This window comes from Terrisporobacter othiniensis, from assembly GCF_000808015.1.
Lineage (GTDB): Bacteria > Bacillota > Clostridia > Peptostreptococcales > Peptostreptococcaceae > Terrisporobacter > Terrisporobacter muris.
Genome location: NZ_JWHR01000059.1, coordinates 1 through 57,671, shown reverse-complemented (window position 1 = coordinate 57,671; position 57,671 = coordinate 1). Strand labels below are relative to the sequence as shown.

Here is a 57,671-nt window from a genome sequence, read left to right as displayed (position 1 = left end):
TCCCTAAGACTCCTTATTCCTCTTAATAGAAATTTATAACTAATTTGACTATATCATAGTATTTTTTATAATAAAATAAAAGCCATATGAATAATTATCCATTTTAGATAATATTCATATGGTTTTTATTTATAAGTTAACCTTATAATTCCTTATAATCAATGCATATCCATCTTCAATTTTTATACTACACTCATCATCTAGCATAACATTAGATATACCTAAAGATGATAGATACCCCATTTTAGCATTGTTCAAAGGGTACTCTAAATTTTTAAGAGTTATATTATTTGCATCTGTCATTATAGGGATAATTGATATTGTATCTCCCCTTTTTCCATGCAAAATAATCTCTTCATTTTTTATAGTAGTAATTTCTTCTTCACTAGTTATCATTCGAGGTTCAATATTCATTTCTCTTACATAATGCATTAAGCCTATGTTTGCAAGAGTATGGTCTATACGGCCTCCTAAAGCCCCATAAAAATCAATTCTTTTTGCTTCTAGTTCTTTAGCTAGATAAATACAAATTTCTGAATCTGTTTCATCTTTATGAGATGGATATGTTTTAAATAATACGTTTCTATTTTTATAATAGTATACTAAGTCTTTATCAATAGAATCTAAGTCTCCTATTATATATTTAGGTATAATATTCATTTTATATAAATGATTACAGCCACCATCGGCCCCTATTATATAATCATATTTTTCTCTAAGTATTATTTCTTTTGTTTTATCATAATTTTTTATTTCACCATTTAATATAATACAAACTTTCATTAGTATCTCCTAAAGACTTGCATTCTTTCTCATTAGCTTTACAGTTTCTTCTATGTTTTCACTATTAAATATAGCTGATCCTGCAACTATTACATTAGCTCCAGCTTCAACTACCTTATGAATATTATTTGGTTTTATTCCACCATCTACCTGTATATCAACATTAAGATTTTTTTCATCTATTATTTGTTTTAATTCTTTTATTTTTTCTACCATACTTTCAATAAATGATTGTCCCCCAAAACCAGGATTTACAGTCATTATAAGTACCATATCTACATCTTGTAATATGTGCTTTATAGTTTCTATTGGTGTAGCAGGATTAAGTGCAACACCAGCTTTTACATTATGTGACTTAATATTTTGTATAGTTCTATGTAAATGTCTGCACGCTTCCACATGAACTACTATTAAATCGCTACCTGCATCAACAAAATCTTTAATATAATTATCCGGATTTTCAATCATAAGATGTGTATCAAATACCATATCAACATCTTTTCTTAAAGATTTAACTATTCCAGGACCTAATGTTATATTAGGAACAAAATGTCCATCCATAACATCTATATGTAAATATTCACATCCTGCCTTTTCTACCTTTTTAACATCTTCTAATAGTTTTGCAAAATCTGCTGATAATATTGATGGTGCTAATTTTATCATTTTTTAATATCTCCTTTTCCCTTGTCTTATTTCATTAAGTAATTGTATATAACTTTCATATCTTACTTTAGAAATTTCCCCTGCTTCAACAGCTTCTTTAACTCCACAACCTGGCTCTTTTTCATGTATACACTTATTTCCAAACTTACAGTTATCAACTTCATCGAACTCTATAAAGTATTCCTTTAACTCACTTTCTTCTATATCTTCTAAAGTTAAGGAAGAGAAACCTGGTGTATCTGCAACTATACCTCCACATTGTAGTTTTAAAAGTTCAGCGTGTCTTGTAGTATGTTTCCCTCTTTTGATTTTATCACTAACTTCTCCAGTTTGTAACTTAAAATTTTGATCTATTTCATTTAATAAACTAGATTTTCCAACTCCTGATGGACCTGCAAAAACTACTACACTGTTATTTAACTCTTCTTTTACTTTGTCTATATTTTCTCTAGACTTGCTACTTACTGGAATTACCCTATATCCACTTAACTCATATATTTCTTTTATTTTATCTGTAATATTATCCTCATCCAAATCAACTTTTGTAAGAATAATTACAATTTCTAAATTTTCTTTCTCAGCAAGAACTATAAATCTATCTAATAAAGATAAATGAGGTGTAGGGTTCTTTACAGCAAAAACTATTAATGCTTTTTCCACATTAGCAATTGGAGGTCTTATAAGTTCGCTATCTCTTTTATCAATAGCTTCAACAACACCTATTTTCTTTTCCTCATCAACTATACTAATTTTTACTCTATCACCTACTAAAGGAGTTTGCTTATTTTTTCTAAATATTCCTCTAGCTCTACATTCATACAGTCCCTTTTCTGTATCTACGTAGTAGAATCCCCCTATTCCTTTCATTATCCTTCCATCTAACATTAATTGCCTCCTTATTTTTTTAACACTTTATTATATATTACCACAATATTTTTATTATTTTAAATTTAATTATTATATATTATTTTTTATTCATTATTTTTTATTAAAAATAAATATAAGTAAGCATAATGCTTACTTATATTTTGTTTATATGATTTAATTTTATACTTTAATCATTATCGTCATCATCATTATTTATATTGCTAGTTTGTTGATCTCCAGAATTATTGTTTCCATTTTGTGTGTTGTCTGAGTTATTATCACTACCATTGTTAGCATTGCCACCATTATTCGAATTGTTATTATTATTATTCGAATTATTACCATCATCGTTATTATTACTATCATTGTTGTTATTGTTATTGTTATTTTGATCAGAATTATCATCATCAGATGGTTTTTCTTCTTCATTTGGTTTTTCTTCTGGCTTTTGACCTTTGCTTACAACCACATTAACAGTATCACCTTTTTTAATACTTCCTGCACCTGCAATTGGACTTTGATTAATCACAGTACCTTCTTTATAAATTTCGCTATAATCATAACTTACGCTACCTAACACTAGGCCATCTTTTTCAAGAATTTTCTTAGCATCTTTTAGTGCAAATCCTAATAAGTTTGGTACTGATAATTCTTCTGGGCCTAAACTTATTACTATTGTTACAGTATCTCCTTTTTCTAGCTCAGTTCCTTCTGGTGGAGTTTGAGATATAACATGATTTTTTTCTACATCTGGATCATGTCTTTCACTGATAGTTAACTTTAAATCCAAATTATTTATAGTCTTATTTGCATCTTGTAAGCTCATATTAATTAAATTTGGTGCAATTATTACATTATTATCTGTGTTACCATTTAAAAGCCCAAATCCATTAGTTACAATCCCAGCAACTCCTAATATAGCTAAAACAAGTAATCCTATTATAGCACCTTTAAATCCATTTCTTTTTTTCTTTTTAGGTTTTCTGTCATAGCTGTCAACTTCTTCTCTTTCAGGCTGAACAAACATTTCTTCTTTAGGTTCTCTTTTTTGCTCTTTACCTAAAGTTTTAAACTTATTAGAATTATCTACTACTTCAACTGGTGGCATTCTTCTTGTAGCAAAATCATCATATTGCTTAATAAAATCTAAATCTATATTCTGCTCAATATATTCGATATCTTCAATAACTTCTTCACTACTTTGATATCTATCAGTAGGATCTTTTTCTGTCAGCTTTTTAATTAAAGTTCTAATACTTTGAGGTATTTGAGTTTTTTCCTCTAAGCTAAATTCTATATCCTCATTTATGTGTTGAAGAGCTATAGAAATAGGGCTATCTCCCTTAAAAGGTACTTTTCCTAATAACATTTCATATAAAACTATTCCTAGAGAATATAAGTCTGCATTATTTTTTACTGGTTTACCCTTAGCTTGCTCTGGTGAAAAATAATGAACAGATCCTATTATACTGCCTATATTAGTCATAGTCGAATTTGTGGCAGCTTTTGCAATCCCAAAATCTGCTACTTTTACGTTTCTACCTTCACTTGATATTAATATATTATGTGGTTTTATATCTCTATGTATGACCCCTTTTTTATGTGCAGCTCCAAGAGCTTTTGCTATTTGTTTAGTTATATCAAGAGCAGTATATTCATCTAAAGTTCCTTCAGTTTTTATAATTTCCTTTAAATTTTGTCCATCTATATACTCCATAACTATATAGTTTACTTTACCATCACAGCCTACATCATATACATTAACTATATTAGGATGAGATATGTTAGCCACAGCTTCTGCTTCTCTTTTAAATTTTGCTAAAAATTCTTCATCATCTACAAACTCTGGTCTTAAAACTTTTACAGCTACTACTCTGTTTAAAAGTCTGTCCTTTGCTTCATAAACAAAAGCCATACCTCCATCGCCAATTTTCCTTATGATTTCGTATCTATTACCTAAAATTGTTTCTCCCACAATATCACCATCCTAATCAATCTTACTTAAGATAACAGATATATTGTCCTTACCAGAATTATTATTAGCCTCATTAATTAAATCTTGGCAAATTTCTTTAATACCTTTATCTTGTTCAATAATATTTTTTATAGATTCATCTTCTACACAACCAGTAAGTCCATCTGTTGCTAAAAGTAATATATCATCTTTTTCTAATTTTTCTCTAAATATATCTACTATAATTATTTCTTCTGCTCCCATTGCTCGTGTAATTTGATTCCTACGAGGATGGCGTCTAGCTTCTTCTTCAGTTATTAAATTAGCATTTACCAATTCTTCAACTACAGAATGATCTTTAGTTATTTTTCTAAAGTCATCGTTATGCAATAAGTAACCTCTACTATCACCAACATTAGCTATAATCACATCATTTTTATAAATAACTGCCACAACTAAAGTTGTGCCCATACCTTCACAAGAATTATCTTCTAAAGCCTTTGCATAAATTTTCTTATTAGCATAATTATACCCTTGTTTTATTATATCATCTAAATAATCCATTTTTATGCCACCACTTTGAGAAATATTCTCTTTTAAAAAATCTATTATACTTTCTACTGCTATTTTGCTTGCTACCTCTCCTTTTTTATGGCCACCCATACCGTCAGCTAAAGCAAATATTCCTATACAATCATCCTCCGTTTGTATAATTTCCCCCATACAGTAGTCTTCATTATTTTTTCTAACTTTTCCCACATGAGAGTCACAATTATAAATCATAGCAATTACCCTCCTTATTTACTTGTGTTTACGTCTAAGCTGACCACAAGCTCCTCCTATATCAGATCCCATAGATATTCTAACTGTTGCCGGAATATTATTTTTTTCTAGGATATCTCTAAATTTGTAAATATAAGTTTTATCAGGTCTTTCAAAGTCTCTTTCTTCTACTTTGTTAATAGGAATTAAGTTAACATGACATAACATCCCTTTTAAAAGTTTTACAATTGCATCAGCTTCTTTTTTAGAATCATTTACACCTCTGATTAACGAATATTCAAAAGTAACTCTTCTATTTGTTTTTTGAATATAATACTTACATGCTTTTATTATATCATCTATTTTATATGCATTGGCAACAGGCATTATTTTTTTTCTCTCTTCATCAAAAGGAGAATGTAATGAAAGAGCTAAATTAATAGGTAGCTGTAAGTCAGCAAATTCATATATTTTAGGCACAACTCCACAAGTAGATAAAGTTATATGTCTATATCCTATATTTAATCCATTTTTTTCATTTACTAATTTGAAAAACTTTTTAGTGTTTTCAAAGTTGTCTAATGGTTCTCCACTTCCCATTAAAACTAAATTAGAAACTCTTTTATTAGTATCTTCTTGAACCTTCATAATTTGGTCTAAAATTTCCCACGGCTCTAAGTTTCTAATTAGTCCTTCTAATGTAGATGCACAAAATTTACATCCCATTCGACATCCTACTTGATTTGATATACAAACAGTTATTCTATCTCCATAATCCATCATAACTGTTTCAATTATATTTCCATCATTTAATTCAAATAAATATTTTTTACATTTATCTGTTTTTGATTCTAATGCTAATTCTAGTTTTATATTTCCTATATAAGATACCTCTTCTAATTTTTCTCTTAGACTTTTCGGTATATTATTCATATCGTCAAAAGTTTTAGCACCTTTATATATCCAGGAAAATATTTGACTACCTCTAAATGGTTTTTCACCTATACTTTTTAAGAATTCTTTTAATTCTTCTTCTGTCATATTTTTTAATGCCACTTTATTTGCTGTCATTTTATCACTACCTTACTCTAATTAATTTTGATATAAAGAATCCATCCATTTCATGAATATTAGGATAAATCTTCATATAACCTTTTTCTTGATTATCTAAATCAACCTTTACCTCATTAATAGGAGCTAATTCAAAGTTTTTATTCTTTTGTAAAAATTCATTTATAACATCAATATTTTCACTATCTTGTATAGTACAAGTACTATATATTAAAGTTCCACCTTTTTTTACATACTTAGATGCGTTTTCAAGTATTTTCTTTTGAATTGGTGGTAAATCTCTGAATTCTTCTTTTTCTTTATATTTTATTTCCGGCTTTCTTCTAATTATTCCAAGGCCTGAGCATGGAACATCAGCTAAAACATAATCAAATTTACCTATGCTATCTTTGTCAATCTTCATTGCATCATATTCTTCTACATTCACATTAGTAAGATTAAGTCTTTTGCAAGATGCTTTTATTAACTTTAATTTATGCTCATATATATCTCTAGATACTACTTGTCCTGTATTATTCATTAATGTAGCCATATGTGTAGTTTTCCCACCAGGAGCACTACATACATCTAAAACCAAAGAATTTTCTTCTGGATTCATAACTTTACCTACAAGCATAGAGCTTATATCTTGCACTGTAAATAGTCCTTCTTTATAAATAGAGTTATTTTCTATGTCTTTTAAATTTTCAACCTTTATAGCCTCATCCACTACACTTACCTTATAAGCTTTTATATTTTGCTTTTCTAATTTTTCAATCAGTTCATCCCTAGTAATTTTTAAAGTATTTGTTCTTAAATAAATACTTGGTCTTTGACTATTAGCCTCTAATAATTCTTCTGTAAATTCTCTACCAAAGTGAATCATCCAGTTTCTTATCATCCACTTATCATAAGAATATTTAATAGCTAAATAATCTATATCATCTTTTACCTTTATTGCTCCTATAGTTTCTTTTTGTCTTATAACATTTCTAAGTATTCCATTAATAAATCCTGATACCTTAGAATTTTTCTTCTTAGCTAAATTTACAGTTTCATTTACCGCAGCATAATCAGATATACTATTTAAAAACATTATTTGATATATTCCCATTCTTAATAATGTTTTAACGTATATCTCCATTTTATTTGTTTTTACTTTTGATAACTTATCAATCATATAATCTATGTAATATTTATTTTCTATTACACCATATATTATTTCCGTTGCTAATCCTCTGTCTTGATTTGATAGCTCCACATCTTTAAAGTGTTTATTTATTGCCATATTCGAATAATTTTTATTCTTTTCTATATCTAAAAGAACCTTGTATGCTATTTCTCTTGCGTTCATAATTTTCTCCTTGTTGTATCAAAATTTAATTAATTTTTGATTTGTTTTAAAAAAGGTCCTAGTAAACTAGGACCTAATTATTAATCATCACGATTATTTGCAATCATTACTAATCTTAGTAGTTGAAGAATTGCAGTAACTGCTGCCGCCACATAAGTTAAGGCTGCTGCTTGAAGTACTTTTCTACTTTGTCTTACTTCTCTATCATCTACTATCCCTAGAGATGTAAGTTGAGTTAAGGCCCTACTTGATGCATTAAATTCTACAGGTAGTGTTACTATCTGGAATAATACTGAAGCAGCAAATAATAATATACCTATTTGTAAGAAAATACCTCTTGTGAAAAATCCTAGCATTATAAATATCCAAGACATGTTTGAAGCAAAATTTACAACAGGTACTAAGCTACTTCTTATGTTTAAAGGTGCATATCCATGTGCATGTTGTATAGCATGACCACATTCATGAGCTGCTACAGCTACTGATGTTATAGATGTACCACTATAAACATCTTGTGATAATCTCAAAACCTTAGTCCTTGGATCATAATGATCACTAAGTCTTCCTCTAACCATTTCTATTCTAACGTTAAATAACCCGTTACTATCTAGTATTTTTCTAGCCGTCTCTTCACCGTTATAGCCTCTATTTGCCCTTACATTAAAGAATCTATTTGTTGTTGAACTAACTTTATATTGAGCATAGATAGTTAACAGAACTGCCGGTATTAATAAAAGCATCGTTCTATCATAATACATACCGTAATATCCTCCATAACCCATACCTGGAACCATATAAAACACTCTCCTTATTTATACGTAAAGAAACTTATTGCTTCCTCTACTTCTTTAATATTAATATTGGTATCTACACAAGGTCCATTTGGTCTTAAGTTAAAAACTCCAAGAACTGGAATTCCCTTAACATCTCTTACTCCTGATGTCAAATCTCTTTCACAAGCCACAGCTATTACTGCTTTGGGTTTATTATCAATAATAACTTTTCTTGCCAAAGTTCCTCCTGTAGCTATAAATATTTTTGTATTATATTTTTCTTTTAATTGTAGTAGCTCATTTATTTTGCACATACCACATTTTTTACAATTATCAATATCATTTGTAACTTTTAACTTACAATTATGATTTTGAATACAATGAGGAATTAAAATTATTAAATCTTCACTATTAAAACTATATTTATTACTGTAAATATAAGCATTGTTTATTTTAATAAATATTTTTCTTATTTCATCTTTAGATATGCCAGCAAATTTTCCCATATTACTTATAATAGGAAATATACATCTTATTATTGTATAATTTATTCTCATTAAATATCTATTGACTTCCTTATCATTTAAAATAAAATATGTTATCACAGTTGAAAATAATATTAATAATATTATTCCAATGACTATAAGATTTATCACTAAAGAAAGTATATTTATATATTTTGATAAGAATAAATGAATAAGCAAGGCACTTAAAATAAGAGTTATTAAAAAAACATTAACTACCTTAACGTATTTTTTTATATCAGTCATAATAAGCCTAACCTAGAATAGTATTCTCTTCGATCTTGTTTCCTTTTATATATTCACAAACTGCCACTCTTTTCTTGTTTGGCATTTGTATTTCTTCTATTAATAAAATATTCTCGTTTGTCGCTACTCTTATACCATCTTTATCAACTTTAAGTATTGTTCCACATGGTTTATTAGCACTTTCATTTAAAACCTTTGTTTTCCAAACTTTCATGGTTTTACCTTCATAAGTTGTATAAGCACTTGGCCAAGGATTTACTCCTCTGACTAAGTTATGAATTTCTCTGGCAGTCTTAGTAAAATCTATATTTCCTAAAGATTTATTCATCATAGGTGCATAAGAAGACTCTTCATCATTTTGCTTTATTCTTGGTGCACATCCTTTTTCTATTTGATTAATAGTTTCTATTAAAAGGTTTCCACCTTGTTCCATCATCATATCATGAAGCTCACCTGCTGTTATTTCATTACTTAAAGCAAATTCACTTTGAAGTATTATGTCTCCTGTATCTAATCCTTCATCCATGTACATTGTAGTAACACCTGTTTTTTCTTCTCCATTGATTATTACCCAGTTAATTGGTGCTGCTCCTCTATATTTTGGAAGTAAAGATACATGAACATTAATACATCCTAACTTTGGTATATCAAGCAATGCTTTAGGAAGAATTTGACCATAAGCTACTACTATTATTAAATCTGGATTAATTTCTTTTAAAGTATTTATAAATTCTTCATCTCTAGCCTTAACCGGTTGATACACAGGTATATCATGTTCTAGAGCCAATTCTTTAACTGGTGGCATACCCATTTTTTTACCTCTACCAATTGGTTTATCGGCTTGAGTAACTACTCCTACTATATCTAGTTTTTCATTTATTAGTTTTTCTAGACATCCTTTTGCAATGTCTGGTGTTCCCATAAATACTATTTTCATTTATATCACTCCTACTATTTTTCTACTTTATCTACGAATAACACTCCGTCTAAGTGATCTATCTCATGACAGAAAGCTCTAGCTAATAATTCTTCGCCTTCTATTTCAAAAGTATTTCCATGTCTATCTTGAGCTCTTACTTTTACTACATAAGGTCTTTTAACATCTCCATTTTCTCCAGCTACACTTAAACAACCTTCTGCATCTATTTGTTCTCCACTAGTTTCTATTATTTCTGGATTTATAAGTTCTAATAAACCATCTCCTACATCTATTACAACTACTCTTTTTAGTATACTAACTTGTGGTGCTGCAAGTCCTACACCATCTGCCTCGTACATAGTATCAGCCATATCATCTAATAAATCTATTAATTTTTGGTCAAATTTTTCTACAACCTTTGATTTTTTTCTAAGTACTGGCTCTCCAATTTGAGCTATTTGTCTAATTGCCATAATTTTTCCTCCTATAATTAAAGAATATTGTTTGGATTAACATCTATTGAAATGTTTACATCTTTATCAAATACAATTTCCTTTTTCGTTATACATATATATTTTATTATACCTTTTAATAAATTAATTTCAATATTATCATCTTTAAATAATAATTGATATCTATAGTTTTGATTAATTTTTGAAATAGCACAAGGGCTCGGTCCTAATATAAAGTCAAAATCTTCTACTCCTCTTTCTTTTAATAAATAGATAAGAGAGTTATACATACTTTTTATATTCTTTTCAACTAGTTTCTCACTTTTTCCACTTACTACTACACTTATCATATTATTAAATGGTGCATAGCTAAAAATCTTTCTTACCTTTATTTCATCATCATAGAAACCTTCAAAATCATAATTTAAAGCTCTTCTTATTACATAATGATCTGTATCATATGTTTGAAGTATTACTTTACCTTCTTTATCACTTCTACCAGCTCTTCCAGATACTTGAGTTATCAATTGAAATGTGGCTTCAAAACTTTTAAAATCTGGAAGATTTAACATCATATCTGCTGATAAAATACCAACCAGAGTTACATCTTCAAAGTCCAAACCTTTACTAAGCATTTGAGTCCCAATTAAGATATTTGCTTCTTTGTTTTTGAACTTATTTAAAATATTATCAAGTTCACCTTTTTTAGATGTTGTATCTTTGTCCATACGAAGAACTTTTGCATTACCAAAGAGTCTTTTTATTTCTTCTTCAACTTTTTCTGTTCCTATTCCAAAAGGCTTAACATAATCACTCCCACATTCTGGACAAGTTTTAGGTATTATTTCTTCATATCCACAATAGTGGCATCGTCCAGTATTTTGGTGTTTATGATAAGTCAATGATATATCACAGTTTTTGCATGAAAAAACATACCCACACTTTCTACAAGAAACAAAATTTCCATAACCTCTTCTATTTAAAAATAATATAACTTGATTATTTTCACTCAAAGCTTCTTTAATTTCATTTTGCAAACTATAAGAAAACATACTTTTGTTACCTAGAGTCAATTCATTTTTCATATCAATTAACTCTATCTTTGGAAGTGGCTTTTTATTTGCCCTTTTTTTAATAGTAATTAAGTTGTATTCATTATTTTTTGCTCTATAATATTCTTCCACTGATGGTGTTGCAGAACCAAGAACCAAAGTAATATTTCGCTTCAAAGCCATGTATTTACCTACTTCAATAGCAGAAAACTTTGGATTTTTTTCTGATTTATAGGCACTTTCATGAAATTCGTCAATTATTACTACACCTAAACTATTGAATGGTGCAAATAAAGCTGATCTAGCACCAATTAATATTCTTATTTTTCCATTTTTTATAGCTTTAAAAACGTCATGCTTTTCTCCTTCAGATAGTCTACTATGAAAAACTCCTACTATATCACCAAATCTATTTTTCAATCTAGATATAGTTTGAGGTGTTAGAGAAATTTCTGGAACTAAGAAAATACTATCTAAGCCTTGTTTTAAAGCATAATCTATTATTTCCATATAAACTTCTGTTTTTCCACTACCTGTTACACCATGAATCATATAAGGCTTTTTATTTTCATCAAACATTTCTGAAGTTATTTTTTTTATTGCATCTTCTTGTTCTTCATTAAGTATAATTTCTTTTTTATTTTCATCATAATATTCTTTAGGACTTCTATAATAATCTCTTATATTAAATATTATTAAGTTTTTATTTTGCAAAGAAGTTATACTTGATTTTGAAACTTTTAATAATTTAATTAAATCATTAATTTCTACTTCTTCATTATATTTTAAAAACTCGATAATTTCTCTTTGCTTATCTCCTAATCGAATTTTATTGTATGAAATATATTCTTCAATAATATTAGGCTCCATACTCAATGATACATAACAAATTTTCTTTTCATTTTTTTGACTTTTATAATTCCAAACTATATCAATTAAATTATCTTCTTTCATTTTTAATAAAAGATTATTTATAGTAGATGAAAGCTTTAAATCCTTAGGATTACTATTTTCTTCTATTGCCTTTTCTTTTATTAATTTGTCTAATTTTATCTTATTTTTATTTTCTATTATTTTATTTATAACAAATTGTTTGTTTTTACTTAAGCTATCTATTTTCATGTATAAACTATTAGCATCTAAATTTTTAATTTCTTTCGATAAACTTATTTCTTTAAAACTCTCTACCTTATATCCCTTAGGATGTAATAAAGATATACAATCCATATAGGTACATAAATATCTATTTTTTATCCAATGAATTAAATTTATATCTTCCTCTTTAAAAATAGGATGCTCATCAAGAATATCAAATAATTCTTTAAACTCTATATTATCTTCTACTTTATTGGCAATCAAAAATATATAGGCTTCTATAGGTTTATTACTCCTTCCAAAAGGAACTAAAACTCTATGTCCTACTTGAATATCTTCCAATAAAAAATCTGGTATTTTATATGTAAACAAGTTATCTGTATAAATGCTGTTATTTTTCACTATAACTTTTGCGTATTTTTCACTATACATAGATTGCTCCTTAAAATTCGCTTCTCTCATATTAAAAGTGACAAATCTATTACTTAAAAATATAAGCATCTATAAATAGATGCTTACTTTTCTAATAATGATTTTACTTTATCTAATATGACATTTGCAACTTCATCCTTTTTCATTTGAGGATATTTACTTATGTTGCCTTCTTTGTCAATTATTTTTACAATATTTGTATCAGTGCCAAAGCCTGCCCCTTCTTCAGTTAAATCATTGGCAACAATAAAGTCTAAATTTTTCTTATTAACTTTACCTTTGGCATTTTCAATAAGGTCATTAGTTTCAGCAGCAAATCCTACTAAAATTTTATCTTTTTTAATTTTTCCTAATTCATAGGCTATATCCTTATTTCTATCTAATTCTATAACTAAATCATCATTGCTTTTTTTAATTTTTTTATCACTATAAGTCTTAGGTTTATAATCTGCAACAGCTGCACTTTTTATTATTACTTGATTCTCATCAAAGTTATCTATAATTGCACTATACATTTCTTCCGCAGATTGAATTTTTATTAGTTTTTTTAAATTAGCTGGTGGAGTTATATTTGTTGGACCACTAACTAAAGTTACATCTGCCCCTCTATCAGCTGCCATTTTTGCAATAGCATATCCCATTTTTCCTGTAGATCTATTCGTTAAATATCTTACTGGATCGATACTTTCCACCGTAGGACCAGCAGTTATCATTATTTTTTTTCCTTGTAAATCTTTATCTCTATTGTTTAATAAATCTATTACTGTATTAACAATAATTTCTGGCGAAGCAAGTTTTCCTTCTCCTATGTCTCCACAAGCAAGTCTACCACTTTCTGGGTTTACAAAATTATAACCTAACTCTTTTAATATATTAATGTTTCTTTGAAGAATAGGATTTTTATACATATTCGTATTCATAGCAGGTGCTATAAGTACTTTCCCTGTAGTTGCCATAACTGTAGTTGTCAACATATCATCACATATACCATTTGCAACTTTTCCAATTACATTTGCTGTTGCTGGTGCAATTAAAAATACATCCGCTTTTTTTGCTAAAGATATATGTTCAACATCCCAAGTTTTTGGTTCTTCAAACATATCATTTACTACATAATTTTGACTTAATGATTGAAAAGTTAGAGGTGTGACAAATTCAGTTGCACTCTTAGTCATAATTATGTGAACATTTGCATTTAGTTTTTTTAGTCTACTTACAACATCACATACTTTGTATACTGCTATTCCACCACTAACACCAATTACTACAGTTTTATCTTTTAACATAATCTTACTCCTCGATTAATTTACTTTGTTCTTCTGCATGTAATGCTTCTGCTATTTCTATTTCTTCTTCAGTTAGTAATCTGTAAGTTATTTTTCCTTCTGATATTTCTTCAGTAGCTAACATTACTGGCTTACCTTTGTTAATTTTACTTTCTACATAAGACTCACTTCCATCAACTATTTCTCTAGCTCTTTTAGCTACTGTTCCTACTAAGTAATATCTGTTGTCTATTTTTGCTAATACTTCATTTATAGATGGTTTCATTTTATAATTCCTCCTTAAATTTTCTTATTATTTCTTCTTCATATCTTGTAGCTTTATTTTTTTCAGCACTTATAATATTTTCTATTTCTATTGCAGCTTCAACTTCTCTATTAGTTTCGTTGAAAATAAAATAGTTATAATCTTTAATTTGCTTGATTTCTTCAAAAGCACAGCTTAATCTTTCTTGCATTTGCTCCTCAGTTTCTGTTCCTCTAGAAGATAATCTACTTTGTAGTTCACTAAGAGTTGGCGGTAAAACAAATATCAAAATTGCATCTGGATAGATTTGCTTTACTTGTCTTGCTCCTTGCATTTCTATTTCAAGAACAACATCTTGACCTTTTTCTAAGCACTCCATAACTGGTCCTTTTGGTGTTCCATAGAAATTACTATAAGTTTGAGCATATTCTAAAAACTCATTTTTACTTATCATATCGTTGAACTTTTCATGTGTTAAGAAGAAGTAATTTACCCCTTCAACTTCACCAGTTCTGGGTTGCCTAGTTGTTGCTGATACAGAAAGTTTTAAATCATTATTTCTATTCATTAATACTTTACAAATTGTGCCTTTTCCTGCTCCAGATGGCCCCGATACAACTAATAAAAGACCTTTCTTATTTATAACCATTAATATTTCATCCTTTCAACTTATCTATTAGTATTATACATTTTCATAGTATTTATCATACTTAATACTATTCAATGTTTTGTATCTGTTCTCTAATTTTTTCTAATTCACTTTTAACTTCTACTACTAAGTTAGTTATATTTATATTAGATGATTTTGAACCTGTTGTATTAACTTCTCTGTTCATTTCCTGAATTAAAAAGTCTATTTTTCTACCTATAGAATCATTTTTTACAACAGTATTTTTAAGTTGTTCAATATGGCTTCTAAATCTTACAATTTCTTCTGTTATAGAGCTTTTATCTGCAAATATGGCAACTTCCTGTGCCAATCTATTTTCATCTATTATACTTGGATTTTCTAATATTTCATTAATTCTACTATATAACTTTTCTTTGTATTCATCTACAACTGTTTCTGAGTGTCTTTCTATTTGGTCTAATAAATCACTTAATATATCACATCTTTTTAATGTGTCTTCAGCAAGCTTTTTACCTTCTTCTTGTCTCATTAGAGCAAGTTTTTCTAAAGTAATGTCTAGTGCTTCCTTTAACATACTCCAGTATAAATCTTCATCTTCTTCTTTTTCCTCACATTTTACTATGTCAGGAAACTTAGCTACGCTCATTACACTTATGTCATCTTGTAAATCAAACTTTTCTTTTATTTCTTTTAGAATCTTTACATATTGATCTGCTAATTTATCATCGAACTTTAAGTTTACATCCTCAGAGCCAACTAAGTCAAGCTTTATATATAAATCTACCCTTCCTCTTTTTACAAAATTTTTAACATAATTTCTTATTTTATCTTCTAAAAAAGATATCTTTCTTGGTAGACGAACATTTATATCACAATATTTGTGATTTATTGTTTTACATTCTACTAAAAAATGATAATTATCATTTTTAAATTCACCTCTACCAAAACCAGTCATGCTTATAGCCATATTATTTATACCTCCAAATTTCCTTCGCATATTTTTTGTGCTCTTCCACTCATGTAAACTTCATCATTAACTAAATCTATTTTTATACTTCCGCCTTCAGAAGTAACATTTACACTTTTACTTACCTTACCTAAATAATTGCTTATAATAACTGCGGCTGTCATACCGGTTCCACATCCTAAAGTATACCCACAACCTCTTTCCCAAGTTCTGACTAATATATTCGAATCATTCAAAACCTTAACAAAATTTACATTAGTATTTTGTGAAAAAATTTCACTTTTTTCAATTATTGGACCATATTTATGTATATCTTCCATATTTATATTATCTACAAATATGACAGTGTGTGGAACACCCATTAACATTGAGCTAACAGTAAATTCTTTATCTAAAATTTGAATGTTTTCATTTATAAAAATTTCTTTTTCGCTATTAACAGGTATATCAGTAGATTTTAAACTTCCTTTACCCATATTAACCTTAATTGTGTCCAATTTATTTTCTTTAAGATTAACTTTTATTTTTTTTATTCCATCTAAAGTATAAACATCAAATTCTTCTTTTTTAACTATATTATTGTCATAAACGAACTTTGCAAAACATCTAAGTCCATTTCCACACATGGATGCTCGACTTCCATCAGCATTATAATATACCATTTCAACATCTGCTACATCACTATTTTTCACAACTAATAATCCATCTGCTCCTACTGAAAACCTTCTATGACAAACTTTCTTTGCTAATTCCCCATAGTTATTATTTACTATATCATCATTTCTACCATCAATTGCTATAAAATCATTACCTATTCCTTGTAACTTCCAAAACTCCATTCATATCGCCCCTTTTTATACAAACAGTTCTAACTTAGTATTATACAATATTATCAGTAAAAAATAAATATTAAGACTTATATCATTTTGATTATGGTTGTATAGTGGTCATTTTTATAATTTTATTTCATTTGCATATTTATGTAAAAGATTATGTTCCCACTATTCACATCTTGGTTATAATATGTAATAATAAGTTTATTACCTATGTCTGAAAGGAGAATATTATGGCATTAGATGGTTTAGTAGTTCATAACTTAGCCTCTGAGCTTCATACAAAGCTTGTGGGTGGTAAAGTTGACAAAATTCATCAACCAGAAAATGATGAATTAGTTTTATTTATAAGAAACAACAAAGAAAACTTCAAATTAGTATTAAGTTCTAGTGCATCAAACCCTAGAGTTTATATAGCCAATGAATATAAAAAAGAAAATCCAATTAAAGCACCTATGTTTTGCATGCTATTTAGAAAATACATACAAGGTGGTATAATTACAGATATTTCTCAAGTTGATTTTGAAAGAATAATAAAAATCAGTGTGGAATCTTTTGATGAATTAAAAGAAAAAACAACAAAAGATATTTATATTGAAATAATGGGTAGACATAGTAATATAATTTTAACTCAAAATAACAAAATAATAGATTCTATAAAAAGGATTCCGCCTAGCGTCAGTAGAGTTCGTCAGTTACTTCCCAATATGACTTATGAGTTTCCACCAGCTCAGAATAAAGTTAACCCTATAAAAGGTATTTCAATTAAAAGTTTTATTAATACTTTAAGAGAATTTAATGGTCCTATATACAAAGGTATCTACTCTAAATTTTTAGGAATAAGTCCATCTGTAGCTAAAGAAATTTGTCATAGAGCTAACTTAACTACTGATGACTATTCCGATGACAAAACTCGTGATGAGTTATCCACTTTATATAGAGCTTTCTCTGATTTATTTACTAAAATAAAAAATGATGAATATGACCCTTGCATAGTTATAGATGAAAGTATAGATAAAGTCATTGATTTTAGTTGCATTAACCTTAGTTTTTTAGATGGAAATAAGTTTATAAAAAAACAATCTATTTCTCAAATTATTGAAGACTACTATAAAACTAAAGACTTCAAAGACAGAGTTCATCAAAGGACATCCGATTTGAGAAAAAGTATTTCTATTAAATTAGATCGACTTTATCATAAACAAAAGAAAATAGAAAAAGAGTTAAGAGATGCTGACAATGCTGATGAATTCAAAATTAAAGGTGAATTACTTACTTCATATATATATATGATAGAAAAAGGTATGGAAAATGTGGAAGTTGCAAACTTCTATGATGAAAATTATTCAAATATTATTATACCTTTAAATAAAAACTTAACACCTTCTGAAAATGCTCAAAAGTATTTTAAAAAGTACAATAAATTAAAAACTGCAAAAATAGAATTAACATCTCAAATTTCTATTTGTAACGAGGAAATTGAGTATTTAGAAAATATTATGTTAGGTATTGAAAACTGCGAAAATTTAGAAGAGCTAACAGATATTAAAGATGAGTTAATTCGACTAGGATATTCCAAGGCCCCTTATAGATACAAAGCTAAAAAAGATTTAGATATTACTACAAAGCCTAATCAATTTATATCTTCTGATGGATTTACAATTTTAGTAGGTAAAAATAATAAGCAAAATGATTATTTAACATTAAGAATTGCAGACCCAGAAGATATTTGGATGCATACTAAGAATATTCCAGGTTCTCACGTTATTATTAAATGCGCAGGAAAAGAAGTTCCTAATGAGACTTTATATCAAGCTGCTATGCTTGCTGCTTTTTATAGCAAAGGAAGAATGTCTTCTCAAGTTCCTGTAGACTATACTATGAAAAAACATGTTAAAAAACCTAGTGGATCAAAACCTGGTATGGTTATTTACGAAACTAATAATACAATTTACGTTACTCCAACAGAAGAAATGATAGTAAAATTAAAAAAATAGTAACAGAAAGGTAATAAGTTTTCATACTTATTGCCTTTTTATATGTTGATAAAGTTTAAAATATTTATCATATATTTTTGCTTTTACATAAATCCGAGTATATTCCACCAATAATTTTATAGTTTAAAGCACTTTTTTATTTATTTAATATATTTTTTAGTTATATTGTTTACAATTTTGTTACATTATTATATATTTTAATTATGTGCAGTACATTTTATCCAAATTTATCTATTAACGATAAGTACCGTCATAAATAGATAAATAAAAATTTAAAAACAAAATATCATCTTGTATAGGGGGAATTTATGAAAAAAATAACAAGATCATTTCTTGCTGTATCACTTTCAACTGCTATGATTTTTCAAAACATGGTACTTGTAAGTAACTGCGAAGAGATAAATACAACAATCAGCGAGGATACTTATATAAGTAGCAAGTCTATAGACAATCAAGATTCTACTATACAACCTGACCCAGAAGTTAATCCACATCGTAGCATGGGGGATGTTCTTTCTACATACTCACTTCAAAGCGAATTACCAGATTTAGAAACCAAGACTTTAACTAAAGCTAGTTCTATAGGATTCGGAAAAGTCACTGCAAATAAGCTGAATGTAAGAAGTGGACCTTCAACATCTTATAGTATTGTAGGAACATTAAATAATGGTGAAAATGTAGAAATATTAGGTAGAGATAATAATTGGTATAAAATATCATATGATAATCTAACAGGGTATGTATCAGCTTCTTACATTACCTTAAGCCCTATAGAAAAAGGAATTGATGTGAGTAAGTGGAATGGTACTATAGACTGGAAAAAGGTAAAAGCAGATGGAATCGATTATGTAATAATAAGAGGTGGATTTGGAAATGCTACTGTAGATCCGCAGTTTGAATCTTATATCCAGGGTGCAAGTGATGCCGGTTTAAAAATTGGTGTCTATTGGTTTAGTTATGCTACTTCAGTAACTAAAGCAAAAGAAGAGGCTGCTAAATGTTTAGAAACTATCGCTCCTTATAGAGATAAAATAACTTATCCAGTGTTTTATGACTTTGAGTATGATAGTGTAGATTATGCTAAAAAATTAGGTATAACAATTACAAAGGATTTATCATCAAAAATGGCAGATGAATTTTTAACTGCTATAAAAAATGCAGGATACATAACTGGTATATATACAAATAAAGACTTTGGTGACAAATATTTTTACGAAGATATGTTATTTGCCAATAACTTATGGATTGCACAATATTCTTCTGCATGTACATATAATAGACCATATATGATGTGGCAATATACAGACAAAGGTACTATAAATGGCATTGGTACATCAAGTGAACCTGCATATTTTGATATGAATTATACTTATTTAAAACCAACAAATAATCAAACATCAAGTAATAAAATTGACTTATCTTCATCTTCAGTAAGTGAAATCAGTTCAAAAACATATACAGGAAGTGCGATAGAGCCAAGTTTTACGGTTACACTTAATAATAAGATTTTAAAGGAAAACGAAGACTATACTGTTACTTATTCCAATAATATCTCTATAGGTACTGCAAAAATATTAATAAAGGGAATCGGTAATTATGTAGGAGAAAAAACTATTACTTTTAAAATTGTAGCTCCTACTACAAGTAAAATAAACTTGTCATCAGCGTCCGTTAGTGAAATTAGTTCTAAGTCATATACTGGTTCTGCAATTAAGCCAAGTGTTACTGTTAAAGTCAACGGTAAAACATTAAGTTTAAATAAAGATTATACCGTTACTTATTCCAATAATATATCTGTAGGTACTGCAAAAATATTAATAAAAGGAACCGGTAATTATACAGGAGAAAAAACTATTACTTTTAAAATAATACCTAAGAAAATTTCAAAAGTTTCCTTATCAAAGAAAACTACAAATTCTCTTACATTATCTTGGAATAAACTTGATGATGTCACTGGTTATAAAATATATAAGTATGATTCAAAATCTGAAGACTATGAATATCTAAAAACAATAAAAGGTGCTTCAACTACTTCATTCACAGATAGCAACTTAACCGATGCAACTGTTTATAAATATAAAGTAAGAGGTTATAAAACTGTGGACGGAAATGCTTATAACGGTTTTATTTCAAATTCATTCGCTGAATCTACTAAAGTGAAGACTGTTTCTAATCTTAATTTAAAAACTAGAAATGCGACATCTTTAGAGTTATCTTGGGATAAAGTAAAAAATGCTGATGGATATAGAATATATAGACTTGATACAAATACAGACACTTATAAGTTAGTAAAGACTATAAATAATAATACCACAACTTCTTATAAACACAGTAATTTAGTATCAGCAACTAATTATTATTATAAAGTAAAAGCTTTTAAATATTTAAATGGAAGTAATCGTTATAGTGACTACTCTTCAAGATTAAAAGCTACAACTAGACCATTACAACCAAGTGTAATTTTAAACTCAACTAAATCAAAATCCATAAAAGTAAGTTGGACAAACATAAGTAAAAGAGCTACTGGTTACGAAGTACGTATGTCAACTTCTAAAAATGGAACTTTCAACTCTATCGGTACAACTACAAATACAAGTTTTACTAAAGTCAATTTAACTAAAGGTAAAACGTACTATTTTAAAATTAGAGCTTATAGAATAGTTGATGGACAAAAAATATATAGTTTATACAGTGGTATAGAAAGTATAAAATGCAAATAATAAAAAGGGCTTATTTTAAGCCCTTTTTATTATTTCACTATATAACATTCATAATCTTAAACAACTTTTTAAAATTGTTTACTGTCTTATCACTTAAGTTTACTGATTTACATTTTACCTTGTCATAGAACTCTTTAGCTGCCATAGTTTTATTATCTACATAATTAATACTAAATTTTCCTTTATCCTCCTCACTAATAAGAGTTTCCACAAATTCGGCATATTTATAAATGTCCTTATCTTTATTATTATAAGTGTCATTACAATTTACAAAGAATATATCTTCATTTATTTTTAAATTTAAGTTTTCTATTAACTTCTCACACTCTACAAAACCAGCTTTATCATAATCTAATATAACTTTAAAATCACATCCCCAGCCAATTAATATGGATACTATTACATTAATATTCCCTGCACCAACAGCGGGAATAATATATGGCATTTTTTCCTCTGGCACATTAAAATAATATAACATTGCCGTATAATACATATAGTCAGTTATACCTTCTGTCACTATATTTAGTTTGCCGCCTTGTGGTCCAATATTAAATCTTAAATCAGCACCTATAGCCTGAACTAGAGGGCTTAAAGTTTCTCTTTTGGATACACTATTTAATTTATTATCATAAGCTGTATTATAAATATTTGTATGACCTTTTTCATCTTTTTCTATGGCCCTTATATTTATAATATTATTTGAATCTATCATATAAGGAGAATGTGTAGAATAAACAACTTGATTATCATTTTTACATAAGTCATAAAATAATCTAAGCAATTCCCTTTGAGCATTCACATGAAGATATACACCTGGCTCATCTAATAAATAGATTACATTTGTATCCTTTATATCATTAGCTAAAATATCTATAAATAAATTTAAATACCATCTAAGGCCATTACTTCTTTCATTTATATTTGTAGTATTTTCATTAGTCTTCACTAGAATTTTTATATAATCCTTTTTAAAGGATATTTTAATTTGTACATTTTCTTCACAATAAAATTCATTAAATTTTTTTTGGATATTATACTTAATTTTTTCTTTTATTTTATTTCTACAAATTTCTAATTGATTTTCATCGTCATTTTCCATAGCTAGTAAAAATTCTTGTGTATTTATTTCACTAGCTAATATAAACTTATATAAAGCTCCTCGTCTATCTTTTATTTGTTTTTTTACTTCCTCCAATTGATATTCATTTTGTAATTCTTCTTCGCTTTTTCTGTGATAAAGTATGGGTAACATTGAATATTTTTTTCTTATTTTACTTTTAACAATTTCTAAATGTCTAATAAGTGTATATCTATTTTCATCATAAGCCATATTAGATTTATTTTCTTCTTGCATATTGTCATTAAAATTATCGTCTTCACTAATACAAAGGTAATCTTCACCATAAGAATTTAGAATATATAACAATTTATTAAGGCTTTTCTTATACTTAATCCATATGGTATTATTAATGTTTTCCATTGAATTAATATATTTAACTACTTCACAAAAAAATTCACTATCCATGCTATCATAATAATTTTCTTCTAAGTATAGCATTAACTCTTTTTTCAAGTACGAAATGGATTTAACTAATTCTATATCCTCATCAAATAATCTTGAAAACCCTCCTTTGAACTCAATTTCTCTATATTGTGAAAAGTAAAAATAAGTAATATCGTCTTGAATATTTTTATACTCTTTTAATAAATTTATTTCATTGTTAGTAAATTTAAGTTCCACAACTAAAGATAATTCACCATCCAAAAAGCTATTATTAAACTTATAAAAATCCTCCAGTATATAGTGACTAAAAGAAATCGCTCCTAGGATTTCAAGCACATTACTTTTACCACTATCATTTTTACCTATTAATGCAGTAACATCATCTTCTAACAATAATGCATTCTTCTGAGTTCCTATAGATTTGTAATTATTGATTATTACGCTTGATATCCTCATTCAATTCACGCCCCAATTTAATCTTCTATAAATTATATTAATATAAGTATAAAAAAAATCACAAATTATATATAGAGATAATTTGTGATTTAACATTAAAATTTATTATTTTGTACTTGCAAGTTCTCTAATAGGAGTAGAAACTTCCCTTTTGAAATCATTGTGATTTATTAATCTATTAACAATTATCCCTATTAAAGCCGCTAAACTAAGTCCTGTTAATTTTGCACTGCTAGCTATAGGTATACCTATCTCTACTCCTGCAAAGTGTTTTACATAACATGTAGTAAGCCCTATTACTAATATTATTATCATTACTGAAAGATTTCCATTTTCTTTGTAACATTTGCTATCTCTTATAGTTTTAACCCCTATAAAAGTAATCATAGAGAATAAATAAATACTAATTCCACCCATAACTGCTGTAGGTATTGATTGTAAGAATGCTCCAAACTTACCCACACATGATATTACTATGGCAAATACTGCCGTAAGTCTTAATAGCTTAGGGTCATAGTTTTTAGTTATAGCAAGTAATGCCGTATTTTCTCCATAAGTTGTATTAGCTGGTCCCCCCATAAACCCTGCAAATAAAGTTGCTATACCGTCTCCTAGCAAGGTTTTATGAAGACCTGGATCTTCTAAGAAGTTCTTTCCAACAACTGCTCCATTAGTAGTTATGTCTCCAACATGCTCCATAAACACTGCTAAAACTACTGGTGCTATAATTATTATAGCTTCAATAGAAAATTTTGGAGCTGTGAAATTTGGTACTGAAAAGAAACTTGCTTGACTTACTGCACTAAAATCTGTTATTCCAGCAAATTTACTAACTATTATACCTACAAATATAGCTATTATTACACTAAATTGTCTAATACTTCCTTTAGCAAATTGATTAATTCCTACTGCAACACCTAAAGTTATAAGTGCAACAATTATATTATTCATTGCCATATCTATAGCTGTTGGTATTAAATTTAAACCTATTACTATTATCATTGCTCCTGTAACTTGTGGTGGAAAATATTTTTTAACTTTTTCCGGACCAACGACTCTAACTATCATTGACATTATTACATATATAAGACCTGCTGCAATTATACCCCCTTGGGCATAAGATAAGTCTCCATTAAAGGTTTCTGTAACTTGGTTTATAACTGATATAAATGCAAAACTTGACCCTAAGAATACTGGTACTTTAAAGTCTGTGCATTTATGGAATAATAATGTACCAACTCCTGCACAGAATATTGCTACTGACGGATCAAATCCAGTAAGCAATGGAACTAATACAGTAGCTCCAAACATTGCTAACAAATGTTGAATTGATAAAATGGCTTTTTTCATTTAAATTCCCCCTAAGATTTTAATACTATAATTAACCTATTCTTCTATACTAACTGAATCTTCTGTATCACACTCAATTAATTTAACTGAGATTATTTCGCTTCTTGATGTTGGTACATTCTTACCAACATAATCTGCTCTAATAGGTAGTTCTCTGTGTCCTCTGTCTACTAAAACTGCCAGTTGTATAGCTTTAGGTCTTCCTACATCCATAAGCGCATTCAAAGCCGATCTTACCGTTCTTCCTGTATATAATACATCATCAACTAATACTACTGTTTTATCTGTAATATCAAAATCTATTTTTGTTGAGTTAACAACTGGATCAATTTGTTTTTTACTCAAATCATCTCTATATAGAGTTATATCCATTTCTCCTATTTGTATCCTTTGACCTTCTATAGCCTCAATTTTATCTGCTATTCTACTTGCAACTGGAACACCTCTAGTCTTAATACCAATAAGTACTAGATTTTCTATCCCTTTGTTTCTTTCAATAATTTCGTGACTTATTCTTGTTATAGCTCTTCCTATTGCCTTTTCGTCCATTATTTTTGCCTTTTGCATAAGAATCCTCCTAAAATTTAGCATTTAAATAATTTTATTAAATACCATATAAAATATTAAAAATATTATTTGTACATAAAAAAACTTCTTATCTTAAGACAAGAAGTTAGTATTTTTTCACATCAAAAAATTCTATTGTTATATGCCTTATGATATCTCTGTATCATTTTAAAGGTATTTAATTACTATTACTTATTATATATAATTAATAAGTTTTTTTCAATAGTATTTTTCCCACTTTCTATTACTTTATTCTATTAAGTATTTTTTGAAAATATTCTGGAAGTTGTGAGTCAAATTCCACATATTCATTCTTACTAGGATGAATAAATCCTAATTTTTTAGCGTGAAGAGTTTGACCTTCGATTTTTAACTTATTATTTTTAGGACCATATAAAGGGTCTCCTAAAATTGGATGGTTTAAAGATGCAGCATGAACTCTAATTTGATGAGTTCTTCCTGTTTCTAATGTAGCTCTAACTAAAGTATAGTTTTCAAACCTTTCTATTACTTCAAAGTGAGTTACAGCTCTTTTGCCATCTTTGACTACGGCCATTTTCAATCTATCCTTAGGATTTCTTCCTAGTGGCTTGTCCACCGTTACTTTATCTTCTTTAAATACACCGTGACAAATAAATTCATATTCTCTAGTTATAGAATGGTCTTTTAATTGATCTGCTAATGAGTTATGTGCATTATTATTTTTTGCAATCATTAAAAGACCTGAAGTATCTTTATCGATTCTATGAACTATACCTGGTCTAATTACACCATTTATAGATGATAAATTATCTTTACAATGATATAAAATTGCATTTACTAAAGTATTATCATAATTTCCTGGTGCCGGATGAACTACCATATTTTGTGCCTTATTCACTATTAGTAAATCATTATCTTCGTAGACTATATCTATAGCGATATCTTGTGGAACAATCTCTAGTAACTTTGGTGCTGGTATTTCAATAACTATTTTATCTTCTTCTTTAACTAAATATTTTGCTTTTTCAACCTTATCATTAACCCTAACTTTTTTATTTTTAATAATTTTTTGTATATAACTTCTAGACATATCTCCTAGCTGACTAGATAAGTATACGTCTAACCTTTCTCCTTCTTCTTCCTCAAGGACTAAAAATTCTCTTATTTCATCCATTATTTCACCTGCTTCTTATCTTCTTCGCTTGTAATTATATATATACATAGAAGTATTGTTCCTACTACTACGAAACAATCTGCTAAATTAAATACATAGTTCCATATTATATGAAAATCTAAGTAGTCCACTACAAAACCTAACCTAACTCTATCTATTAGATTTCCTATAGCACCTGATATTACTAATATTATACCTATCTTGCCAATATTATTCATTTTCTTAGTATGTAAATAGTAAATACCATAACAAGATGCAATTGCCGCAACTACTATGAATATAGTTTGATTATTTTGTAGCATACCAAAGGCTGCCCCCCTATTTTCCACATAAGTTAAATTGAATATATTATTTATAACAGGAATACTTTCTACTACTTGTAAATAATTTAATGCCCAGTATTTTATTATTTGATCTAACCCAATCAGTATAGCTACAATGACTTCATACATTTTCAATTCCTCCTAAATAAGTCTTATCCTATTTATTATACAAAAAAAGTATCTTTAAAGAAACAAATTTCTAAAAGATACTTTTTCTCTTATATATTATTTAATTTGCATTTTTTCATTATTTGTATTCTTTTCTAAATGTTCTATTAACTCTGATATTGTAACAAATTTATATCCTTTTTCCAATAAATCTGGAATAATTACATCTAAAGCTTCTATGGTTTGAGATTTAGGATTCCTTATTTTATTATAGTCATGCAGTAGTATTATACATCCATTTTGTATTCCACTTTCTATAGATTTTACAATAGAATTTACACCCGGACTTTCCCAATCTCTAGCATCTACATAAGACCAAAGTACTATATTCATATCTTCTTTTTTTATTATTTCACACATATCTCTGCTAATAGCTCTATATGGTGGTCTAAAGGTTTTAGGATATACTCCTGTCACAGATTTAACTGCACTTTGTGTATCTCCTATTTCTTTTCTAATTTTATTATATCCATTTTTTGATACATTTATATGAGTATAAGTATGGTTTCCTATTTCATGACCTTCTTCAAATTCTCTTTTTATTATTTTTTTATTATATTGAACTTTCTCTCCAATAACATAAAATGTTGCCTTTACATCATATTTCTTCAAAATATCCAATATTTGTGGTGTAAAATCTTCATCAGGTCCATCATCAAAAGTTAATGCAAGAAGTTTTTCATTTGTATTGCCACATTTAATTATTAAATCTTCATAATCATTTTTTGATATATTTTCAAATGCTTCCGTTTCTATGTCTTTATTAGATAGATTTCTAATACTTACTCCTATCAAAACTATTGCACCTAATATTAATACATAAATAGCCTTTCTCATGCAAAGCACTCCTTACTTATAATTATTCAGTTTCACCATCTAAACCATTTTTATTTAAGTCTGTTAAATCTTTAATATATTCACTATAATACATATCATTATAAGAATTAATAGCATTTTTATCCATACTTTCACTTTCATCTGGAGCTGTAATAATTTCTTTTGCGCAAGAAGAACAAAGTGTTGTTTCAGGTATTACATCTAATCTTTCTTTTTCTATTTTTTTATGACAATTTGTACAAATACCATAACTACCATCAGAAACCTTATCTAAAGCTTCGTTTATTTCATCAAGTACATACTTTTCATGACTAATCAAGCTATTATCCATATCATGCATATATACATCTGTTCCTATATCTCCTATGTGATTATCAACACTAGATAATTCTCCAGTACTATATTTTTCACTAGTATGTTTAGTAGTATCTCCAAATAATGTATTGTCTTCCATTTCCTTAATTGTTTTACTCACTTTCGCTTTTTCTTTTTCTAATTTTTTTCTGTAATCCACAATATCACCTCATCTATTTTCTGTATTGTTGTACTATATTTAATAATTTTGCTATGTACCTACCAACAAAAGGCAAGTCTACCCAACTAAATAATAACGCGAGTACTAATGCTGCCAGAATGGTAAATCCAATAGCTTGACCAAATCCTTTTCCTAATCCAGCAATAAAATTAATAATAAATAATCGCCTTTTACTATCTGTCAAATACATATAATCTCTAATTCTACTTCTTTCAATTATTATTATTAGTTTTTCTAAATATCTTTTAATGATACCTAATTCTTTTTGTGAATCATCACTTAAATACATACCATTAATAAGTCTATCAATATCTTCAATACTCACATATTCTTCATTATTTTTTTTGCATTTTTCTGTATAAGAAGCTTTTATTGCTTTATCTATATCTAAATATTTTTCATCTTCAATATCGAATTTTTTCTTTTTACCTTTATAATTCCTTAAATTTTCTGCAGATATACGAGTATTAAACTTCATTATTCCACATCCTTTTATATATTCTTAGCATCAAATTTAGTATACGAAAAAAGCTTTAAAAATATAAAATAAAGACTAAGTAATTTTCATTTTCTTAGTCTTTCCTTTTTTATCATTAATTATTTCTTTTTTATTATTACTTTACTTAATAAATAAATTAACATTATTTGTTAAGTAAAGTTCATTATAAAAAAGGAAGCCATTTGGCTTCCTTTTTTATAATGCTTTTAACATTTTTAATACTATATCTTTTGAGTTTTCAGCTGCTTCTATAACAAATTCATCATAAGTTACATTAGCACTTCCATCAGCTTTGTCTGACATGGCTCTTATTATTACAAATGGAATATTATTTAAATAACAAGTATGAGCAATAGCTGCTCCTTCCATTTCTCCACAATAAGCATTAAAATCATTTTCTAATTCTTCTTTTAACTCTTTAGATGATATAAATATATCTCCTGTAGCTACTCTACCTTTAACTATTTTAAATTCTTTATCCTTAACTTGATCTAGCGATGATTCATATGCAGCATTTACAAGTCTTTCATCTGCTATAAATACTGAATTATCCATTTGTGGTATTTGACCTTTTTTATATCCAAAAGCTCTAGCATCTACATCGTATTGTATTGCTTCTGTTGATATTACTATATCATTTACATCAAGAGACGAGTGTATAGCTCCTGCCACTCCTGTATTAACCACAGCATCCACATTAAATTCACTTATTAATATTTGAGCACATAGTGCAGAGTTTACTTTTCCTATTCCACATTGAACTAATACTATATCTTTACCTTCTAACTTTCCTTCATAGAATGTTAAACTTGCTTTTTTCACAGTATTTTCTATGTCCATTAAACTTTTTAAAGTTGTTACCTCTAATTCCATTGCTCCAATTATTCCTATTTTTTTCATATTGCCTCCTAATTTACGTACATTTTCAATAAATAAGTATTTTATTAAAATTTATCTAAAAAACAAATAAATTATAAATTTCTAGTATTTAAAAAACCGTTCTAATAAATTAGAACGGATATTTTCAATATATTTAATAATATGTTTTATATATAAATTTGTCAAGAAGTTAAATTTATATAACCGCTACAAGTACTGCACCTTCTGATGTATAAACACCCATTGATGGTCCTACTTCCATCACGTAAACTTCTTTAAAATCGTGATAGCTCTCCAATATTTCTTTAATTTTCATAGCCTTTTCCGGACAATTTGCATGTCCTATAGCTAATTTAGTTCCACTTGTTTTGTGAACATTATTTTTTATATAATCTATAACTTTATTTATAGAGTTTTTCTCTCCTCTAGCTTTATCTATAGGCTTAACTAGACCATCACTAATATGAACAATAGCCTTTAAGTTTAAAGCACCTATTATTTTACCTGCTAGAGCATTTATTCTTCCACCTTTTATTGCATTTTCTAAAGTGTGTAAAGCTCCATAGAATACTACTTCATGTTTTAATTTTTCAATAGTATTTACTATTTCGTCCATACTTTTATCTTCATCCATCATATTTGAAATTTTTGATACTAATAATGCTTGGCCAATTGAACCTGTAGTAGAATCTATTATCTCTATCCTCTTTTTATTTCCATTTTCTTCTTCATACATATTTTTTGCAAGTACTGCACTATTATAAATCCCAGATAGTTTACTTGTTAAACATAATACTATAATATTGTCTTCTTCACAATCAAACGCATCTAAGAATTGATTAGGAGATGGACATGATGTTTTTGGTAATTCATTATAATCTTTCATCATCTCATAAAACTCAGGTATAGTTATATCTGTTCTTGTTGAATAACTTTTATCTCCAAAAGAAACCATTACATCTACGATTTCAACTTTACTACTATCTATAATTTCTTGCGAAAGATCACAACTACCATCTGTTATTAATTTTATATTCCTCATTCAAAATACCTCTCCTTAAATATAGTCCTCTAAATCGGTCAGCTGACCGAGTAATAAGTATATTCTATCTTTTATAATGATTTTTGTCAATATTTAAAGAATGAAAATGTTTTTTCTAGTTTGACAATATTTTTTTGTGACATTATAATAAGTGTAGATAAGTAAAGTTAGGAAGGTTTAAAATATGAAATTAGATAGAGCCACTAAACAAAATCATAATATGAAGGAAAAGATTTTATTAACTTCTATTGATTTAATGACTAAAAATGGTATAAATAATACTTCTTTGGCAGATATAGCAAGAGAAGTTAACATAAGTAAAGGCACATTATATTACCATTATGCATCAAAAGACGATATTATTTTTGATATAGCCGATAATCATTTAAGCATACTATCAGAGGCATTGTTGGATTGCATAAAAGAAATAAATTTTCATTTTACTACTGAAGAATTTGTATTAGTAGTTCTTAAAAATATTTCAAACATTGAGAGTACTGGCAGAATACATATGTACTTAATTTGTGAAGCAATAATGGGCAATAATGCTTTAAGAGAAAGAATTGGCGTGAAATACGTAGAGTGGAGGACCACTTTAGAGAATCAAATGACACAAATTATAGCTGATAAATCACATGCCAAAGGGGCTTCCTTCCTACTAATGTCTGTAGTAGATGGATTAGTAGTACAAGCGCTTTTAAAAGCTGAAAAAGTACCTTATGCAGAAATTGCTAAATTCTTAATAGATTATTCAAATAAAAAAAGAACTACCTCTTTATAGTTATTAACTAAGAGGTAGCTCTTTTTTTAATTTAAGCTATTATTTTCTTATAACTTTTATTCCTGCGTCATGTCCATTTAGATCAAATACTTCTAAAGTATCATCTTCTACTCTTTCTATATCTAATGCTAAAGTTTCATTTTTGATATATTCATCAAAATTACTTACAGCTTTAGCTATTTCATCATCTGCGCAGAATTTTATATCTATATTATCTAATACTTCGAAATCATTAGATTTTCTTAATTGTTGTACTTTTGATATGAACTCTCTTACATATCCTTCTTCTATTAACTCTGAAGTTAAATTAGTATCTAATATAACGAATATGTTATTTTCCATACATACGTCGAATCCTTCTTTAGCCGATATATTTATTAATACATCATCTTTTCCAAATTCAAATGATTCTCCAGCTAAATCAACAGTTAATTTTTCACCAGATTCTAACTTAGGTACTACTTCATTAGCTTGTAATTTACCTAAAGCACCTGCAAACATTCCCATCTTCTTACCTAAAACTGGTCCTAAAGCTTTGAAGTTTGGTTTTAAGCTATAGTTCATGTATTCACTTAAATCAACAGCAAATACAACTTCTTTAACGTTAAGTTCTTCTTTTATTAAGTCTACAACGTCACTTATTTGAGCTTCATACTTCCCATCAACTAATACTTTTTGAACTGGTTGACGAACTTTTATTTTACTTTCTTCTCTAGATGCTCTACCTAAAGTTACTAAAGTTTTAGTTATTTCCATTTTTTCTTCTAATTCTAAATCTATTAATTCTTCATTAGCTCTTGGGTAAGATGCTAAGTGAACTGATTCTTCATTAGTTAAATCTCTGTATATTTCTTCAGAAAGATATGGAGCAAATGGAGCTATCATTCTACAAAGCTCAGTTAATAATTCATAAGTAGTATTATATACTGCTTTTTTATCTTCTGTTAATTCAGTAGCCCAGAATCTTCTTCTTGAACGTCTTATATACCAGTTAGATAAATCATCATTTATAAATGATTGTATGCTTCTTATAGTTTTGTTAACTTCGAATATTGCTAAGTTTTCTTCAGTTTCTTTCTTTAAGTGGTTGAATCTAGATAATATCCATCTATCTAATTCTGGTCTATCTTTGTATTCAACAAAGAAATCAGTTGGATTTACATTATCAGTGTTTGCATATAATGCAAAGAAATTGTATACGTTTTTGATAGTTCCTATGAACTTACTTTGTATTTCTCTAAGACCTGATTCATCAAATCTTATTGGAGTCCATGGTGGAGATACATATAATAGATACCATCTTAAAGCATCTGCTCCATATTTATCGAATAATTCAAATGGATCTACTGTATTTCCTCTAGATTTACTCATTTTCTTACCATCTTTATCAAGAACTAGGTCATTAACAAGTACATTTTTGTAAGGAGCTTTTCCTGTAACAAATGTAGATATAGCAAGTAATGAATAGAACCATCCTCTAGTTTGATCTATACCTTCACAGATGTAATCTGCTGGGAATAATTGATCAAAGTTTTCTTTATTTTCAAATGGATAGTGATGTTGAGCAAATGGCATTGCACCACTATCAAACCAACAATCTATAACTTCTGTTACTCTTGTCATTGGCTTTCCACAACATTCACATTTTAAATGTATATCATCTACATATGGTCTGTGAAGCTCTACAGTTTTTGGATCTATATTTTCAACAGCTTTAGCCGCTAACTCTTCTCTAGAACCTACTGAATCCTTATGACCACATTCACATCTCCATACGTTAAGTGGAGTACCCCAGTATCTTGTTCTTGATACTGCCCAATCATTTAAATTTTCTAACCAGTTACCAAATCTTCCTTCACCAACGAATTTTGGATACCAGTTAACAGTATTATTATTTTCTATTAATTTATCTTTTAATTTAGTCATTTCTATATACCAGCTTGGTTTTGCATAGTATACAAGTGGAGTTGAACATCTCCAACAGTGTGGGTAGTTATGTTCTACTTTTAATTTAGAGAATAATTTGTTCTCATGCGCTAACCATTTTATTATTTCAACGTCTAAACCGTCTTCCATAACAAATTTACCTTCCCATGGAGTAGCAGTAAATTTACCACTTTCATCAACAGGTTGTAATACTGGTAAGTTATATTTTCTTCCTAGATTGTAGTCGTCTTCACCGAAAGCTGGAGCAGTATGGACTATACCTGTACCATCTTCAGTAGTTACATAATCACCTAAAGTTATAAAGAATGCTTTTTCATCTGTTGTTACAAATGGCATTAATTGCTCATATTCAACACCTTCTAATTCAGCACCTTTCATCTCTTCTAATATTTCATAAGTTCCTTCTCCTAAAACTTTATTTGCTAAAGGTTTAGAAACATAATATATTTCATCATCTTTTTTAACTTTTAAGTAATCAACTTCTCCGTTAACTGTTAATGCAACGTTTGAAGGTAGAGTCCAAGGAGTAGTTGTCCAAGCTAAGAAGTATTCATTTTCAGCATCTTTTCTCTTGAATTTAGCTATAACTGTATTAGTTTTAACTTCTTTGTATCCTTGAGCAACCTCATGTGATGCAAGTCCAGTTCCACATCTTGGGCAGTATGGAAGTATCTTATGACCTTCGTATAAATATCCTTCTTTATTGAATTTATCTAGTATCCACCAAACTGATTCTATATAGTTATTATCTAGTGTTATGTATGGATTATCTAAATCAACTTCATATGCCATTCTCTCAGTCATATTTCTCCATTTACTTTCGTAAGTGAAAACAGACTCTCTACATTTTTGGTTGAACTCAGCTATACCATACTCTTCTATTTGTTGTTTATTAGTTAAACCTAATTCTTTTTCAACTTGAAGTTCAACTGGTAGTCCATGAGTATCCCATCCAGCTTTTCTCTTAACTTGATATCCACTCATTGTTTTATATCTACAAACCCAGTCTTTTAAAGTTCTAGCAACAACATGGTGTATACCTGGATTACCATTTGCTGTTGGAGGTCCTTCGTAGAATACGAAGCTAGGATCATTTTGTCCTTTTTCTAATGTTTTGTCTAGTATATCTATTTGTTTCCAATATTCTGACACTTGACTCTCAGCATCTTTTACTGAAGAATCTACTAGTGGCTTAAATTTTGCCATATTAAGTTCACCCTTTCTTGATTATTTATTAGTATAAAATTTAATTATTCCCATTTTTATTGACTTAAATGCCAATATACATATTTATAACTTTGGTTAGTATAATTTAAAATTAAGGTATTTTAAACATAAAAAAACTCGTCCCCTAATAAAAGGGACGAGTTGAAATCGCGTTACCACCCTAATTCTATATATACTTGTAGTATATATAACACTCTATAGTTTAACGACACTAACCGGCATAGCTTAATTGATTAAAATCTTTCAGCCTGCAGCTCCAGAGTGATTTTCAACTTTATTCAATACGTTGGTTCTCAGCTTATCCAACTCTCTGTAGAATATCCAAAAGCCTACTCTCTCTATCATTGCTTTTTTTAATATGTAATTATATTCTTAAAGTATACAATAACTTACCTCTTCAGTCAATATAATTATTATTTAAACATTTTTCTTATTCCATAGAAGTAGCAGCCTCATCTTCTACTAAATAAGTATGTTCTTCTTCATATAAACCATCTACACTTAAATGCTCATCAACATCAGAGAATATATCATCTATAGTTTCTATCTCTTCTTTTATTAAAGATTTAAATCTATTTCTAAATCTTTTAAAGTTTTTTACTAAATCATCATATTCTTTCCTTAATGTATCAATCTGTTCTCTGCAGTTTTCTGTTATTTGTTTTGCTTTTAATTCTGCCTCATCTACTGTCATCTTAGCTTTTTTATTTGCAGCTTCACAAGTATCTTTAGCTGCTGCTTGAGCAGTTATTAATGTATCATTTAAAGTTTTTTCTATAGTTTTATATCTGCTTACTTGTTCTTGATACAATTTGATTTTTTCCTTTAAATCTAAATTTTCTCTATATAGATTTTCAAAATCTTCTTTTACCCTATCTAAGAATTCATCAACCTCATCTTCATGGTATCCTCTAAATCCTTTTTTAAACTCTTTATTTTCTATGTCCATTGGAGTTATCATATATTCCCCTCCTACAATAATAATTTTCCTTGAACTTTTATTTTTCCTTTTTTAGTTAAATCACCAATATTAGTTATTTGTGATCTACCTTTTCCTCTGACGGATATCAGAGATTCTGATTTTATTTCTTTTGAGCAAGATGTGATTTTTTCATAATTAACTTGAACTTTTTCGTTATTTATTAACTTAGCACTTTCTTGTCTCGAAATATTGTACATACCACTTATTATACAATCTATTCTACTTGAAGAAACAGTAAAGTTAACCTCTTTATAATTAGGTATATTATAAAGAATGTCATTTCTAGAAATTTCTTTTAACTTCACATTGTTCCTAGCAACCTTCTCTAAGTTCATTAAAATAAAATCACAGATATCAAAAGTAACAATTACCTGACAAAAGTTCTCATGTATAATTATATCTCCAATTTTTTCTCTTTTTATACCTAGACTTAATAAAGAACCTAGATAATCTTTATGACTGATTGATTTAAATTTGAAATTTCCTTCTATTTGTATAAATCTCAAAGTTTCATTTATATCTTCATATTCCATATAAAATGGATAAATAAATACTATTTTTCTTTCGCTTTCATCATAACCACCATCAACTGTATATTTCAAGTCGCTATTAGAATTTAAAATTGCTTTAGCATTCTCCACTTCAAACGGATTTAAAAAATCACTATATCTTACATCATAATTTTTTAAACAGCCATTTGCTTTATCAATTATTCTAAACATCTTATTTTTTAAATCTGTATCTTTAATGTGAGATGTTAATTTTAACTTGTCCATTTTATTACCTATTTTACCAAGCCAAGCTTACGATTAATCTTTGTGCCATTGATATTACAAAAAAAGCTATAATTGGTGAAAAATCTATTGGTATATCTATATATCTAAATAAAAGTTCTCTAATCGGTCCCACTAAAGGCTCTGTAAACATACTTAATATTTCGTATACCCTTGAGTATCTAGCTCCTGGAAACCAAGACATTAAACATTGTATTAAAATAATCCAACTTAATATGTTTAAAAGCTTAATCAGTAATACAGCTATCATTTGCATGGTTTTTCTCCTTTATGTATTATTTTTGCCATGGAAAAAATGCTTTACTTTCTAACTCTTTTTTAATATTTGCATCTATATCCACATTGTTTGGGGCTAATATAAATATTGACTTAGAAACCTTTTGCATACTTCCATCTAGTATATATACTGCTCCACTTATAAAGTAATATATAGACTTTTTAACTTCTGGCTCTTCTTCTACACTTTCTAAATTAACTATTACAGCTCTTCTTTGTCTTAGATGATCTGCTATTATAGTCACATCATCATATTTTTTAGGTTCAGCTATAACAACTTTCATTTGACTATTAGTATGTATATTAACAACTTTGCTACTTCTTGTTACTTGAGAATTAGTAGCTTCTAATTTAGATTCTTCTTGATCTGATTCTTCTTGAATACCATCATATTCATCTTCTCCATCGTATTCATCTTCTTCAATTGACATCCAATCTTTAAATTTCTTTATAAATCCTTCACTCATTTTATATTCCTCCCTATACTTTCTATTTGTTATAATTTCTTTGTCCAAATATTGAAGTTCCTACTCTTACAATTGTAGCCCCTTCCTCTATTGCAATTTTATAATCATGGCTCATCCCCATAGATAAAGTATCCATTTCTACATTTGGTAAGTTTAAGTCCTTAATTTGTAATGATAAATTCTTTAGACTTCTAAATACCTTTCTTATTTCTTCTTCATCATCTATAAAAGGTGCCATTGTCATTAATCCTTTAATATGTATATTTTTATAGTTGTTAGATACTTCTTTTATAAAATCTATTACAAACTCTTCCTCCAGTCCATGTTTACTTTCTTCTTTTGAAATATTAACTTGAACTAAACAATTAATTATCCTATCTATTTTTTCAGCTCTTTTTTGAATTTCTTCACATAAAGATATTCTATCTAAAGAATGGATCATATAAGCTTTATCAATTATGTACTTTACCTTATTAGTTTGTAAAGTACCTATTAAATGATATCTAACTTTATCGCCAATAACTTCATACTTTCTAGCTAATTCTTGAGGTTTATTTTCACCGATATCTGTAATTCCTGCATCTATAGCTTCTAAAACTTTATCTACATCTACAGTTTTAGTAACTGCCATTAAATTTACGTCTTCTTGTCTGTTACTTTCTTTTCTTATATCATTAATATTTTGTTTAATAGATATTATATTATCTTTAATTGACATAAATTATCACCTTCTTATTCCTTATACTAATTAATCTTTGTAATTCTTTTGTTTATAAAATTAGGTCTTAAAATAATTCTATCATGCAATTTAATTGTGTTTACCCCATTAACTTCATTACTTCTAAAATCCACATATACATAAGTATCGTCCTCAAAAGAAATACCTTTAATTTCTATAAATTCTGGCTTATTATTTTCTTCATTTATAACATATACACCTGTTTTGCTGTCCTTTTTTACTATAGATTCTTTCGGTATCCTTAAAGCTTCCATTTGTCTATATATTATATCAAATTCTTCCACTCTTGTATCGTAAATTTCAAGATTTTGTTGTGTAATTTTAACTACTATAATAAAACAATTATTTTTTTTATATATTTTATATATTTCGCCATTTATTTCCTCATTCTTAATTTTAATTTTAACACTATCACCTTCATTAAACAACTTATTATCTTCACTTACAAATGCCACATAATACTCATTATTGTTTATCAATCTAGCTATAATATTACCTTGTTTTATCTTTTTATTATTAGTTGAAGTTGGTATATAGTTATTACTTAGATTTTCTATATCTTCTTTAGTTAAATTAGACAAATCATCACTATTATATTTATTTTCATTGTTGTCATATTTATAAGATATAATTCCAGATGTACTAGCATAATAATTGGTAGCATTAGCTTTAACTTTTTCTTCTAATATTTTTAATTCTTCTTTTTTTACAGATAATATACCAATTTTTAATGCATTGTTTTCTCTTTCCAAGTCCTTTATCTCTTCTTTTAAATTATTTATTTCTTTATTAATACTATCATCTATATTGTTATTGTATATGGTAGCTATATTCTGAGATTTTTGAACTTTTTCATTATTATTTACTAGCAAAGATAGTGTTCCACTAGTATCACTTTTTATTAAATATTCATCTCTTATAACAATACACTTTTCCTTAACTTTCATAGTGTAAAAATCATCTTTTAGTACTAATACAGATGTATTCAATCCTATTAAAAGAGTTACTCCTTTAAATACTAAATATATAAGTATCCCTAGTATAAAGAGCCTCGAATATTTTATTTTCTTCAATGGATTCACCTCAGTATCTAAATAATATTCTTATTTAAAAGTAATTAATTATATAATTTCTTTAAATATTATTTAAACCCTTCTTAATATGTGAATAGATTTATTTTTTAATCATTGTCTTCTATACAAGTTTCTTCTTTTTTCTTGAAAAACTTAATTTTGTTTCAGAAATTACAACTTCAATATATATATATATACAAATCCTATGCCAAATTTTGTTGTAATTTGTTCACTATAAATTATGATAGAAAATATAACTCCAAATATAGTCTCTAAAATTAATATCTGTGTTGCTGATGATGGATTTATTTGTTTAATTCCTATATTTTTTAAAAGAAGTTCTCTTTCTGTTGCAAATATACCTATTAAGTACCTTTTATCTATTATCTTTAACCTTTTATAATAAATCAAAATGAATACTAGAATCTTATATAAAGCCCTAATGCTAAAATCAAACTTGTACTCATGGTAGATGCTGCATCTTTTACTACAACAAATATCCTTCCCCCAATTAATGTAGCTACAAATAAATCAGCTATATTTAGCATATCACAATAGAATATATTTCCACAGAAATTATATATCTTTATACATACTTTATTTACTTTAGATAAAAATAAAGTAATGAAGTGTTGATTAGGAGGAAATAATATGTCTGAAAAAAAATTATATTGTCAAGCGACTAATTGTGCTCATAATTATGATAAATGTTGTCATGCTGGTTACATACATATAAGAGGTAATTCTGCAGTAAGAACATCTGAAACTACTTGTTCAACATACTTTGCAGATAGTGTAGGATTTTTTACTAGTGCAATAGAGGTAGGTGGTAATACAGAACCAGAAAATATAATTTGCGAAGCTTATAATTGCATTTATTACAACGACTCTAGATGTAGTGCAGATAGTGTTCTTATTAATTCTCACTTTTCATCATGTGAAACATTTAAATGCAAATAGTTTCCACAAAAAAAGAGAGATATTCATCTCTCTTTTTATTATGTAAATTAAAATTATTTTATAACATCTATTCCCATATATGGTCTTAATACTTCTGGAACTACTACTGAACCATCTGCTTGTTGGTAATTTTCAAGAATAGCGGCAACTGTTCTACCCACAGCAAGACCTGATCCATTTAATGTATGACAATATTCAGCCTTAGAGTTTTTATCTCTTTTAAATCTTATTCCAGCTCTTCTAGCTTGGAAATCTTCACAATTTGAACAAGAAGATATTTCAACATATCTATTGTATGATGGCATCCATACTTCTAAGTCATATTTATATGCAGCAGTGAAACCTAAGTCTCCTGTACATATTCTAACAACTCTATATGGTATGTTTAATTTTTGTAATAAATATTCTGCATTAGCAGTTAATTTTTCTAATTCATCATATGAAGTTTCTGGTGCAACTATTTTAACCATTTCAACTTTATTGAATTGATGTTGTCTAACAAGACCTCTAGTATCTCTACCTGCAGAACCAGCCTCTGATCTAAAGCATGGAGTGTAAGCAGTATAATTTAAAGGTAATTCATCATATGATAATATTTCATTTGCAACTATATTTGTTAAAGGTACTTCTGATGTTGGTATTAAGTAGTAATCAGTTCCTTCAACTTTAAACATATCTTCCCCGAATTTTGGAAGTTGTCCAGTTCCTAAGAATGAGTTTGTATTAGCCATAAATGGTGGTATAAACTCAGTATATCCTTGTTCTTCTGTATTTGTATTTAAGAAGAAGTTGGCTACAGATCTTTCTAGTCTTGCACCTTTATCTCTATATAATGTAAATCTTGAACCAGTTATTTTAGCTCCAGTTTCAAAATCTAAAATTCCTAAATTAGTACCTATATCCCAGTGAGCTTTGAAATCAAAATCAAATTTTCTTGGTTCTCCCCATTTTCTAACTTCTACGTTATCTTCATCAGTATCACCTTGTGGAACGTTTGCATTTGGAACGTTTGGTATTCTAAGTAATCTATATTGTAATTCATCTTGAACTTTTTTAACTTTTTCATCTAAAACTTTTATGTTTTCAGATAACTCTTTAAGCTTAACTTTTTCAGCCTCAGCTTCTTCTTTTTTACCTTCTTTCATTAGTTGAGGTATTTTCTTTTGTTCAACATTCATTTCACTCTTTAAAGCTTCAACTTCTTTTAGTAACTCTCTTCTTTGATCATCTAGTTCTACAACAGCATCAAGATCAAATTCTTTTTCTCCTCTTCTGTCCATAGCTTTTTTAATATCTTCTAGATTTTCTCTTATCCTTTTGATATCTAACATTTTCTTTCCTCCTACATTTTCTCTACCAATTGAATTATGTATATTCCCTGAGAAATATAAAAACATAAAGTATAATTAATCCATTTTAACTATATTTTAAGCATTATAAATTATCTTGTCAAATAATTTAATTCTACCACGTGAATTTCAGTATTATTACTTTATAATATTCATATATAAGATTATAACCAATAATATAAAAAATTTCACATATTATTCTAAAAAATTATAAAAAATTCTATTTTTTATTAAAAAATGGTTCTTGATAAATCAAGAACCATTTCAATAATTTTAATATTTAAATAATACTACTCAACTTTTTGCGCGTTTCTATCTTCCCAGAAATCTGCATTCTTAATTCCAAGTGCTACTGGATCAAATGTAATTTCTTCACTAGATTTACCAGATTTCATTTGTGCCTCATAGTCTTTAAAACACTTCATTACAATATTAGATAGCAATAGTATTGCAACTATATTTAACCATGCCATAAGTCCAACACCTATATCACCCATTGTCCATGCAAGTCCTGCACTCTTAACACATCCAAAGAATATCATTCCTAACATTATAAATTTTAATACGTGAGTTGCCATCTTATTTCCTTTGCCAGTAAGTCTCTTAATCATATAGTTTAAGTTAACCTCAGCTATATAATAATAAGCCATCAAAGTAGTAAATGCGAAGAAGAATAATGCTATAGCAACGAACGCTGCACCAAATCCAGGTATTAGAGTATTAACAGCTCCTTGAGTATAAGCTGGACCTATTTGTTCAACTGTATATTCTGGCCCTGCATTATATATAACTTTGCCAGCAGCATCAAATGTAGTATAGTTATCAGTTATTAATATCATAAATCCAGTTGCTGAACAAACGAATAATGTATCAACATATACTGAGAAAGCTTGAACAAAACCTTGTTTTACAGGGTGAGATACTTCTGCAGCTGAAGATGCCTGCGGTCCAGTACCTTGACCAGCTTCATTTGAGTAAACACCACGTTTAACACCCCAAGCTATCGTAGATCCAATTATACCACCAAAAGTAGCTTCTGCACCAAATGCTGATTTAAATATTGTAGCTATAACTCCTGGTAAAGCTCCTATATTAACAATTATTATTATTAAAGACATTAATATATATGCTCCACCCATAAATGGAACTATAAATTCTGCTGCAGCACCTATTCTTTTTATCCCACCAAATATAACTACACCAACTAAAATAACTAATGCTATACCAGTAATTGTTGTACTTAATCCAAATGCATTTTCAATAGATACTGCTATTGAGTTAGATTGAACACCTGGCATTAATATTCCCATTGCTAAAAGTGTAACTATGGCAAAAGCCATACCATATGCTTTTGACCACCCTTTTTTTCCAAAACCTTTTTCTATATAATATGCTGGACCTCCACAGTATTCACCTTCATGCTTTTCTTTATATAATTGACCTAATGTAGACTCTGCAAGAGCTGAACCTGCTCCTAAAAAAGCTATAACCCACATCCAGAATAGTGCCCCTGGACCACCCCAAGCAATAGCTGTAGCAACACCTGCTATATTACCTGTACCTATACGCCCTGCTAATGCAGTACAGAAACCTTGGAAAGATGAAATACCTTCTTCAGATTTTTCACCCGCGAATAACAAATGTACCATTTCTTTTAAATTTCTAATTTGAGAGAATCTAGTTCTAAGAGAAAAATAAACTCCAGCACCTAGACATAAATATACTAGCCAATTGCTCCATATGATGTTATTGACTGCGTTAACTACGTTTTCCATAAAATCCCTCCTAATAATAAAATTTGTCCCTAAAAAAATTAATATACCTATGAGTAAAAGATATATATTAAATTATATTTATAGCACCCTGTTTTATAACTGAAAAGAATGCAAAAACACATACCTTTATACTCTTATTTAGATTAATTCTATGTTTACTCCAAATTTCCTCTAATTATTTTCAATCTTCTCAAAATTTTCTGAATTATTTTTCAAATCCAAATATCATTGTATTTTGACATATTTTAATTTGCATTATTCTTATAAATTTTTAATTATTAAGAAAAGTTATATTATAATAATTAAAAATAAAAAAGAACTAAACTTATCATATTAAAAGTTTAGGTCCTTTTTTATTATATCAATATTTAATTGTAATCTTAAAATATTCCTTATAACAAAATAGTTATTATATTACTACTACCTTCATTAATAATTTTTTGCAAAGTTTTTTGAATCTTGCATCTTATCTCTTCTGGCATAGTATATAATTTACTTTGTAATTGTTCTTTTACCAAATCATTTAATGATTTACCAAACATATTAGATTCCCATATTTCTGCTGGATTTTGCTCAAACTCTTCAAGTAGATATTTTATCATTTCTTCTCCTTGGTTTTGATTTCCAACTATAGGAGATACCTCTGTTGAAATATCCGCTTTAATTATATGAAGTGATGGAGCATTTGCTTTTAATTTAATTCCATATTGTTTTCCTTGCTTAATAATTTCTGGCTCCTCTAAACTAAGTTCATCAAGAGATGGTGCTACAACACCATAACCTAAAGTTTTTGCATCACTTAGAGCACTTTCTATCTTATCATACTCAACTTTAACTTTTGATAGTTTAGTAATTAAATTAAGTAATTGGCAATCTCCTTCAATTTTGAATCCACTTTGTTCTTCTAATATTTCATAGAATAACTCTTGTTTTGTACATACATCAATGTTTATTACACCTTCACCAAGACTTACATCATCTACCTCACAATCTTCTAAGAAAGGTAACTCATTAAATCCATGTACTACAGAATCTATATCTCTTATTTTGTCAATAGATGCTATAGATTGTTTTAAAGTATTTATTATATTAGTTTTAATCCAATGATTATTAGATAAACCTTCTATCCAATCAGGTAAATTAATTCTTATTTCAGCTAATGGGAAGTCGTATAAAACTGTTTCCATTACTTCTCCTATATCTCCCTCATCCATTTGATCAACATCTATAGGTACTACAGGAACTGAATATTTTTGCTCCAAATCACTTCTTAAAAATGCTGTATCTTCGCTGTCTGGATATTTAGTATTTAATACTACTGCAAATGGCTTCTTCAATGCCTTTAATTCTTTTATAACTCTTTCTTCTGGAATTATATAGTTACTTCTATCAATTCCAGTAACAGATCCATCTGTAATAATTACAATTCCAATTGTAGAATGATCTTTTATAACCTTTTTTGTACCTATTTCTGCGGCTTTTTCAAAGGTCATAGCTTCTTTTGACCATGGTGTAGATACTAGTCTTTGCTTTCCGTCTTCTTCATGACCTAAAGCCCCATCAACTATGTATCCTACGCAGTCCACCATTCTAACTTTTAGAGATACTGTGTCTTTAATCTTTATTTCAACGCCATCAGCTGGAACAAATTTAGGCTCAACTGTCATTATGGTTTTTCCTGAACCACTTTGAGGTATCTCATCTTTAGTTCTTTCTCTTTTGAAGTCATTTTCTATGTTAGGTAACACAAGTGTTTCCATAAATCGTCTAATAAACGTTGATTTCCCTGTTCTAACAGGTCCAACAACACCTATATATATGTCACCTTGAGTTCTTTTAGCGATGTCTTCATATATATTGTTCATAATAATTCCCTCCTGCATATAATTTCTTAGTTAATTATATTTCAGGAGGGAATTTTTTATTACATATATATTTATAGCTTATTTAATTAAATTTATTATTTGAACAAGCCGTTATTAACTACTTCTTCCATTTCATGTTTTTTCGTTCTAGTCATAAGCTCTAATACAGCTTCATTCGGATTAGCACCTTGATATAAAACTGAGTATATTGCTTCAGTTATAGGCATATCAATATTCAAATCCCTAGAAACTTTATATGCTACTTCTGTGGCAGTTATTCCTTCTACTACCATTTGAACTTCATCTAATGTTTCTTGGAGAGTTTTACCTTGTCCCATAAGTATACCTGCTCTTCTATTTCTACTATGAATACTTGTACAAGTAACTATTAAATCTCCTATACCAGCAAGTCCTGTAAAAGTATTTACATTGGCTCCCATAGCAACGCCAAGTCTTCCAATTTCCGCAATTCCTCTTGTCATTAAAGCTGCCTTTGTGTTATCACCATAGCCCAGTCCGTCACACATTCCTGCACCAAATGCTATAATGTTTTTTAATGCTCCTCCAAGTTCTACTCCTATTATATCAGGATTAGTGTACACTCTAAGAGACGGACTCATAAAAGCATCTTGTACTTCCTGAGCATATTCAATTTTTTCACATGCAGCAACCAAAGTTGTTGGCATAAATTTAGAAACTTCTTCTGCATGAGAAGGGCCTGATAGTGCTACGTAAGGATTATTAGGCAATTCTTCTTTTACTACATCTGAAAGTCTAAGTCCTGTTCCTTTTTCTAATCCTTTTGCCACATCAACTAAGATTTGATTACTACTAACAAAAGGTTTAATTTGTTTGCATACACTTCTTACAGCCTGAGATGGTACTGCAATTACAATAATTCTACTATCTTTTATAACCTCTTCTAAATCATTAGAAACTATTAAATCTTCTGGAAAAATAATTTCTGGTAAGAACTTGCTATTTTTTCTAGTATCATTTATTTCTTTAACTTGTTCATTATCTCTTGTCCACATGAAAACTTTATGATTATTTTTATGTAAGCTAAGAGCTAATGCACTCCCCCAACTTCCAGCACCTATAACACACATCTTCTTCATAATAAACACCACCTAATATAGTAATTTAATCTTTCTTTTTTTCTCCTATTTTTCTTTCAGTACCATTTATTAATCTCTTAATATTTTCTTTATGGGTTATAGTCACTGATATAGTTAAAAATAATGTAACTAAAACGCCTTTAGTATTGTGATTTATAAGCATTATTATAGGAGACAAACCGATACCTAGTATAGAGCCTAAAGAAACATACTTAGTTATGGCTACTATTATTATAAAAAACCCTAAACACATTAGTGCAACTAAAGGATTCATTCCTAACATAGAACCTAAAGAGGTTGCAACACCTTTTCCACCTTTAAATCCAAGAAATGCCGGATAATTATGACCAAGTACAACAGCAACTACAGCTATATAAGCACAAATACTTTGGTCCATATGAACACCGTAAGCTATTAACCTAGCTATTAATACTGCGATTAATCCTTTTAATACATCTCCTACAAAAGTTAGTGCCCCAGCTTTTTTACCTAATGTCCTAAGTACATTTGTAGAGCCTGCGTTACCAGAACCTTGAGTTCTTATATCAACTCCAGCAAGTCGCTTTGCTACTATATATGAAGTTGATATATTTCCAAGAAGGTATGCAATTATAATTATAATTAAATAAATTAACATATTAACCCCCTAAAATTTCTATCTTTTTCTATCCTTTTCTTTGTACTCAAATTGCATTGATGTTCCTTCGAATCCAAAGTTCTCTCTTATTTTATTTTCTAAGTATCTTTGATAAGAGAAGTGAGTTAAGTCTTTACTGTTTATATATAAAGTAATCTTTGGTGGTTTAACTCCTGTTTGAGCACCATAGTATATTTTAAGTCTCTTTCCTTTATCTGACGGTGGTTGGTTAAGCATTACAGCTTCACCTATTACATCATTTAATTGTGATGTACTTACACGCTTAGAATGTTCTGCAGCCACTTTATCCACTGTATCTAGTATTTTACCCATCCTTTGATTAGTTACTGCCGATACGAATAATATTGGAGCATAGTTCATAAATGGGAACATATCTCTTATCTCATTAGTGTAATTTCCTAATGTTTTATTATCTTTTTCTATTAAGTCCCATTTATTTACTACAAATATACAAGCCTTACCTTCATCATGGGCAATACCTGCAACTTTTGTATCTTGCTCTGTAACACCTTCTGTTGCATCTATAACGATTAAAACTACGTCCGCTCTAGATACCGCACTCATAGATCTAAGTACAGAGAATTTCTCAACTCTTTCATATACTTTACTTTTTCTTCTTATACCTGCAGTATCTATTAATAAATATTGTTGATCACCTTTTTCAAAGTATGTATCGACTGCATCTCTTGTTGTTCCTGCTATTGGACTTACTATAACTCTATCTTCTCCTAATATTTTATTTAATATAGAAGATTTACCTGCATTAGGTTTACCAGTTATAGCAACTCTTATTATATCTTCGTTATATTCGGTATTTAATCCTTCTGGGAAGTTTTCTACTATTTCGTCTAACAAGTCACCAAGTCCCATTGCATTGGCACTTGATATTGGATGTGGTTCTCCTAAACCTAATTCATAGAAGTCATATATGTTATCTACTAAGTTCATATTATCTATTTTGTTTACTGCTAAGATAACTGGCTTATTTGTTTTTCTTAACATTAGTCCAACTTCTCTATCTGCAGAAGTTATTCCACTCTTTCCATCAACAACAAATACTATTACATGAGCCATATCCATTGCAAGCATAGCTTGGTTTCTCATTTGAGTTAGTATTATATCGTCATTTTCAGGCTCAATTCCTCCTGTGTCTATTAAAGTGAAGTATTTATTTAACCACTCTACCTCTGTAAATATTCTGTCTCTAGTAACTCCTGGTGTATCTTCTACTATTGATATTCTCTTTCCTGCTAATTTATTGAATAGTGTAGATTTTCCAACGTTCGGTCTACCTACTACTGCAACTATGGGTCTATTATCCATATTTATTCTCCTTCCTATTTAGTTATCTTGTCTACTACATCAGTACCTTCATTTTGACATGGTACTACTTCTAAATTTAATTTTTCCTCTAATTCTTTTAAAGTTATATTGTCTAAGAAAATTTCTTCATCAGCTTTCATCATAGATCTAGTTATATATAGAGTTTCTCCTAAATCTTCATTTTTCAATTGGTCAATTAAATCAGTAGCAGTTAAAAGTCCACTAACAGTTATCGTTTCACCAAAGAAATTATTTTTAATTCTATATACATTAATTTCTATATTTTTAAATTTTTCCATTATTCTATTAGCCATATGACACATAAATTCATAAGCAGATTTTCCTGTTGCAATTGATACTTTTTTGGTTTTATTTAATCTATCATCATTTATTGTATCTAGGTATTGTACAATCTCTGTTCCCATTTTTGTTATCATTCCAACACCATCTTCAAATTGGTCAAATCCTTCATATTCATCATATTTTAATAATGGCCTTTTTGCAAGAATATAAAACTCATCTGATAAAAATGCAAATCTAGTATTAAGCTCTTTAAGATATTTTTCTTGTAATTTATGAACTTGATCAATAGTTTCTCCTGAACTTTTCTCGTCAAAAGTTTCCAGTCTAGCAAGATTATCTCTATATCTTGTAATTCCTACAGGAACAATGGCTGCGCTTTTAACATAAGGGCGTAAACTCGCTAAATCTTCCAAGGTTCTTTCTAACTCTTCTTTATCATTATATCCTGGACATAATACAATTTGAGCATTCATTTCTATACCTGCATCAGCTAATCTTCTCATTGTATCAATTAACTTTCCTGCAAATTTATTATTTATCATTTTTCTTCTTAATTCAGGATTTGTAGTATGTACAGAAATATTTATAGGACTAATTCTATATCTTATTATATTATTAATATCATCCTCACTCATATTAGTTAATGTAACAAAGTTTCCTTGTAAGAAAGATAGTCTTGAATCATCATCTTTAAAATAAAGAGTATCCCTCATGCCTGTAGGTAACTGATCTATAAAGCAGAATACACATTTATTTCTACAACTTTTTGCTTTATCTATGATAGGATTAGTAAATTCCATACCTAGCTCTTCATCATAATCTTTTTCAATTTCGTATAAATATATTTTTCCATTTTTTTGTTTTTGAATTTCCAGTTCAATATATTCTTCACTTATTAAAAATCTATATTGAATTATATCTTCAACTCGTTCTTTATTCACAGATAAGAGTATATCGCCAACCTCAATACCCATTTCATCTGCAATACTATTTTTATAAACTTTACTTATTATATTATTAATATTTTTTACGTTTACTTCCATTTTGCATATCACCACTTTTCCACATAAATGTATTATCTAATTTTAGATGTAAATACATCATTTAATCATACATGATTTAAAAAAATTAGTCAACTTATATCTACATCTACGCTATATTAATCAACAAAAGGTACCTCTTTCAGGTACCTTAATGCCTTACTACTATAAGTACTTCATCTGTTATTTGATGAACCATTCCATTTACACACTTTGCAAATAACATTGCGCGTTTTTGTAATTCATCATCATTATTAGCATAAAAAATAGGACATCCCCCTATTGTATTCATATTCTTATCTGTAGTTATAACCGCCAATGTAGCTGAATTTATTTCAATATTATCACTCATTTATACGATCTCCTTTCCTTCAATTTTCATATTATTTAAAGCTATATTTTTTCCTCTAGCACTATCAAGTATAGGACATGACTTCACTGCTTCAATTATTTTTCTCTCATCCTTTTCAATTGGGAAAAATGCTAAGTATAAACATTGATTTTTAGGATTTTTCCTTGGTAAAGGTGTAAAAGCCGGTTCTACAATTTGTTTTAGTATTCCAAGTCTGGAGTAAAGATTGTAACAAATAGCTTGCCTTTGGCCTACATAAGCAATTATTGAAGCATTTTTATAGCTATTATCTCTTGGCATTATTTTTATCCCTACAGCATATTTTAGATATTTTTCTCTATCTTCTTTTAAGGCCACATTAGTTAACCCTTGAAAATCACCTACTTTTAATATGCTTGTATCAACAAAACTCACATCTACAATTGATATTTCAGCAATATCTCCAATACATTGTCTAGATATGCTTCTTCTTAGTATGTAAGCCAAAATAAGACCAAATAACGAACTAACTATTAACGCCGTTGGATCCTTTACTTTAAATTCGCTATTAAGTGCATGATATAATGCTACTGTAAGAAATGATGTTACAATACACATATAATTTCTTATTTCATAGGTTCTTGCAATATCTTCTATAAATGAATTTCCTCTTGATACTAACTGAGTACTTTCTAAAGATTGCAATGTATCTCTTCTATTATTTCTAACTTGTCTAAATTGCTCAGCTGCCAATGACAAAAAGGTAATAGATGTATAGGACCTCTCTAGTAATGCAGGTACAAGTAATGCGCCTAAAGAAGATGCTACAAAAGCAAGAACTATTTGAGAAACAAGCACATTAGGTTGTGCAGGATATTGTTTTTCATCTAAGTTTAACATTATTATTCTAGATAATACCCCAATTATAATCCCTATAAAAAATATTTTATCCATTTTACCACCTCTTTTAACCATTTTCCTTACATATCAAAACCTTTTTTCATATATGCACTTAATTTTCTCTTTGATGTATCTAAAATAGGTGCACTACCAGCTGCTTGCATAAAAATAATTTCGTTTTTATACAAGGGCACCATTATAATGAGAACAGACTTCTTATTAAAGTCCATCCTAGCAATAGGAAATACATCTTTTTCATCCACATCATTATCTACACCTAAGTGCACATAGATAGTATTCATTATTGCTTGTTGTTGACCTATATCACATAAAGTTCCAAATGCACTAAAATCTTTAGGTACTATTTCTATAGCTATAGCCTTTTCTAAATATTTTTTCCTAGTCTCTTTCAAACCTATATTTTCCATATAAACACCATTAACTTTTAATATTGGTCCATCAAAAGATATCTCAGCTGAATAAATATCAGCAATATCTTTTATACTACTTCTTCTCAAAATTCTTACAAAAATCATTCCTACAATGCATCCTCCAATAGCCGCTAAAATCGTACACACTAACATGTGTGCACCATATTTCCTTGCAACATATATATATACTATTGATGCAACTAACGCAGAAAATAAACTTACGTAACTTCTTACCTCATATGTACTTGAAATATTATCTATATATGGTGCTCCTTTTTCAACCATATCTTCATAATCAATATTTTCTAGAGTTATTTTTTCTTGATTAGATAAACCCTGAAATTGTTGAATACCAACAGCTAAAAACGTCAACGCAGAAAATTCTTTATCTATTAGGGCTGGTAAAGCAATTGCTCCTAGCGATGCTGCAAGGCCTGCCACTATTATTTGTTCTAAATAATCCTGCGGTCTTGATGGATATTGCTTATCTTTAACTCTTAGTAGAAAAAATCTGCATAGAACACCGATTATCATAGCTGTAAGAAAAGCGTGTCTAAACAGAGCGTCATTTATTAAACTATCTTTCATTTAATTGAATCCTCCTAAAAATTTCATACTTTACAACAATCAACAAAAACATTTAAATTTTTATAATTTTAGTTTGTGCAAAAATAAAAAAAAATTCCCTAATAATCTAGGAAATTTTTTTTGGTAATCTTATTATAAATTTGCTCCCCTCTCCAAGTTCGCTTTCTACGCTGATGCTCCCCTTTAAAGAGTGAACAATATGTTTTGTTATGGCAAGACCTAAACCTGTACCTCCTACAGATCTACTTCTAGCCTTATCTACTCTATAAAATCTTTGGAATATTTTACTTTGGTCTTCTTTTGGGATTCCTACCCCATTGTCTATAACTTCTATTACTATTTCATTATTTATTGAAAATTGTTTTACAGTTACTTTCCCGCCTTCTGGTGTATATTTAATAGCATTATCTATTAAATTAAGTAATAACTGTTTAACATAGTCACTATAGGCCTGGACTACTATTTCTTTATCTTCAAAATCATATGATAAATCAATTTTTTTGGAATTAGCTATGTAATTTATCATCTCATATACTTCTTTAAACACATCATAAAGTAGTATATTTTCTGTCACTAGATTATTTTTACTTTCTATTGAGGATAGTAAAAGTATATCTTCAATCAATCTTTTTAGTCTATCTGATTCTTTTTGGATTATAGCTAAAAACCTATTTCTTTTATCTACTGGCAAGTCTTCATTCATCATTAAGGTTTCTACAAATCCGTTTATTGATGTCAAAGGTGTTTTTAATTCGTGACTAACATTTGCCACAAAATCTCTACGCATATTTTCTAATTTTACAATTTCTGTTATATCTTCAATATTAATTATAGAACCTATAATGGCATTTTTAGAGTTTTGTAGATATACAGGATCAATTTTTATTCTATAAACAATTTCATCATCTAAAGTTATATTATTAGTTTGATTTTCTTTGCTTCCAATATATCGTTCTATACCATTTAAAATATCATATACATCTATAACTTGTTTAAAATTTTTTCCTTCTTCTTTTCCATTACATTTACTTTTTATCATTTTACGAGCTTCATCATTAATTAAGATAATATTTCCATCAATATCAATAACTATAATTCCATGAGAAATACTCTTAAGTACTGAAGTAAGTTGAAGATGCTTATACTGTACCTCTTCAATTGTATTTTCCATAGTTTCCATCATAAAATTAAAATTTCTAGTAAGTTCACCAAGTTCTCCTCTGGCAGAAGTTTGTAATCTTGAATGAAATTCTTTATCACTTACTTTTTTTGATATTTTGATAAAACTTTTTAAAAATCTTCTTATAGTTATAGTATATCTATATAAAAGTATTGCCACACTACAAGCTAATAGCATAACAAAAAAGTAAAAACTGCTAATAGGTTCCACATCCATATTTTTTCTCCATTTCTTACTCTATTTTATACCCTATACCTCTAATAGTTTCGATATATTTTTCATTACTATCTGAGCTTTCTATTTTCTTTCTTAAATATCTAATATGAACATCTACAGTTCTAGTTTCTCCATAAAATTCATAACCCCAGATCTTATCTAATAAAAAGTTCCTAGATAAAACCTTACCTTTATTTTGAAGTAGTATTTTCAATAAATCAAATTCTTTTAAAGTTAAATCTAGTTTTTCCCCATTTTTAGTAACTTCATGTTTTATCAAGTCTAGTTTTATATCTTTTACTGTTAATACTTCTTCTTCTCTTGGCGAGTTCATATTGTATCTTCTTAATACAGAACTTATTCTAGCTAGTAATTCTTTTATACTAAAAGGTTTTGTTATATAGTCATCTGCACCACCTACTAAACCTTCAACTTTATCACTTTCCATATTTTTAGCCGTAAGCATAATAACAGGTATATTTTTAAGATCTTTATCCCCTCTTAATTTTTTTAATACATCTATACCACTTATATTTGGTAACATCCAATCAAGTAGTATTAAATCTGGTTTATTCTCTTTTGCTTTTAAAAAACCATCAAAGCCATCATAAGAATAGTCTACAATATAATCAGAAGTCTCTAAATTAAATTGCAATAGTTCTACTATATGCTCTTCATCATCAATTACAAGAATCTTGCTACTCATTATTATTCCTCCCTATCTAATTTGAATCATAGTTCCTATCCTCTTTGGTGTTTTGTTATGCTTTCTATAAGAATAGAACTTATCATGATTACAATTAGTACATATTTGAAGATTTATTATATTTTCTTCTTTAACTTTACAATCCTTTAACGTAAGTTCGTTAATTTTCCATAAATCCAAATAGTATTTATTATCTTTTATTATATCGAATTTTCCTGCATGATTTGCTAAATTTATGTTAAATTTTTCAACTAAGTCTTTTGAAACTTCATAACAACAAGGTCCTATTGATGGACCTATTACACAAACTAAGTCTTCTGGGTTAGAGTTATAATTTTTTATCATTTCTTCTATGGTTTTTTTACTTATCTTATCATAAGTCCCTCTCCAACCTGCATGAGCTACTCCTATAGCTTTATTTACTTTGTCAATAATAACGACAGGAACACAATCTGCTGTTAATATCAACAATGGAACTTGAGGAATATCAGTAATTAAAGCGTCTCCCTCTATCCTTTGCCCTATATTATTTTCATCAATTTTATTAACAATACTAGAGTGAATTTGAGAATTTCTTGTTAAATTTATTAAATTAAATTCTTCTTGTTTAAATGTTTTAAATAGGTCTTCTTCATTTTTGGCATCTATATTAGTTGTTGTTATAACTAAATTAACAAAGTCTAATTCTTTTTGTATCTTATCTATTGTTATATAATTCTCCATTTTATTCATCCTTTTCCATTAATATTGTTTTTAATTCATTAACAAAGGTATTTATATCTTTAAATTGCCTATATACAGATGCAAATCTAACGTAAGATACTTCATCTATATCTTTTAGTTTGTCCATAATCATTTCACCGATTATTTTTGTTTCCACTTCAGTCATATAGTTCTTATTTATTTCATTCTCTATAAAAGATACTACTCCTTCAATTTGATCAATTGAAACTGGTCTCTTTTCACAAGATTTTATTAGACCATTTTTTATTTTTTCCCTATCAAAATATTCTCTTGTATTATCTTTTTTTACCACCATAACAGGTGTTGTTTCAATAGTTTCGTAAGTTGTGTATCTTTTTTTACAAGATTCACACTCTCTTCTTCTTCTAATAGAATTACTGTCTGTATGTCTTGAGTCTACAACTTTAGACTCCTTATAGTTACAATAAGGACATTGCATAATTTTCCTCCTTAGTTAAGTTAGCTTAAATTTTTATTTCATCAATGTCTACTTTTCTTTCTGAGCCTATATTTACTATTATTGTGTCACATCCTATTTTTAATATATCATTCCAAAATATTACATCCACATCCATACCTCTAGAAAAGAATCCTCCACTTCCTTCTCCTGTAGTTGAAAAAGATACAACTTTACCTTCATTAACATCTATGTCTATGTCTGTAATAAAACCCATCTTCTTTCCATTTTTCACATTGATAATTTCTTTATCCATTATATCAGATACTCTTATCATATTATAACATCCTCCTTAAAAATACAAAAAAAATATATTTCTCTTTTAATATTTCTATGCAAAAAAATCCTTAGTATTCTTGTACTAAGGATTTATTCTTCATATTTAATTATAATTAAATGTACTTTCTCATGTTTTTTAAAGCATTTTTTTCAATTCGTGAAACTTGTGCTTGGGATATTCCTATTTCATCTGCCACTTCGATTTGAGTACGGCCTTTATAAAACCTCAAGTCTAATACAAGTTTTTCTCTGTTATTAAGTTTTTTTATTGCTTCTTTCAATGCTATTTCTTGAAGCCAGTGCTCATCAGTATCTTTTTTGTCTTGAACTTGATCCATTACAAATATGGCATCCCCATTATCCTGATATACTGGATCAAACAATGATATAGGATCTTGTATGGCATCTAAAGCCATAACAACAGATTCCACATCCAGCTCTAACTCCTTTGCTATTTCTGAAACTGTTGGTTCCTTTGAATTGCTTCTGATTAATTTTTCTCTCACTTGGAGAGCTTTATAAGCAATATCTTTTAGGGATCTACTAACCCTAATAGGATTATTATCTCTTAAATATCTTCTTATTTCACCTATTATCATTGGAACCGCATAAGTTGAAAACCTAACATTTTGACTTAAATCAAAATTATCTATAGCTTTTATAAGACCAATACAACCAATTTGAAATAAGTCGTCAATATTTTCTCCTCTATTGTTAAACTTTTGAATAATACTTAGAACTAGTCTTAAATTTCCCCTAACAAACTGCTGTCTAGCGTCTTCATCTCCTGCCTTTATTTTAACTAGAAGGTCCATCATTTGAGCATTTTTAAGAACTGGCAGTTCTGATGTGTTCACACCACAGATTTCAACCTTATTAATTTGCATAAGTTTCAGTCCTCTCTTAAAAGATTCTTTATATGAAATTATTTACATATCATATATTTTTATACTTTTATCGAGATTTTATTTAACTTATACAAATTTTTTCATTTCCTTTTTTAACCTGCTAATTATTTTCTTTTCAAGTCTAGAAATATAGGATTGAGATATACCAAGGATGTTAGCTACTTCTTTTTGAGTTTTTTCATTTCCTCTCGTTGTTAGGCCAAATCTTAATTCCATAATTTGCTTTTCTCTATCAGATAATTTATCTAATGCCATAAAAAGCAAATTCTTATCTATTTCCTCTTCAATAATTTTATATATTTCATCATTCTCTGTTCCAAGCACATCAGATAGTAATAATTCATTACCATCTAAATCAGTATTTAATGGCTCATCAAATGATACTTCTGCCTTTTTCTTATTATTTTTTCTAAGATACATTAATATTTCATTTTCTATACATCTAGATGCATACGTTGCTAATTTAATATTTTTATTTGATTTAAATGTATTAACAGCTTTTATAAGACCAATTGTTCCTATTGATATTAAATCTTCGACATCTATACCTGTATTTTCAAATTTTCTAGATATATATACTACTAGTCGAAGGTTTCTTTCGATTAATATAGTTTTTACACTCTCATCTTTTTCAAGCCTGTCTATTAATAACCTTTCCTCATCTGGTTTTAGAGGTGGAGGCAATATATTTACACCGCCCATGTAATACATACCATTAGGTTTAATTATACCTAATTTAGAACCTATATTTACTAGCCAAGAGTTTATTTTCCACTTCATTTTCATTAATGTTAATTTCAATTATAACCCTCCCCATTTTAAGACCTAAGAAAGTATACTCGGATTTAATATAGCATTATAATTGTCGTCTTTAAAATTAGATATGCCAAGTACAATATTTCCTATCTTTTTATTATCAATTTGTAAATAGTCGGCTTTAAATCCCAGTATCATACTAGTTTTATTACTAGTCGCGTGGTTATAAGGGATCAGCCTTACCCTGGATGATATATCTTCACTTAAGCTGTTGATGATTTCTTCTGCCAAAAGTACATCAACATATTCATAACTATAATTTTCAGGCAAATATTTGTTTAACAAAGAAGAATTTATCATAACTACATCACTTTTACTTAAAGGATCTTTTAGCAAGTTACCACTATCTAATAGTGCTATACACTTAAGATCTTCTCCAAGAAATGATATTGTAATTTCCTTGGTAAATTCTTTAATATGACTTATTAATGTAATATCCGAATATATTTTTTTTAGTATAAGACAACTAATATATACGGAAATTATTACAAAAGAAATTTTTATGTGTTCTATAC

The 57,671-nt window shown here is 28.3% G+C and carries 58 protein-coding genes and 1 other annotated feature; of the genes, 4 read left to right on the top strand and 54 right to left on the bottom strand.

Annotated features, from left to right (window positions below; all coding sequences use genetic code 11):
• Nucleotides 1-129 precede the first annotated feature (129 nt).
• The 17 genes from QX51_RS05600 to dapF all read right to left on the bottom strand — a co-directional run bounded on the left by QX51_RS05600 (nucleotide 130) and on the right by dapF (nucleotide 16,896).
• A complete protein-coding gene (locus tag QX51_RS05600; protein WP_039678919.1) occupies nucleotides 130-783 on the bottom strand; it encodes a thiamine diphosphokinase in 654 nt (217 codons plus the stop codon).
• Nucleotides 784-792: 9 nt separating this feature from the next.
• Nucleotides 793-1,449 carry a ribulose-phosphate 3-epimerase gene (gene rpe / locus QX51_RS05595; protein WP_039678918.1) on the bottom strand — a complete coding sequence of 219 codons (657 nt, stop codon included), beginning with the start codon at nucleotides 1,447-1,449 and terminating at the stop codon, nucleotides 793-795.
• Between the two features lie 3 nt (nucleotides 1,450-1,452).
• Complete coding sequence (rsgA, locus tag QX51_RS05590; RefSeq protein ID WP_039678917.1) at nucleotides 1,453-2,334, bottom strand: ribosome small subunit-dependent GTPase A; 882 nt, start codon at nucleotides 2,332-2,334, stop codon at nucleotides 1,453-1,455.
• A 169-nt stretch (nucleotides 2,335-2,503) separates the two neighbouring features.
• Nucleotides 2,504-4,291, bottom strand: a complete 1,788-nt coding sequence (gene pknB / locus QX51_RS05585) for a Stk1 family PASTA domain-containing Ser/Thr kinase (protein ID WP_039678916.1) — start codon at nucleotides 4,289-4,291, stop codon at nucleotides 2,504-2,506.
• 12 nt (nucleotides 4,292-4,303) lie between these two features.
• The gene (locus QX51_RS05580; protein ID WP_039678915.1) at nucleotides 4,304-5,053 is read right to left on the bottom strand and encodes a Stp1/IreP family PP2C-type Ser/Thr phosphatase; all 750 of its coding nucleotides are present in this window, start codon (nucleotides 5,051-5,053) and stop codon (nucleotides 4,304-4,306) included.
• A gap of 18 nt (nucleotides 5,054-5,071) precedes the next feature.
• Nucleotides 5,072-6,103 (bottom strand): dual-specificity RNA methyltransferase RlmN, encoded by a 1,032-nt coding sequence (rlmN, locus tag QX51_RS05575; protein WP_039678914.1) that lies wholly within the window; start codon nucleotides 6,101-6,103, stop codon nucleotides 5,072-5,074.
• A 7-nt stretch (nucleotides 6,104-6,110) separates the two neighbouring features.
• A complete protein-coding gene (rsmB, locus tag QX51_RS05570; protein ID WP_039678913.1) occupies nucleotides 6,111-7,436 on the bottom strand; it encodes a 16S rRNA (cytosine(967)-C(5))-methyltransferase RsmB in 1,326 nt (441 codons plus the stop codon).
• An 80-nt stretch (nucleotides 7,437-7,516) separates the two neighbouring features.
• Nucleotides 7,517-8,230, bottom strand: a complete 714-nt coding sequence (locus tag QX51_RS05565; protein ID WP_242842693.1) for a zinc metallopeptidase — start codon at nucleotides 8,228-8,230, stop codon at nucleotides 7,517-7,519.
• A 14-nt stretch (nucleotides 8,231-8,244) separates the two neighbouring features.
• Nucleotides 8,245-8,814: a DUF116 domain-containing protein gene (locus QX51_RS05560; protein WP_330376038.1), complete on the bottom strand. Its 570-nt coding sequence runs from the start codon at nucleotides 8,812-8,814 to the stop codon at nucleotides 8,245-8,247.
• Between the two features lie 172 nt (nucleotides 8,815-8,986).
• Nucleotides 8,987-9,916 carry a methionyl-tRNA formyltransferase gene (gene fmt, locus QX51_RS05555; protein WP_039678911.1) on the bottom strand — a complete coding sequence of 310 codons (930 nt, stop codon included), beginning with the start codon at nucleotides 9,914-9,916 and terminating at the stop codon, nucleotides 8,987-8,989.
• Nucleotides 9,917-9,930: 14 nt separating this feature from the next.
• A complete protein-coding gene (gene def, locus QX51_RS05550) occupies nucleotides 9,931-10,371 on the bottom strand; it encodes a peptide deformylase (protein ID WP_039678910.1) in 441 nt (146 codons plus the stop codon).
• A gap of 17 nt (nucleotides 10,372-10,388) precedes the next feature.
• Nucleotides 10,389-12,929, bottom strand: coding sequence for a primosomal protein N' (gene priA, locus QX51_RS05545; protein WP_039678909.1), 2,541 nt, complete (start codon nucleotides 12,927-12,929; stop codon nucleotides 10,389-10,391).
• Nucleotides 12,930-13,012: 83 nt separating this feature from the next.
• Nucleotides 13,013-14,215: a bifunctional phosphopantothenoylcysteine decarboxylase/phosphopantothenate--cysteine ligase CoaBC gene (gene coaBC, locus QX51_RS05540; protein ID WP_039678908.1), complete on the bottom strand. Its 1,203-nt coding sequence runs from the start codon at nucleotides 14,213-14,215 to the stop codon at nucleotides 13,013-13,015.
• A gap of 4 nt (nucleotides 14,216-14,219) precedes the next feature.
• A complete protein-coding gene (gene rpoZ, locus QX51_RS05535) occupies nucleotides 14,220-14,480 on the bottom strand; it encodes a DNA-directed RNA polymerase subunit omega (protein WP_039678907.1) in 261 nt (86 codons plus the stop codon).
• A 1-nt stretch (nucleotide 14,481) separates the two neighbouring features.
• Nucleotides 14,482-15,108, bottom strand: coding sequence for a guanylate kinase (gmk, locus tag QX51_RS05530; RefSeq protein ID WP_039678906.1), 627 nt, complete (start codon nucleotides 15,106-15,108; stop codon nucleotides 14,482-14,484).
• 67 nt (nucleotides 15,109-15,175) lie between these two features.
• Complete coding sequence (locus QX51_RS05525) at nucleotides 15,176-16,057, bottom strand: YicC/YloC family endoribonuclease (RefSeq protein ID WP_039678905.1); 882 nt, start codon at nucleotides 16,055-16,057, stop codon at nucleotides 15,176-15,178.
• 5 nt (nucleotides 16,058-16,062) lie between these two features.
• Entirely contained in the window at nucleotides 16,063-16,896 is an 834-nt protein-coding gene (gene dapF / locus QX51_RS05520) for a diaminopimelate epimerase (protein WP_039678904.1), read from the bottom strand.
• A gap of 227 nt (nucleotides 16,897-17,123) precedes the next feature.
• Here dapF and QX51_RS05515 point away from each other — a divergent pair, with 227 nt between their 5' ends.
• Together QX51_RS05515 and QX51_RS19380 are read left to right on the top strand one after the other, a co-directional pair.
• A complete protein-coding gene (locus QX51_RS05515) occupies nucleotides 17,124-18,887 on the top strand; it encodes an Rqc2 family fibronectin-binding protein (protein WP_039678903.1) in 1,764 nt (587 codons plus the stop codon).
• A 308-nt stretch (nucleotides 18,888-19,195) separates the two neighbouring features.
• A complete protein-coding gene (locus QX51_RS19380) occupies nucleotides 19,196-21,607 on the top strand; it encodes a GH25 family lysozyme (RefSeq protein ID WP_052232896.1) in 2,412 nt (803 codons plus the stop codon).
• Nucleotides 21,608-21,644: 37 nt separating this feature from the next.
• Here the strand turns inward: QX51_RS19380 and QX51_RS05505 are convergent, their stop codons facing one another.
• The 10 genes from QX51_RS05505 to QX51_RS05460 form a co-directional block, all read right to left on the bottom strand.
• Nucleotides 21,645-23,567 carry an AAA family ATPase gene (locus QX51_RS05505; RefSeq protein ID WP_039678902.1) on the bottom strand — a complete coding sequence of 641 codons (1,923 nt, stop codon included), beginning with the start codon at nucleotides 23,565-23,567 and terminating at the stop codon, nucleotides 21,645-21,647.
• Nucleotides 23,568-23,672: 105 nt separating this feature from the next.
• The gene (locus tag QX51_RS05500) at nucleotides 23,673-24,917 is read right to left on the bottom strand and encodes a uracil-xanthine permease family protein (protein ID WP_039678901.1); all 1,245 of its coding nucleotides are present in this window, start codon (nucleotides 24,915-24,917) and stop codon (nucleotides 23,673-23,675) included.
• 36 nt (nucleotides 24,918-24,953) lie between these two features.
• The gene (gene pyrR / locus QX51_RS05495; protein WP_039678900.1) at nucleotides 24,954-25,484 is read right to left on the bottom strand and encodes a bifunctional pyr operon transcriptional regulator/uracil phosphoribosyltransferase PyrR; all 531 of its coding nucleotides are present in this window, start codon (nucleotides 25,482-25,484) and stop codon (nucleotides 24,954-24,956) included.
• Between the two features lie 244 nt (nucleotides 25,485-25,728).
• The gene (locus tag QX51_RS05490) at nucleotides 25,729-26,640 is read right to left on the bottom strand and encodes an RluA family pseudouridine synthase (RefSeq protein WP_039678899.1); all 912 of its coding nucleotides are present in this window, start codon (nucleotides 26,638-26,640) and stop codon (nucleotides 25,729-25,731) included.
• The gene (lspA, locus tag QX51_RS05485; protein WP_039678898.1) at nucleotides 26,640-27,092 is read right to left on the bottom strand and encodes a signal peptidase II; all 453 of its coding nucleotides are present in this window, start codon (nucleotides 27,090-27,092) and stop codon (nucleotides 26,640-26,642) included. The genes QX51_RS05490 and lspA overlap by 1 nt, the downstream gene beginning before the upstream one ends.
• Nucleotides 27,093-27,188: 96 nt before the next feature.
• A complete protein-coding gene (locus QX51_RS05480) occupies nucleotides 27,189-27,968 on the bottom strand; it encodes a polysaccharide deacetylase family protein (RefSeq protein WP_039678897.1) in 780 nt (259 codons plus the stop codon).
• 22 nt (nucleotides 27,969-27,990) lie between these two features.
• Complete coding sequence (locus QX51_RS05475; RefSeq protein ID WP_052232895.1) at nucleotides 27,991-28,482, bottom strand: TraR/DksA C4-type zinc finger protein; 492 nt, start codon at nucleotides 28,480-28,482, stop codon at nucleotides 27,991-27,993.
• 13 nt (nucleotides 28,483-28,495) lie between these two features.
• Nucleotides 28,496-28,981 carry a DUF5665 domain-containing protein gene (locus QX51_RS19375; RefSeq protein WP_052232894.1) on the bottom strand — a complete coding sequence of 162 codons (486 nt, stop codon included), beginning with the start codon at nucleotides 28,979-28,981 and terminating at the stop codon, nucleotides 28,496-28,498.
• 216 nt (nucleotides 28,982-29,197) lie between these two features.
• The gene (locus QX51_RS05465) at nucleotides 29,198-29,902 is read right to left on the bottom strand and encodes a 5'-methylthioadenosine/adenosylhomocysteine nucleosidase (RefSeq protein ID WP_039678895.1); all 705 of its coding nucleotides are present in this window, start codon (nucleotides 29,900-29,902) and stop codon (nucleotides 29,198-29,200) included.
• A 175-nt stretch (nucleotides 29,903-30,077) separates the two neighbouring features.
• Nucleotides 30,078-30,923, bottom strand: coding sequence for a DegV family protein (locus QX51_RS05460; RefSeq protein ID WP_039678894.1), 846 nt, complete (start codon nucleotides 30,921-30,923; stop codon nucleotides 30,078-30,080).
• Between the two features lie 184 nt (nucleotides 30,924-31,107).
• Here QX51_RS05460 and QX51_RS05455 point away from each other — a divergent pair, with 184 nt between their 5' ends.
• Nucleotides 31,108-31,704 carry a TetR/AcrR family transcriptional regulator gene (locus tag QX51_RS05455; RefSeq protein WP_039678893.1) on the top strand — a complete coding sequence of 199 codons (597 nt, stop codon included), beginning with the start codon at nucleotides 31,108-31,110 and terminating at the stop codon, nucleotides 31,702-31,704.
• 39 nt (nucleotides 31,705-31,743) lie between these two features.
• On the opposite strand, the gene ileS is transcribed toward QX51_RS05455, so the two are convergent.
• The 9 genes from ileS to QX51_RS21430 all read right to left on the bottom strand — a co-directional run bounded on the left by ileS (nucleotide 31,744) and on the right by QX51_RS21430 (nucleotide 39,757).
• Complete coding sequence (gene ileS, locus QX51_RS05450; RefSeq protein WP_039678892.1) at nucleotides 31,744-34,857, bottom strand: isoleucine--tRNA ligase; 3,114 nt, start codon at nucleotides 34,855-34,857, stop codon at nucleotides 31,744-31,746.
• A gap of 150 nt (nucleotides 34,858-35,007) precedes the next feature.
• Nucleotides 35,008-35,232: a binding site (T-box leader), on the bottom strand.
• A 76-nt stretch (nucleotides 35,233-35,308) separates the two neighbouring features.
• Complete coding sequence (locus QX51_RS05445) at nucleotides 35,309-35,839, bottom strand: DivIVA domain-containing protein (RefSeq protein ID WP_039678891.1); 531 nt, start codon at nucleotides 35,837-35,839, stop codon at nucleotides 35,309-35,311.
• 11 nt (nucleotides 35,840-35,850) lie between these two features.
• A complete protein-coding gene (locus QX51_RS05440; RefSeq protein WP_039678890.1) occupies nucleotides 35,851-36,636 on the bottom strand; it encodes a YlmH family RNA-binding protein in 786 nt (261 codons plus the stop codon).
• Between the two features lie 13 nt (nucleotides 36,637-36,649).
• Nucleotides 36,650-36,910 (bottom strand): YggT family protein, encoded by a 261-nt coding sequence (locus tag QX51_RS05435; RefSeq protein ID WP_039678889.1) that lies wholly within the window; start codon nucleotides 36,908-36,910, stop codon nucleotides 36,650-36,652.
• A 19-nt stretch (nucleotides 36,911-36,929) separates the two neighbouring features.
• Nucleotides 36,930-37,397, bottom strand: coding sequence for a cell division protein SepF (locus tag QX51_RS05430; protein ID WP_039678888.1), 468 nt, complete (start codon nucleotides 37,395-37,397; stop codon nucleotides 36,930-36,932).
• 22 nt (nucleotides 37,398-37,419) lie between these two features.
• A complete protein-coding gene (locus tag QX51_RS05425; protein WP_039678887.1) occupies nucleotides 37,420-38,115 on the bottom strand; it encodes a YggS family pyridoxal phosphate-dependent enzyme in 696 nt (231 codons plus the stop codon).
• Nucleotides 38,116-38,141: 26 nt separating this feature from the next.
• The gene (locus QX51_RS19370; RefSeq protein WP_052232893.1) at nucleotides 38,142-39,209 is read right to left on the bottom strand and encodes a biotin/lipoyl attachment domain-containing protein; all 1,068 of its coding nucleotides are present in this window, start codon (nucleotides 39,207-39,209) and stop codon (nucleotides 38,142-38,144) included.
• A gap of 171 nt (nucleotides 39,210-39,380) precedes the next feature.
• Nucleotides 39,381-39,620, bottom strand: coding sequence for a hypothetical protein (locus QX51_RS05415; RefSeq protein WP_039678886.1), 240 nt, complete (start codon nucleotides 39,618-39,620; stop codon nucleotides 39,381-39,383).
• A gap of 8 nt (nucleotides 39,621-39,628) precedes the next feature.
• Entirely contained in the window at nucleotides 39,629-39,757 is a 129-nt protein-coding gene (locus tag QX51_RS21430; RefSeq protein ID WP_257560857.1) for a hypothetical protein, read from the bottom strand.
• 103 nt (nucleotides 39,758-39,860) lie between these two features.
• Between QX51_RS21430 and QX51_RS05410 the strand changes: the two genes are divergently transcribed.
• On the top strand, nucleotides 39,861-40,169 hold the full coding sequence (locus tag QX51_RS05410) for a DUF1540 domain-containing protein (protein ID WP_039678885.1): 309 nt from the start codon (nucleotides 39,861-39,863) through the stop codon (nucleotides 40,167-40,169).
• A gap of 53 nt (nucleotides 40,170-40,222) precedes the next feature.
• On the opposite strand, the gene serS is transcribed toward QX51_RS05410, so the two are convergent.
• The 18 genes from serS to QX51_RS05320 form a co-directional block, all read right to left on the bottom strand.
• Nucleotides 40,223-41,500 (bottom strand): serine--tRNA ligase, encoded by a 1,278-nt coding sequence (serS, locus tag QX51_RS05405; protein ID WP_039678884.1) that lies wholly within the window; start codon nucleotides 41,498-41,500, stop codon nucleotides 40,223-40,225.
• 308 nt (nucleotides 41,501-41,808) lie between these two features.
• Complete coding sequence (locus QX51_RS05400; RefSeq protein WP_039678883.1) at nucleotides 41,809-43,293, bottom strand: alanine/glycine:cation symporter family protein; 1,485 nt, start codon at nucleotides 43,291-43,293, stop codon at nucleotides 41,809-41,811.
• 392 nt (nucleotides 43,294-43,685) lie between these two features.
• The gene (gene spoIVA, locus QX51_RS05395) at nucleotides 43,686-45,161 is read right to left on the bottom strand and encodes a stage IV sporulation protein A (protein ID WP_039678928.1); all 1,476 of its coding nucleotides are present in this window, start codon (nucleotides 45,159-45,161) and stop codon (nucleotides 43,686-43,688) included.
• Between the two features lie 92 nt (nucleotides 45,162-45,253).
• Entirely contained in the window at nucleotides 45,254-46,276 is a 1,023-nt protein-coding gene (locus tag QX51_RS05390; RefSeq protein WP_039678882.1) for an NAD(P)H-dependent glycerol-3-phosphate dehydrogenase, read from the bottom strand.
• Nucleotides 46,277-46,301: 25 nt separating this feature from the next.
• Nucleotides 46,302-46,913 (bottom strand): glycerol-3-phosphate 1-O-acyltransferase PlsY, encoded by a 612-nt coding sequence (gene plsY, locus QX51_RS05385; protein WP_039678881.1) that lies wholly within the window; start codon nucleotides 46,911-46,913, stop codon nucleotides 46,302-46,304.
• Nucleotides 46,914-46,931: 18 nt separating this feature from the next.
• Entirely contained in the window at nucleotides 46,932-48,257 is a 1,326-nt protein-coding gene (gene der, locus QX51_RS05380; RefSeq protein ID WP_039678880.1) for a ribosome biogenesis GTPase Der, read from the bottom strand.
• 14 nt (nucleotides 48,258-48,271) lie between these two features.
• Nucleotides 48,272-49,603, bottom strand: a complete 1,332-nt coding sequence (locus tag QX51_RS05375) for a radical SAM protein (protein ID WP_039678879.1) — start codon at nucleotides 49,601-49,603, stop codon at nucleotides 48,272-48,274.
• Between the two features lie 148 nt (nucleotides 49,604-49,751).
• Nucleotides 49,752-49,952 carry a capping complex subunit for YIEGIA gene (locus QX51_RS05370; RefSeq protein WP_052232892.1) on the bottom strand — a complete coding sequence of 67 codons (201 nt, stop codon included), beginning with the start codon at nucleotides 49,950-49,952 and terminating at the stop codon, nucleotides 49,752-49,754.
• Nucleotides 49,953-50,885 carry a YIEGIA domain-containing protein gene (locus QX51_RS05365; RefSeq protein WP_039678878.1) on the bottom strand — a complete coding sequence of 311 codons (933 nt, stop codon included), beginning with the start codon at nucleotides 50,883-50,885 and terminating at the stop codon, nucleotides 49,953-49,955. It abuts the gene before it with no gap.
• Nucleotides 50,886-50,911: 26 nt separating this feature from the next.
• Entirely contained in the window at nucleotides 50,912-51,850 is a 939-nt protein-coding gene (locus QX51_RS05360) for a YIEGIA domain-containing protein (RefSeq protein ID WP_039678877.1), read from the bottom strand.
• Nucleotides 51,851-51,956: 106 nt separating this feature from the next.
• Entirely contained in the window at nucleotides 51,957-53,246 is a 1,290-nt protein-coding gene (locus tag QX51_RS05355) for a PAS domain-containing sensor histidine kinase (protein ID WP_039678876.1), read from the bottom strand.
• Between the two features lie 16 nt (nucleotides 53,247-53,262).
• Nucleotides 53,263-53,952 (bottom strand): winged helix-turn-helix domain-containing protein, encoded by a 690-nt coding sequence (locus QX51_RS05350; RefSeq protein WP_039678875.1) that lies wholly within the window; start codon nucleotides 53,950-53,952, stop codon nucleotides 53,263-53,265.
• Nucleotides 53,953-53,964: 12 nt separating this feature from the next.
• A complete protein-coding gene (pgeF, locus tag QX51_RS05345) occupies nucleotides 53,965-54,675 on the bottom strand; it encodes a peptidoglycan editing factor PgeF (RefSeq protein WP_039678874.1) in 711 nt (236 codons plus the stop codon).
• A gap of 1 nt (nucleotide 54,676) precedes the next feature.
• Nucleotides 54,677-55,135 (bottom strand): transcriptional regulator NrdR, encoded by a 459-nt coding sequence (gene nrdR / locus QX51_RS05340; protein WP_039678873.1) that lies wholly within the window; start codon nucleotides 55,133-55,135, stop codon nucleotides 54,677-54,679.
• Nucleotides 55,136-55,160: 25 nt separating this feature from the next.
• Nucleotides 55,161-55,430 carry a YlmC/YmxH family sporulation protein gene (locus QX51_RS05335; protein WP_039678872.1) on the bottom strand — a complete coding sequence of 90 codons (270 nt, stop codon included), beginning with the start codon at nucleotides 55,428-55,430 and terminating at the stop codon, nucleotides 55,161-55,163.
• Between the two features lie 115 nt (nucleotides 55,431-55,545).
• A complete protein-coding gene (gene sigG / locus QX51_RS05330; RefSeq protein WP_039678871.1) occupies nucleotides 55,546-56,319 on the bottom strand; it encodes an RNA polymerase sporulation sigma factor SigG in 774 nt (257 codons plus the stop codon).
• An 87-nt stretch (nucleotides 56,320-56,406) separates the two neighbouring features.
• Nucleotides 56,407-57,126 carry an RNA polymerase sporulation sigma factor SigE gene (gene sigE, locus QX51_RS05325; protein ID WP_052232897.1) on the bottom strand — a complete coding sequence of 240 codons (720 nt, stop codon included), beginning with the start codon at nucleotides 57,124-57,126 and terminating at the stop codon, nucleotides 56,407-56,409.
• A 39-nt stretch (nucleotides 57,127-57,165) separates the two neighbouring features.
• On the bottom strand, nucleotides 57,166-57,671 hold a 506-nt coding region (locus QX51_RS05320; protein ID WP_039678870.1), incomplete at its 5' end, for a sigma-E processing peptidase SpoIIGA.

Excerpts from the sequence above, each read along its gene's own strand:
- QX51_RS05600 (WP_039678919.1), bottom strand. The coding sequence starts at position 783 with ATGAAAGTTTGTATTATATTAAATGGTGAAATAAAAAATTATGATAAA.
- rpe (WP_039678918.1), bottom strand. The coding sequence starts at position 1,449 with ATGATAAAATTAGCACCATCAATATTATCAGCAGATTTTGCAAAACTA.
- rsgA (WP_039678917.1), bottom strand. The coding sequence starts at position 2,334 with ATGTTAGATGGAAGGATAATGAAAGGAATAGGGGGATTCTACTACGTA.
- QX51_RS05580 (WP_039678915.1), bottom strand. The coding sequence starts at position 5,053 with ATGATTTATAATTGTGACTCTCATGTGGGAAAAGTTAGAAAAAATAAT.
- rlmN (WP_039678914.1), bottom strand. The coding sequence starts at position 6,103 with ATGACAGCAAATAAAGTGGCATTAAAAAATATGACAGAAGAAGAATTA.
- rsmB (WP_039678913.1), bottom strand. The coding sequence starts at position 7,436 with ATGAACGCAAGAGAAATAGCATACAAGGTTCTTTTAGATATAGAAAAG.
- QX51_RS05565 (WP_242842693.1), bottom strand. The coding sequence starts at position 8,230 with ATGGTTCCAGGTATGGGTTATGGAGGATATTACGGTATGTATTATGAT.
- fmt (WP_039678911.1), bottom strand. The coding sequence starts at position 9,916 with ATGAAAATAGTATTTATGGGAACACCAGACATTGCAAAAGGATGTCTA.
- def (WP_039678910.1), bottom strand. The coding sequence starts at position 10,371 with ATGGCAATTAGACAAATAGCTCAAATTGGAGAGCCAGTACTTAGAAAA.
- priA (WP_039678909.1), bottom strand. The coding sequence starts at position 12,929 with ATGTATAGTGAAAAATACGCAAAAGTTATAGTGAAAAATAACAGCATT.
- coaBC (WP_039678908.1), bottom strand. The coding sequence starts at position 14,215 with ATGTTAAAAGATAAAACTGTAGTAATTGGTGTTAGTGGTGGAATAGCA.
- rpoZ (WP_039678907.1), bottom strand. The coding sequence starts at position 14,480 with ATGAAACCATCTATAAATGAAGTATTAGCAAAAATAGACAACAGATAT.
- gmk (WP_039678906.1), bottom strand. The coding sequence starts at position 15,108 with ATGGTTATAAATAAGAAAGGTCTTTTATTAGTTGTATCGGGGCCATCT.
- QX51_RS05525 (WP_039678905.1), bottom strand. The coding sequence starts at position 16,057 with ATGGCTATAAGCATGACTGGTTTTGGTAGAGGTGAATTTAAAAATGAT.
- dapF (WP_039678904.1), bottom strand. The coding sequence starts at position 16,896 with ATGGAGTTTTGGAAGTTACAAGGAATAGGTAATGATTTTATAGCAATT.
- QX51_RS05515 (WP_039678903.1), top strand. The coding sequence starts at position 17,124 with ATGGCATTAGATGGTTTAGTAGTTCATAACTTAGCCTCTGAGCTTCAT.
- QX51_RS19380 (WP_052232896.1), top strand. The coding sequence starts at position 19,196 with ATGAAAAAAATAACAAGATCATTTCTTGCTGTATCACTTTCAACTGCT.
- QX51_RS05505 (WP_039678902.1), bottom strand. The coding sequence starts at position 23,567 with ATGAGGATATCAAGCGTAATAATCAATAATTACAAATCTATAGGAACT.
- QX51_RS05500 (WP_039678901.1), bottom strand. The coding sequence starts at position 24,917 with ATGAAAAAAGCCATTTTATCAATTCAACATTTGTTAGCAATGTTTGGA.
- pyrR (WP_039678900.1), bottom strand. The coding sequence starts at position 25,484 with ATGCAAAAGGCAAAAATAATGGACGAAAAGGCAATAGGAAGAGCTATA.
- QX51_RS05490 (WP_039678899.1), bottom strand. The coding sequence starts at position 26,640 with ATGGATGAAATAAGAGAATTTTTAGTCCTTGAGGAAGAAGAAGGAGAA.
- lspA (WP_039678898.1), bottom strand. The coding sequence starts at position 27,092 with ATGTATGAAGTCATTGTAGCTATACTGATTGGGTTAGATCAAATAATA.
- QX51_RS05480 (WP_039678897.1), bottom strand. The coding sequence starts at position 27,968 with ATGAGAAAGGCTATTTATGTATTAATATTAGGTGCAATAGTTTTGATA.
- QX51_RS19375 (WP_052232894.1), bottom strand. The coding sequence starts at position 28,981 with ATGAAGTTTAATACTCGTATATCTGCAGAAAATTTAAGGAATTATAAA.
- QX51_RS05465 (WP_039678895.1), bottom strand. The coding sequence starts at position 29,902 with ATGAAAAAAATAGGAATAATTGGAGCAATGGAATTAGAGGTAACAACT.
- QX51_RS05460 (WP_039678894.1), bottom strand. The coding sequence starts at position 30,923 with ATGAGGAATATAAAATTAATAACAGATGGTAGTTGTGATCTTTCGCAA.
- QX51_RS05455 (WP_039678893.1), top strand. The coding sequence starts at position 31,108 with ATGAAATTAGATAGAGCCACTAAACAAAATCATAATATGAAGGAAAAG.
- ileS (WP_039678892.1), bottom strand. The coding sequence starts at position 34,857 with ATGGCAAAATTTAAGCCACTAGTAGATTCTTCAGTAAAAGATGCTGAG.
- QX51_RS05445 (WP_039678891.1), bottom strand. The coding sequence starts at position 35,839 with ATGATAACTCCAATGGACATAGAAAATAAAGAGTTTAAAAAAGGATTT.
- QX51_RS05440 (WP_039678890.1), bottom strand. The coding sequence starts at position 36,636 with ATGGACAAGTTAAAATTAACATCTCACATTAAAGATACAGATTTAAAA.
- QX51_RS05435 (WP_039678889.1), bottom strand. The coding sequence starts at position 36,910 with ATGCAAATGATAGCTGTATTACTGATTAAGCTTTTAAACATATTAAGT.
- QX51_RS05430 (WP_039678888.1), bottom strand. The coding sequence starts at position 37,397 with ATGAGTGAAGGATTTATAAAGAAATTTAAAGATTGGATGTCAATTGAA.
- QX51_RS05425 (WP_039678887.1), bottom strand. The coding sequence starts at position 38,115 with ATGTCAATTAAAGATAATATAATATCTATTAAACAAAATATTAATGAT.
- QX51_RS21430 (WP_257560857.1), bottom strand. The coding sequence starts at position 39,757 with ATGCTAAATATAGCTGATTTATTTGTAGCTACATTAATTGGGGGAAGG.
- QX51_RS05410 (WP_039678885.1), top strand. The coding sequence starts at position 39,861 with ATGTCTGAAAAAAAATTATATTGTCAAGCGACTAATTGTGCTCATAAT.
- serS (WP_039678884.1), bottom strand. The coding sequence starts at position 41,500 with ATGTTAGATATCAAAAGGATAAGAGAAAATCTAGAAGATATTAAAAAA.
- QX51_RS05400 (WP_039678883.1), bottom strand. The coding sequence starts at position 43,293 with ATGGAAAACGTAGTTAACGCAGTCAATAACATCATATGGAGCAATTGG.
- QX51_RS05390 (WP_039678882.1), bottom strand. The coding sequence starts at position 46,276 with ATGAAGAAGATGTGTGTTATAGGTGCTGGAAGTTGGGGGAGTGCATTA.
- plsY (WP_039678881.1), bottom strand. The coding sequence starts at position 46,913 with ATGTTAATTTATTTAATTATAATTATAATTGCATACCTTCTTGGAAAT.
- der (WP_039678880.1), bottom strand. The coding sequence starts at position 48,257 with ATGGATAATAGACCCATAGTTGCAGTAGTAGGTAGACCGAACGTTGGA.
- QX51_RS05375 (WP_039678879.1), bottom strand. The coding sequence starts at position 49,603 with ATGGAAGTAAACGTAAAAAATATTAATAATATAATAAGTAAAGTTTAT.
- QX51_RS05370 (WP_052232892.1), bottom strand. The coding sequence starts at position 49,952 with ATGAGTGATAATATTGAAATAAATTCAGCTACATTGGCGGTTATAACT.
- QX51_RS05365 (WP_039678878.1), bottom strand. The coding sequence starts at position 50,885 with ATGGATAAAATATTTTTTATAGGGATTATAATTGGGGTATTATCTAGA.
- QX51_RS05360 (WP_039678877.1), bottom strand. The coding sequence starts at position 51,850 with ATGAAAGATAGTTTAATAAATGACGCTCTGTTTAGACACGCTTTTCTT.
- QX51_RS05355 (WP_039678876.1), bottom strand. The coding sequence starts at position 53,246 with ATGGATGTGGAACCTATTAGCAGTTTTTACTTTTTTGTTATGCTATTA.
- QX51_RS05350 (WP_039678875.1), bottom strand. The coding sequence starts at position 53,952 with ATGAGTAGCAAGATTCTTGTAATTGATGATGAAGAGCATATAGTAGAA.
- pgeF (WP_039678874.1), bottom strand. The coding sequence starts at position 54,675 with ATGGAGAATTATATAACAATAGATAAGATACAAAAAGAATTAGACTTT.
- nrdR (WP_039678873.1), bottom strand. The coding sequence starts at position 55,135 with ATGCAATGTCCTTATTGTAACTATAAGGAGTCTAAAGTTGTAGACTCA.
- QX51_RS05335 (WP_039678872.1), bottom strand. The coding sequence starts at position 55,430 with ATGATAAGAGTATCTGATATAATGGATAAAGAAATTATCAATGTGAAA.
- sigG (WP_039678871.1), bottom strand. The coding sequence starts at position 56,319 with ATGCAAATTAATAAGGTTGAAATCTGTGGTGTGAACACATCAGAACTG.
- sigE (WP_052232897.1), bottom strand. The coding sequence starts at position 57,126 with ATGAAAATGAAGTGGAAAATAAACTCTTGGCTAGTAAATATAGGTTCT.